A 50288-nucleotide genomic window follows, 5' to 3' on the forward strand; every position below is an offset into this window, starting at 1 on the left:
GCTCCAGGTCACCGGGTCCGCTGCCGCCACAGCCGGCGAGCAGGGCCAGCAGCCCCGCCAGAGCGCCCGCGAGAAATATCCGCCGCGAGGAAGCGATCATGCCCGCACCGCCATGCGTCGCAGCGCCAGCAGCGCGATGGCCAGGAACAGCAGCACCGGCAGGCTGGCCGCCAGCAGCGGTGGCAGGTTGTACACCAGCCCCAGGTGAGTGATCGCGCGCATCACGATCACGAACGAGACGCCGATCGCGATCCCGATAAACAGGCGCTGGCCGGCGCCGCCCTCGCGCTGCGAGCCGAACAGGAAGGGGATCGCGAGCAGCAGCATCACGAAGGTGCTGGCGGGCAGAGTAAAGCGCTGCCAGAACGCAACCTCGTACGGGGCGGCGTCCAGCTGATTCTCGCGCAGATAATCGATGTAGCGGGACAGGTCGAGCGCGGCCATCTGGCTGGGCTCGACCACCAGCACGTCGAAATACTCGGGGGCGATCAGCCGGTCGATCGTCTCCTGCTCACGGTGTTCGGCAACCACGCGGTCATGTGACAGCTGCGAGCGTTCCACGTCCTCCAGCCGCCAGTCGCCATCGACAAACTGGGCCCGCGCCGCACGGGTGATCTGGCTCGGCTCGCGATCCCCGGTGAACTCGATGATGCGCACACCCACAAGCTGATTCCCGGCCAGCACCGACTCGGCGTGGATCATACGCTGACCGTCGCGCGCCCACAGCCCCATCGACCCCACACTGATCTCCTCGTCGAAGGCCGAAGCCTTCAGCGCCTGGGCACGCGTCTCCGAGGCCGGGGCGAAGAACTCGCCGACGATCAGCATCACCATCACCACCACCAACCCCGCCTGCAGCACCCAGACGATGAACCGGCCCAGCGTCATGCCGGCGGCCCGCATCGCCGTCAGTTCGCTGTTGGCCGCGAGGTTGCCCAGCCACAACAGCCCGCCGACCAGTGCGGCAGGCGGCAGCATTTCGTACATCCGTCGCGGCAGGGTCATGGCCACGTAGAGCATCGCCTCGGCAACCCCGTAGTTGCCAGTACCGGTGTCGCGCAGTTCGTCGATCATCGCAAACACCGCATCCAGCGCAACCAGCAGCACAACGGCCAGTCCGGTGCCGATCAGCACCTGGCGGATCACATAGCGCCCCAGCACCGTGGTCATGGTGCTCCTCCAGCATCACGCAAGCGAGGGCTGGCCGACCGCAGTCGCAGCAGGCCCTTGTGCCAGGCCAGCACTACCCACAGCACCAGCATCAGGCCATGGGTCCACCACAGCCCCAGGGCCAGCGGCGTGCGGCCGTCGGCCAGCTGTCCCTGCCCGAGGATCAGGAAGTTCGCGTACAGCACGTACACGCCGATCGCAGCCGGGATACGCGCATAGCGCCCAGTGCGTGGCGGCACCTGCGCCAGCGGCAGCGCGAGCAATGCCAGCACCAGGATTGAAAGCGGCATCGCCAGACGCCATTCCAGCTCGGCGCGCGCCTCGGGATCGTCGCGCTGCGCCCACAGCGCGGAGGTCGGCAGCGCATCCAGGCTGGCGCGCCGCGTGGTTGGGTCGGGCTCGGTAATCTGGGTGCGCAGGCGCTCGAACTCCAGCATGCGGAAGCTCGCGGTACCCGGCTCGCCGACATAGCGATAGCCGTTCTCCAGCATGAGGAAGCCGCTACCCTCGGCGTCGGGATCCGGTACCGCGCGCTCGGCCACGGTAATCTGCGACTCGCCATCCACCTCGCGATAGATGAAGACCTCCAGCAAGGCCTCGCGGTCCGCACTCATGCGCTCGGCGAAAAAGACCTGATCCCCCACCCGCGAGCGCAGGAACCGGCCCGGGGCAACCCCCACCAGGTCGGAACGCTGCTCGGCCAGGTCGCGCAACTGGTCGATCTGCGCCTCGGTGCGGGGCACGACCATGGTCATCAGCACCAGCAACAGGATCGCGGCCGGCGCAGCCACCCAGAACAGCGCACGGTAAAGGGCCGCGAACGACATCCCGCTGGCCTGCAGCGCGGTCATCTCGCTGTCGCGCTGCATGCGCCCGAAGACCAGCATGAACGCCAGAAACAGGGCGACCGGCCAGAGGAAGACGATGCCCTTGAACGCCCCGAACGCAACCATGCCGGGGAGGAAATCGACCGGCAGGCTGCCCTCAGCGACATCGCGCAGCACCCGCGCCAGCACGCCGCCGATAATGACCAGCAGCAGCACCACACTGACCGCGGCCTGGGTCAGCCACAGTTCGCGGGCAATGAAGCGCTCGGCGCGACGCAGGATCACGCGCGCATCACCCCGCGCCGGACGCGACGCGTGGTCGGGCGCCGCTCGGCGCTGGTAACATGATCGGACTCATTTTCGGGAGGCATTTGATGCAATTCTCCGTCACCACCTCGACCCTCGACAAACCCCGCGTCGGCATCCGCGCCGCCGGGATCGCCCACAAGCGCAAGCCGGCCGCGGGCGCCAGCGCCCTGGATGCCGCGCGCGACGGCGAGATCGCGGCCCTGCTGAAGGCCGGCGAGATGGATGGCGAGGCCGGCAGCCGGCTGTTGCTGCCCGGCGGTGGCAGCCCAGGCAATCAAGGGAAGGGTAGCGCACTCCTGATCGGCCTGGGGGCGAAGAAGGACTTCGACGCCCGTGCCGCGCGCAAGGCGGCGCAGGCCCTGGCCGCCGCACTGGTCGAGCGCCCGGCCACCAGCGCCGCGATCGCGGTCGCCGACTTCCAGCCGCGCGGCAAGGACATCGCCTGGGTGGTGCACACCCTGGTCGCGGCGATCTCGGATGCCGCCTACCGCTTCACCCCGTTCAAGGGCAAGGAGAAGACCACCCCGGTGAAGCTGGACAAAATCCAGCTGTGCGTAGAGCGCAAGGACGCCGAGGCCGCGAAGAAGGCCTGCACCGAGGCCGCGGCGATCGCCACCGGCGTGAACCGCGCGAAGGACCTGGGCAACACCCCGCCGAATGTCTGCTACCCGGAGAGCCTGGCCGACACCGCCCGCGAGATGGCGAAACAGCACAAGAAGCTGAAGGCCACGGTGCTGGACGAGAAGGACCTGGAGAAGCTCGGCGCCGGGGCCATCCTGGCGGTAGGCAAGGGTTCCGAGCGCCCGCCGCGCCTGATCGCGATGGAATACTCCGGCGGCAAGAAGGGCGACGCCCCGGTGGTGCTGGTCGGCAAGGGCATCACCTTCGACACCGGCGGGATCTCGCTGAAGCCCGGCGCCGAGATGGACGAGATGAAGTACGACATGTGCGGGGCCGCCAGCGTGTTCGGGGTCATCGAGGCCTGCTGCGAACTGGGGCTGCCGATTAACGTGGTCGGCGTGGTCACCAGTGCCGAGAACATGCCCGACGGCCGCGCGACCCGCCCCGGCGACATCGTCACCACGCTGTCCGGGCAGACGGTAGAGATCCTGAACACCGACGCCGAAGGCCGCCTGGTGCTGGCCGATGCGCTGACCTGGGTCGAGCGCTACAAACCAAAGGCAGTGATCGATATCGCCACCCTGACCGGGGCCTGCATCGTCGCACTGGGCCATCAGGGTGCGGCGATCCTGGGCAACAACGAGCGCCTGGCGAAGAGCCTGCTGGCTGCCGGCGAGGAGACCGGTGACCGTGGCTGGCAGCTCCCCCTGTGGCCGGAGTATCAGGAACAGCTGAAGAGCAATTTCGCCGACATGGCCAATATCGGCGGGCGCCCGGCCGGCACGATCACCGCCGCCTGCTTCCTGTCGCGCTATACCGAGGACTACACCTGGGCGCATGTCGACATCGCCGGCGTGGCCTGGAAGAGCGGCAAGGAAAAGGGCGCGACCGGCCGCCCGGTGCCGATGCTGATGCGCTACCTGCTCGACCAGGCCTGACCCGGGTCGGGCGCGGATGACCCACGTCAGCTTCTACCTGCTGCAGGACCCGGCCCCGGAGGCACGCCTGCGCTTCACCTGCCGCCTGGCGAAGAAGGCCAGCGGCCAGGGCCATCGCGTGCACATCCACACCGGCTCGCCGGAGCTGACGCGGACCCTGGACGAGTGGCTGTGGACCTTCGAGGACACCGCCTTCCTGCCGCACAGCACCGACGTACGCGATGCGGACGTCCCGGTCTCCCTGCACGAGGCCCACGCCCCGTCGGATCGCTGCGACGTGCTGATCAACCTGGCGCCGGAGGTGCCGGAATACTGTGGACGCTTCAAGCGCGTCGCGGATATCGTCGGTGGGGAGGAATCGGAACGCGAGGCGGGCCGCGCCCGCTATCGCTACTTCAAGGAACGCGGCTACCCGCTTGAGCACCACAACATCTGACACGCACCACGCCAGGGAAACACGGACTCTTCAGGCCTTGTGCCAGATCAGCACCTGATTGTTGACCGGCATCTCCACCACCTCGGCCCGGCCAAGTCCATGCTGCCCGGCCAGCGCGTCCAGATCGGCGCGGTCGCGCACACCCATGCCCAGTTTCTGCTGACGCAGCATCGCGTCGAAGCGCGCATTCGACGGCGCCGTGTGCGCGCCGTCATGTGCGAACGGGCCGTACAGCGCGAATAACCCGCCCGGTGCCAGCACCCGCCCCACACCCGCGAAAAAGGCCTCGACCGCCAGCCAGCGCATGATGTGCACGGTATTCGCGCTGTAGACATAGTCGAACGGCCCCTCGGGCCAGGGGTCGCTCAGCACGTCCAGCGCCACCGCTGCCCGCAGGTTCGGCAGCGCCGCGTCCCTGCGCCAGGCCTCCACCCCCGGGAGATTCTCCGCAACATCGCTCGGAAGCCAGTCGAGGTGTGGCAGGGCACCGGCGAAATACACCGCGTGCTGTCCCGTGCCCGCCCCGACCTCCAATACCCGGCCGGGTGCGGCAAAACGCTCGCGCAGCACGGACAGGATGGGGTCGCGATTCTCCTCCGCGGCCGAGGCGTGGGGCTTGTGGCGCGACATAATCTCTCCTGCACCTGAATTCGGGTCATTCTGGACGCACCTGGAGCGGACTGCCATGATCGAGGGACACCCCGAACACAGGCCCACCCCATGTCGCATCGCCACCGGTTTGCCTGGCCCCTGGTCCTGGCACTCACCCTGGTGCTCGCCGCCAGTGACGCCCTCGCCCGCGAAGTCGACCCGGAGGCGCTGGAGCGCGTGCTACCGGTGGAACTGGCAACCGTTGGCATGGATGCCCAGACCGGCGCCCCGATCGCCCTTTTACGCGACCCCGACTCCCGCGAGGTGGTCCCGATCGTGATTGGCCCCGATCAAGCGCAGTCCATCCTGCTGGCGATGCACGACGTTCAGCTGTCGCGCCCCCAGACGCACGACTTGATGATCAACCTACTGGACGAACTGGATGCAACTCTGGAACGCGTGATCGTCGACGGCCTGGTCGACGGCACGTACCTCGGCTGGCTGGAGCTGCGCGTGGAGGGCGAGGACGAGCCGCGCTACATCGACACCCGCCCCAGCGACGGTCTGGCTCTGGCTGTGCGCACCGGCGCCACGATTGCGGTCTCGCCCGACGTCCTCGAGGCCGATGTGCCGTTCGAATACAGCCCGCCCGGCGACGACGAGGTGGTGACCGCGCTCGGCATCACCGTAATCGCGGTGCGCGACGACCTGCGCGAGGCGCTGGAACTGCCGGACGAACCCGGCGTGCTGGTGAGCCGCGCTGAGGGCGCGGCCGCAGCCGCCGGCCTGGCGCAGGGCGCGCTGATCCTGGAGGTGAACGGGCAAACTCCCGAGACCCCGATCGAGTTCCTGGATGCAGTCTCCGAGACCCCGGATGGCGAAGAGGCGGAGATCCGCTTCTGGCTGGACGGCGAGGAACAGACCATCACCCTGCCCACCGACGTCCCGCAGATCGAGGAATCGGACGACGCCCTGGCCGTGTAGCGGATCGGACCAGGAACGGACTCAGTCGGCAGTCGGCAGCCGCGGGCGCAGCCAGTCCAGCGTCGCGGCCGTGGCCGCATCCGGCTGTCCACCCTCGCCGCGCAGGGCCTGCAGAGCCTCGCCGGCCAGCTGCTTGCCAAGCTCCACACCCCACTGGTCGAAAGCATTGATGCCCCAGAGCGTCGCGAGCACATAGATTTTGTGCTCGTACAGCGCGATCAGGGCCCCCAGCGTGGCCGGATCGAGCTGCTCCAGCAGGATTACGGTGCTGGGCCGGTTGCCCGGGAAGGTGCGGTGCGGGGCCAGGGCATCGATCTGCTCGGGCGCGATACCGGCCGCAGCCATCTCCGCGCGCACCGTCCCTTCGTCCTTGCCCAGCGCCAGGGCCTGCGCCTGCGCCACTAGATTCGCCAGCAGCAGCGGGTGCTGGGCCGGAAGGTCGTGCTCCGGCCGGGCCACGCCGATGAATTCCGCCGGGATCACCCGCGTGCCCTGATGCAGCAGCTGGAAGAACGCGTGCTGGCCATCGGTGCCGACGGCCCCCCAGACGATGCTGCCGGTATCCTCGTCCACCGGGCGGCCATCCAGCCGCACCTGCTTGCCGAGACTCTCCATCTCCGCCTGCTGCAGATAGGCGGGCAGCAGGGCCAGACGTTCGTCATAGGGCAGGACCGCGCGGGCGCAGCCCCCCAGCAGATTCTGGTTCCAGTAGTCGACCAGGGCCATGCGTACGGCGGCATTGTCGGCGAGGGTCGTGCCGCGCACGTGCTCGTCCATCATGTGCGCCCCGCCAAGGAAGGCGCGGAAGCCATCCATGCCCAAAAGTAACGCCACCGGCAGACCGATCACCGACCACACCGAATAACGCCCGCCGACCCAGTCCCAGAAGCCGAACATGTTGGCCGGGTCGATCCCGAACTCCACCACCCGCTCGCGCGCGGTGGACACCGCGACGAAATGGCGGGCAACCGCCTCCGCGGGAAAGTGGCCAAGCAGCCAGTCGCGCGCGGCGCGGGCGTTGGTCAGGGTCTCCTGCGTGCCGAAGGTCTTGGAGGCGACGATGAACAGGGTCGTCTCGGGGTCGGCCTCGCGCAGTTCGGTGGACAGCGCGGCACCATCCACGTTGGAGACAAAGCGCACGGTCAGCGGATCGCCCTCGGCGGTCGGCCGGGCATGTGCGGCCAGGGCACGGCAGACCATGCGCGGGCCCAGGTCGGAGCCGCCAATGCCGATATTGATCACCCGCCGGATCGGTCGGCCCGTATGGCCCGTATGTTCGCCCGCGTGAACCCGGCGCACGAAGGCCTCCATGCGCTCGAGTTCCGCGTGCACCGGCCCGGCCAGGTCCTCGCCTGCGACCTCGCAGCGCGTGCCGGGCGGCAGGCGCAGCGCCGAGTGCAGGGCCGCTCGGTCCTCGGTGATGTTCACACGCTCGCCCGCGAACAAGCGCTCCAGCGCCCCGGCCACACCGCAATGCTCCGCATGCGCCGTCAGGGCCTGCCAGCCCGGGCCGTCCAGCCGCTGGCGCGTCCAGTCCAGGCGCAGCCCCGCGATCTCCTGCACATCCCGCTGCACCCGGCCCGGGTCCTCTTCCAACAAGTTTCGCAGGGGACGCTCGTTCAGCCGCGCTCTATGTGCAGCCAGATCATCATTCCGTGCCGGTTCGTTCCCTGAGATCATCCGTGTGCCCCTCGCGATGGTGACTCCAGATTGCAGCGCTCCGTCCAACCGTTCAATGCCCCGGCGTTCCATGTCGTCCCGTTCCATATCGCTCCGGGCGCCTGAGTTACACTCTTGGAAACGCAACCGGGGCTCCCGGTTCCACCAGTGTTTCCCCAGGGAATTGTTATGCGCATCCTTTTTGCCAGCAGCGAGGCGTACGGCCTGACCAAGACCGGGGGCCTCGCCGACGTCAGCGCCAGCCTGCCCGTTGCCCTGCGCCGTCGTCGGCAGGACGTACGGCTGGTCGTGCCCGGCTATCCGGAGGCCTGCAGCCAGCTGGCCCACGCGCAACCCTTGCCCGGCCCCCCGGATGCGCCCTGGCAGTTGATCGAAGGCCACCTGCCCGGCACCAAACTGCCGGTCTACCTGGTCGACTGGCCGGAGTACTTCCAGCGGGCCGGCAACCCCTACAGCGCCAGCAATGGCATGGACTGGCCGGACAACGCCCAGCGTTTCGCCGGGTTCGCGCGGGCGATCACGGCGATTGCCCGCGACAAGGCCGGGCTCGACTGGGCACCGGAACTCGTGCACCTGAACGACTGGCAGACCGGTCTCGTTCCCGTATTCCTGGACCCCGAGCGCAGCGGTCTCCCGCGCCCGCGCACGATCTTCACGATCCACAACCTCGCCTATCAGGGGCTGTTCCCGGCGAAGGCGATGGACGATCTGGGCCTGCCGTCCGATCTGTGGACCCCGGACGCCCTGGAGTTTCACGACCACCTGTCCTTCATGAAGGCCGGGCTGGTCTTCGCCGACGCCATCACCACGGTCTCGCCCACCTACGCCCGGGAGATCCAGGAGCCGGAATCGGGCATGGGCCTGGATGGCGTGCTGCGCGCCCGCACCAAGGACCTCTACGGCATCCTGAACGGGGTGGACTACCGTGCCTGGGATCCCTCCCGCGATCGCCACATCGCCCGGACCTACTCGGCGGAGGACCTGTCAGGCAAGGCCGAGAACAAGGCCGCCCTGCAAAAACGCATGGGACTGGAGGTCGATCCCGACGTACCGCTCCTCGGTCATGTCGGCCGCATGGTCGAACAAAAGGGCGTGGACCTGATCCATGCGGCCTGCACCCCCTTGCTGGAGTCCGGACGCGTGCAACTCGCCCTGGTCGGTTCCGGACAGAAGGACCTGGAACACGCGACCGGCGCCCTGGCGCGGACCTACACCGGCCGCGTCGGGGTGCACATCGGCTACGACGAGCCGCTGGCGCACCAGATCGAGGCCGGGGCCGACCTGTTCCTGATGCCCTCTCGCTTCGAGCCCTGCGGCCTGAACCAGATGTACAGCCTGCGCTACGGCACACCGCCGGTGGTACATGCCACGGGTGGGCTGGCGGATACCGTCGTCGACGCCACCCCCGAACACCTGGCCGACGGCACCGCCAACGGATTCAGTTTCACGCCCGACACGGTCAGCGCGCTGACGCAGGCCCTGGAAAGCGCCCTGGACCTCTACCACAGGCGCGCCGACGGGCGCTGGGAACAGCTCCTGCGCACCGGTATGGGCCAGGAGTTCGACTGGTCCACCAGCGCCGAACACTACCTCTCCCTGTATCGCCAGCTGGCGCCCCGCAAGCGACAGACTGCAACAGCCTGATCTGCGCTATAATCCGTGACCGTTTCGCGCACGCAGTGAATGCAACGATCCCCACAAGGCCGGCCCAGCGCCGGCCTTGTGCTTGCAGAAGGGCTTATGACTCATAGCGACCAAGACGACCGATTCCTGCCCAAGGACAAGGAACTGCGGGCCCGTGTGCGCCTGTTCGGCGAACTGCTGGGCAATGTGATCCGCAAGCTCGAAGGCCAGACCGTGTTCGACGCCGTGGAGAAACTCCGCCGCGGTTTTGTGAGCCTGCGCAAGGAAGAGGATTCCCAGCTGCGCCAGCGCCTGATGGCGGACATCACCCATTTCGACGCTGCCCTGACCGAACGCGTGATCCGCGCGTTCAGCATCTACTTCAGCCTGGTCAACATCGCCGAGGAGGACCTGTTCTATCGCTGGCGCCGCGCGCAGGTTTCCAGTGGCGAACCGCTGTGGACCGGCTCTTTCGATCAGACGCTGCGTGAGCTGCATGACGAGGGCGTGACCGCCGCCGAGCTGGAGCGCCTGCTCGCGGAACTGCACTACCAGCCGGTATTCACCGCGCATCCGACCGAGGCCCGCCGCCGAACCACGATGGAAAACCAGCGCCGCGTGTTCGAGACGGCCGACCGCCTCAACCAGCCAGGGCTGGGAGAAGAGGAACGCCGCCTGATCATCGAGGAGCTGGAAACCCAGATCCAGCTGCTGTGGCGCACCAACGAGGTGCGAGTGAAGAAGCCGCAGGTCCAGGACGAGATCAAGTACGGGCTCTTCTACTTCGAGGAGAGTCTGTTCGAGGCGATACCGCAGTCCTATCGCTTCCTGGAGAAGGCGATCCGGCGCATCTACGGCGTGCACCCCGACGGCAGTCTGCCAATGCGCATCCCGGCCTTTCTGCACTTCGGTTCCTGGATCGGCGGTGACCGCGACGGCAACCCGAACGTCACCCCGGAAGTCACCGAACTGGCCTGCCGCCTGGCGATGGAACAGGTCCTGCGTGAATACATCAAGCGGGTCAACCACCTGCGCAATGTACTTACCCATTCGGCCTACATGTGTCAGCCGTCGCAGGAATTCCTCGACAGCCTGGACGCCGACAGCAACATCGCCAACGCGGTGTTCCACGGCGCCTCCGACCGTTTCGAGAGCGAACCCTACCGGCGCAAGCTGTACATCATGCGCTACCGCCTGCGCGAGACGCTGGAGACGGTCTGCCGACGCATCCAGGGTGAGGCGGCCGTGCTGCCGACCAACAGCGCCTACGCCGACGCCGAGGCGTTTCTGCAGGATCTGAACCTGATCCGCGACTCGCTGGTCAGCCATGGCGATCGCAACATCGCCTCGGGCGCGCTGACCGACCTGATCCGCCTGGTCGAGACCTGCGGCTTCCACCTGCATCACCTGGATGTACGCCAGGAGTCCACGGTCCACAGCGAGGCCATCGCCCAGCTGCTGCAGCAACTGGCCCCGGAGGTCGACTACAACACGCTGGACGAATCCGGCCGCCAGAAAGTCCTGAGCGATCTGATCGCGGCGCCAGCGCTGTCCGATCTGAATCGCGAGGCCCTGGACGAGGGCGCGCTGGAGACCCTGCGCGTATTCGACGTCATCCATGCAATGCGCCGCGAGATCGGTCCGGACGGCATCGGCACCTACGTGATCTCGATGACCCACGCCGCCTCGCATGTGCTGGAGGTCCTGCTGCTGGGCCGCCTGGCAGGCCTGGCCGGCGAGGACGAGAACGGCGAGCCGTTCTGCCACCTGCGCATCTCGCCGCTGTTCGAGACCATCGAGGACCTGCTGCATGTCGAGGACGTGCTGGAAGGCCTGCTGTCCAACCCCGTGTATGCCCGCCTGCTGTCCGCCTCCGGCAACGTCCAGGACGTGATGCTCGGCTACTCCGACTCCTGCAAGGATGGAGGCATCCTCGCCTCCAGCTGGAACCTCTACGAGGCGCAGAAGAAGATCGTCGGGATCACCGACCGCTTTGGCGTGCGCTGCCAGCTGTTCCACGGCCGCGGTGGCACCGTTGGCCGCGGCGGCGGCCCGACGCATGAATCCATCCTCGCCCAACCTCCGGCCACCGTGCAGGGGCGGATCAAGTTCACCGAGCAGGGCGAGGTGCTGTCGTACAAGTACTCCAACGCGGAGACGGCGGTCTACGAACTGGGCATGGGGGCGACCGGTCTGATGCTCGCCTCGCGCAGCCTGATCCGCCCGGCCCGCCAGGATCGCGACGAGTACCGCGCCACCATGGACGAGCTGGCGCGCGCGGGCGAGGATGCCTATCGCGACCTGATCGACCGCACACCGGGTGTCCTGGACTACTTCTACGAGATCACCCCGGTACAGGAGATCGGTTTCCTGAATATCGGCTCGCGTCCCTCGCACCGGCGCAAGACGGATCGCTCCAAGAGTTCCATCCGTGCGATCCCCTGGGTGTTCGGCTGGGCGCAGTCACGCCACACCCTCCCTGCCTGGTACGGGATCGGGTCGGCCCTGGAACAGTGGCGCAGCAACGATCCCGGGCGGCTGGAGCAGCTACAGCGGATGTATCAGGAATGGCCGTTCTTTCGCTCTCTGCTGTCGAACTGCCAGATGGCGCTCACCAAGGCCGACATGCGCACGGCCGCCGAGTACGCGCGCCTTTGCAACGACGCGGAGCTGGCCGAGCGCCTGTACTCACTGGTGCGCGAGGAGCACACGCGAACAGTTAACGAGGTGCTGCGCGTTGCGCGGCTGGACAACCTGATGGACGAGACGCCGCTGCTGGCGCGCTCGTTGCAACGGCGTAACCCGTATCTGGACCCCCTCAACAGTATCCAGATCCACCTGCTGCGCGAGTCGCGCCAATTTGATGCCGAGGCCGACGACGACGCGGACAATCCCTGGCTGTCGCCACTGCTGCGTTCGATCAACGCAATTGCGGCAGGCATGCGCAACACCGGCTGAGCGCAATCATCCGTCCCCACGCGGGCCCGGGGGCGGTACCCATCTCCTTGCGTTAGAATCGCGGCATGCGCCTGCTCCTGCTCATCGTTGCCATCGTCGCGATCTTTCTCGCGGTCCGAACTCTGGTGCGTTCCTCCGGCGCGCGCAAGGAGCCCGTGTCCCGCGACGCCCGCCCCGAGCGCCTCAAGGAAGGAGGCGCAGTGATTCGTTGCGCCTTCTGTGGCGTACACGTCCCGGAGGCCGAGGCCTACCGCGATGGCGATCGCCTCTACTGCTCCCCGCAACACGCCGAGATCGACCGCAAACGGCAAAACGCCGGGCCCGGCTCCGATTCGGGCGCCGACTGATCCGCCGGGAGGCCGGCATCCATGGGGGCCCCCATCACGCTTGATGCCGACACACGCCGTTCGGCTTGGCTGTTCGCGCTCTACCGGGTCTTTGTTGCCAGCGTCCTGCTGATCCTGGGACTGGTCCCGGAGGGTCCGGTGGGGCTGCAGGCCGCGGCCCCGGAAATGTATCCAGCGCTCGCCGGCGGCTATCTGGTCTTTGCGCTGTTCGTCGCGGCCATGACCTGGCGCCCCAGCCGCGATCCCGATACCACCAGTCTGGCGGCCCTGGCACTGCTGGGCGGGATTGGCGACACCATCGGCCTGGTCGCGCTGGTGCTGGTCGCCGGTGGCGTGGGCACCGGCATTGGCCTGCTTCTGATCCCTGCAGTGGTCGCCGCCACGCTGCTTTCCGGCGGACGGCTGAGCTTGTCGCTGGCGGCCGTGGCCACGCTGGGCCTGCTGACGGCCGAAGCAGCCGCAATTGTCCTGCTGGTCCAGGACGGCTCCGGCCTGACCCAGGCCGGACTGCTCGGTGCCACGTTGTTTGCTGCCGGGCTCCTGGCACGCCATGTAGCACGCCGCGCGGGTGCAACACGCGCCCAGGTCGAACGCCAGGAAGAAGATCTTGCCAGTCTCGCCGAGCTTAACGCCCAGATCATCGCGCGCATGAGCGCCGGGGTCATTGCCGTCGCCCCGGATGGCAACATCCGTTCGATCAACGAAGCCGCACGCCGCCTGCTCCCGCCCCGCCCCGGGCGCCAGCTGTCCGCAATCTCGCCCTCGCTGGCCCAGCTGGTCGATCAATGGCAGAACGCGGGCATGCGCACCGACACACACCAGTTGCCGGGCGATCGCGACCAGCCCGCCCTGCAGGTCCGTCTGACCCCGTTGGGCGACCGCGGGACACTACTGATCCTCGAGGATCTGGCCGAGATCCAGCGCCAGGCGCAGGCTAGCAAGCTGCAGGCGCTGGGTCGCCTGACCGCGAGCATCGCCCACGAGATCCGCAACCCGCTGGGCGCAATCAGCCACAGCGCCCAACTGCTCGCCGAGTCTCCACAACTGACCAGGGCCGACCAGCGTCTGCTGACCATCATCAACAAGCAGAGCAAGCGCGTGAACGAACTGATCTCCAATGTGCTGAGCCTGTCGCGACGCGATACCGGACAACGTGAACGCCTGAACCTGCAGGAATTCCTCGACCGCTTTGTCGACGAGTTCTGCGGCGCGATGCAGATCCCTCGCGTCGCGCTGCACGCCAAGGTCGAGCCATATGATTCCGAAGTGCTGTTCGATCCGTCGCAGCTGAACCAGGTCCTGTGGAATCTGTGCACCAATGCACGCGTGCACGGGGGACACGACCAACCGGGCGCACCACCGATCGTGCTGCGTGGCGGGGCGGGTCAGGTCGCCCGCGTGGTCAGCCTCGATGTCCTCGACGCCGGCCCCGGCATTGCCCCCGAACAACGCTCCGACCTTTTCGAGCCGTTTGTCTCGGGCAACCGCGGAGGGACCGGACTGGGCCTGTACATCTCGCGCATGTTGTGCGAGAACAACGGGGCAACCCTGGAGTATGTCAGCACACCCACCGGCGGATGCTTCCGCATCCTGTTCGCCCCGACGGATGTCGACACGGGCGAGGCGGACACGAAAGCGTCGTCGACGGAGCCCGCGAGGGAACGCGCATGAGCATTCGCCACGTCCTGGTCGTGGACGACGAGCCGGACATCTGCGAACTCCTCGAGATCACACTGTCCCGCATGGGGATCGAGGCCACCACGACGGAACGCCTGACCGGGGCGCGCGAACTGATCGCGCGGCAGGACTTTGACCTCTGCCTGACCGACATGCGTCTGCCCGATGGCGACGGGCTGGATCTGGTGCGCCACATCCAGGGGCAACGTCCGGATCTTCCGGTAGCCGTGATCACCGCCCACGGGAGCGTGGACACCGCGGTCCAGGCCCTGAAGCTCGGCGCATTCGACTTTGTCAGCAAGCCCGTGGACCTGCAGCAACTGCGCGAACTGATCGACACCGCGCTGCGGCTGGAACCCGCCCCCGACCTGCCCGGCGCGCTGAATGCCGACACGGTCCCGGACGCCGAAACCACCCACATCGACAGCCCGCTGCTCGGACAGGCACCGCCGATGCAGGTCCTGCGCGCGACGATCCACAAACTGGCACGCAGCCAGGCACCGGTGTTCATCCGCGGCGAATCCGGCTCCGGCAAGGAGCTGGTGGCGCGCGAGATCCATCGCCTGGGGCCGCGTAGTGACCGCCCGTTCGTGCCGGTCAATTGCGGGGCGATCCCGAGCGAGCTGATGGAGAGCGAGTTCTTCGGCCACCGCAAGGGGGCCTTCACCGGGGCCACGCAGGATCACACCGGGCTGTTCCAGGCGGCCAGCGGTGGCACGCTGTTTCTCGACGAGGTCGCCGACCTGCCGCTGCCCATGCAGGTCAAGCTGCTGCGCGCGATCCAGGAGCGCGCGATCAAGCCCGTGGGGGGCACGCGCGAGATCCCGGTGGACGTGCGCCTGCTATCGGCCACGCACCACGACCTGGAACGCGCGGTGGCCGAGGCGCGCTTCCGCCAGGACCTCTATTACCGCCTGAACGTGATCGAGCTGAAGGTCCCTGCGCTACGCGAACGACGCGAGGACATCCCCGTGCTCGCCCAGTGCGTACTGACCCGGATCAGCGAGCAGTGGGGTACCGAACCGCTGGAACTGGCGCCAGACGCCCTCGAGACCCTCGCCCGGCATCCATTCCCGGGGAACGTCCGCGAACTGGAGAACATCCTCGAACGCGCCGCCACCCTCAGCGAGGGCCCCACGATCCACGCCGACAGCATCGACCTGCCCCGTTCTACGCATGGCGAACCCATGCCATCGGCCGAGGCCCCGGGCTTTGTGCCACCCGCGCCACAGCGCGAGATACCAACCGCCTCAGCGGACGACGTCGCCCTGGACCAGCGCCTGGCCGAGCAGGAACGCCAGGCCATCGCGACGGCGTTGCAGCAGACCGGCGGCAACCGTACGGCCGCGGCACGCCTGCTCGGGCTCAGTTTTCGCCAGCTGCGCTACCGGCTCAAGAAGCTCGGGATCGAGTGAGAGGGACGTATCAGGCGCTGCGTGGCGGCGGGTCGGGGATCTCCGCCAGCCATTGCTCCAGCTCGAACAGCGGAAGCCCCACCACGTTGGTATAGGAACCGGCGATCCACTCGACAAAGGCAGCACCGCGCCCCTGGATCGCATAGGCCCCGGCCTTGCCGCGCGGCTCGCCCGTCGCCCAGTAGTGCTCGATGTCGGATGGCATCAGCGGCCGCATGCGCACGCGGGTCGTAACAGTGCATGCCCGCATGGATTCACCGGGCCGACAAAGGGCCATGCCGGACACCACCTGGTGCTCCCCGCCGGAGAGGCGTTGCAGCATAGCCTCGGCGTCGGCGAAATCTACGGGCTTTCCCATGGCCTCGCCGCCCACAGCGACCACCGTATCCGCGGCCAGCACCCACTGCCCCGGGATGCCGCGTTCGAGGGCTGCCTCCGCCTTGGCGATCGCGAGGCGCTCGACCAACGCCTCCGGTGGCTCGCCCGGTAGTGCGGCCTCGTCCAAGTCCATCGGGGCCACCTCGAAGACGAGCTGGATCTGCTCCAGCAGTTCGCGGCGGCGCGGGGAGGCGGAGGCCAGCAACAGCGGATGCGCCACGGGCATCACGCGCGATGGTAGGGGTGGTTGTTCAGCAGCGACCAGGCACGGTAGAGCTGCTCGGCGACCAGCACCCGCACCAGCATGTGCGGGAAGGTCAGCGGCGACAACGACCAGGCCCATTCCGCGCGGGCACGCACGGTGTCATCGAGGCCGGCGGCCCCGCCGATCACCAGTGCGACATCGCGCCCGTCCTGCTGCCAATCCGCCAGGCGCCGCGCGACGCCCTTCGTGTCCACGCCCTTGCCGCGCTCGTCCAGCAGGATCACGCGGGCGCCATCGGGAATCGCCTTCAGCAGGATCTCGCCCTCGCGCCGTAGCAGCGTAGCCGTATCCATGGACTTGGCCCCGGACGGGCCGGCCAGGGCCTGCAGGTTCAGGTTCAGCTCGCGCGGCAGGCGTCCGGCGTACTCGTCGAACCCGGCGGCCACCCAGTCGGGCATGCGCTTGCCGATCGCGATCAGGTCCAGGCGCATGGCGGCGCGCGGCGGTCAGCCGCGCAGGCGGCGGACGCGCTCCAGGCTGGGGTCTTCCGGGGCGGCCTTTTCGGCATCCGCGGCCTCCTCGGCCAGCCAGAGCTTTTCCAGGTTGTAGAAGTCGCGGGTCTCCGGGAGCATCACGTGGACGATCACGTCATTCAGGTCCACCAGCACCCACTCCTGGCTCTCCTGGCCCTCGACCCCCAGCGGCTGGATGCCGGCCTTCTTCGCCTCGAGCGCGACCGATTCGGCCGCCGACTGCACATGCCGCCCGGAGGTCCCGGAGGCGATCACCATGAAGTCGGCCAGTGTGGTCTTGCCACGCACATCAAGGGTGCGGATGTTCTGCGCCTTGATGTCTTCCAGCGCGGTGGTCACGAGTTCAAGCAGTTGTTCACTGTTCATGTGTCGATCAAGTTCCGTGATGTCGTTGGGCCCCGGCCCGGTACAGGCCGTGGTCCTGAATGTAGCGGTTGACGGCCTCGGGGAGCAGAAAGCGCGGGCTGCCCCCGGCAAGCAGTTCGTCGCGTATGGCCGTGGCGGAGATATCAAGCTGGGTCACCGCCTGGAAATACACCCGGCCCGCCGGGCTGGAGCGCAGTGTAGCCGGGTCATGCGTGGCTGCATTGCCCAGCCAGCCGCCCAGCTCCTGCGAGGCCGGACTGCCTGGCCGGTGCGAGACCACCATATGCGCGAGTTCGAACAGCTGTTCCCAGCGGTTCCACGACGGCAGGCCGGCGAAGGCGTCCATGCCCATGATCAGCACCAGCGGGGCCTCCGGCCCCAGCTCTTCGCGGAAGCTGAGCAGGGTATCGACCGTGTAGGAGGGCCCTTCGCGGTCCAGCTCGCGGCGGTCGGCCACGAAGCCCGGCACATCGCGGATCGCCCGTTCCACCATTGCCAGGCGGTCGTCGCTGCCGGTGCCCGGGCTCGCGCGGTGTGGCGGGACATGACAGGGGATGAAATGTACCCGCTCCAGCCCCAGGTGCTGCTGGATCTCCAGCGCGGGCCGCAGGTGGCCGAAGTGGATCGGGTCGAAGGTGCCGCCGAGAATCCCGATCACGCGGGAATCGCTCCAGGGAGACGCTGGTTCAATCGCGCGCAGAAGATCACTCCCAAACCCGGCAGGCTCCTAGCTACGCACATGACCGTCGCCGAACACCACGTACTTGAGGGTAGTCAGGCCGTGCAGGCCCACCGGACCGCGCGCGTGCAGCTTGTCGGTGGAGATACCGATCTCCGCGCCCAGGCCGTACTCGAAGCCATCGGCGAAGCGGGTGGAGGCGTTCACCATCACCGAGCTGGAGTCCACCGCGCGCAGGAAGCGCCGGGCCCGGGTGTAGTCCTCGGTCACGATGCTGTCGGTATGGTGCGAACCATAAGTGTTGATGTGGTCGATCGCCGCGTCCAGGTCGTCGACCACACGGATCGCGAGGATCGGTCCCAGGTATTCGGCCACCCAGTCGTCCTCGGTGGCCTCGACGATATCCGCCCCGCTGTCAGCGAGGATGGCGCGGGTTCGGGCACAGCCACGCAGGCTCACCTGGTGCTCGCCCAGCGCCATGGCCAGGCGCGGCAGGAAGGCCTCGGCCTGGTCGGCGTGCACCAGCAGCGTCTCCATGGTGTTGCAGGTGCCGTAGCGCTGGGTCTTGGCGTTCACCGCCACGGCCAGCGCCTTGTCGAGATCGGCCCCGCCATCCACGTACACGTGGCAGACGCCGTCCAGGTGCTTGATCACCGGGATCTGCGACTCGTTGCTGACACGCTCGATCAGGCCCTTGCCGCCGCGCGGGACGATTACGTCCACGTACTGCGGCATGCGCAGCAGCGCGCCCACCGCCGCGCGGTCGGTGGTCGGCACCACCTGCACCGCTTCGCGCGGCAGCCCGGCCTGCTCCAGCCCGGCCTGAATGATCGCGGCCAGGGCCTGGTTGGAGTGCAGGGCCTCGGAGCCGCCACGCAGGATCGCGGCGTTTCCGGACTTCAGGCACAGGGCGGCGGCGTCGATGGTCACGTTCGGACGCGACTCGTAGATAATGCCGATCACGCCCAGCGGCACGCGCATCTGGCCCACCTGGATGCCGCTCGGCTGGTAGGCCATATCGGATATCGTGCCCACCGGATCGGGCAGCCCGGCCACCTGGCGGCAGCCCTCGATCATGGTGTCGATGCGTGCGTCGGTCAGCGCCAGGCGGTCCAGCATCGCGGTGTCCAGGCCGCGCGCGCGCCCGGCCTCCAGATCGCGGCCGTTGGCCTCCACCAGCTCCGCACGCCGCGCGGCGATACCCTCGGCGATCGCGTGCAGTGCCGCGTTCTTCGCACCAGGCTCGGCCTCGGCCATGCGCCGCGAGGCCACGCGGGCGGCACGCCCTAGGGCTTCGACCTGCGCGATCACGTCAGCGGCAGCGGATTCGGTCGGGTGTACGGCAGCGTTCATGCAGTCAGACTCGTTCGGTGTTCAATGCGGGCAATGGCCGGGACAACCGGCGTCCCGCCATTCGGGCTACCAAGTCTAGCAACCCCTGTCGTGCGTTGCCGTTTTCCTGACCCTTGATGACCCGATCCGCACGCGCGGCCTCGCCCAGCAACCCGCGCGCCGCCGGCAGGCTCAGCCGCGACATCGCCTGGCGCAGGGCCTTCTGACCGTCCCCGAAGCTGCCCTGGAAGGCCTCGCGATCCGGCGCCCCGGCCGCCTTGCGCTCCATCGCCTGCACCAGCAGGCGGCATTCGCGCGCCAGCGCCCAGAGGATCAGGGGCTCCGGCTGCCCCTCGTCCAGCAGCCCCTCCAGCATGCGCAGGGCATGGCGGGCATCGCCGCACAGTGCCGTCGGGGCCAGTGCAAACAGCTCGAAGCGCGCGGCGTCGGTGGTGGCCTCCGCCAGCACGGCCTCGTCGATCTCGGTCACGCCCGCCAGCGCCAGCTTCTCGATCTCCTGGCGCGCGGCCAGCAGATTGCCCTCGATACGCGAGACCAGCAGCGCCAGCGCCGGCTCCGTGATCGTCAGGCCATGGCGCTGGAGACGGGCGCGGACCCACGGACCCAGCTGGGATGGCGGGATCGGGCGCGCGTGGAGCACCACCGCACGGTTCTCCAGCGCCTTGAACCAGGCCGCCCGGCGCATGTCCCGATCCGGCCGCGGGAGCTGCAACAGCAGTACGAGGTCGTCCTGGGGATCGACCGCATAGGCCTTCAGGTGATCACCACCTACCTTGCCCGGCTTCCCGGTGGCCAGGCGCAGGTCCAGCACGCTGCGCTCGGCGAACAGGGATCGGTCACGGATCGCGGACTCGAACGGCCCCCAGTCGGACTGCGCGGTCATGTCCAGCACGGTCCGTTCCAGATAGCCCTGATCGCGGGCCGCCGCGCGGATCGCATCGGCCGCCTCGATCGCCTGCAATGGCTCCTCGGCCAGCAGCAGGTAGATCGGCGCCACGCCGCGCGCCAGATCCTGTTCCAGGCGGGCGAGATCCTGGGCCATCAGTCGGTGGCCTCTCCGGTTATCGGCTCGTCGTCTTCGAACTCTACGTCCTTGCGCAACTGGCCGTCGGGGCCGATCACCGCCTCGATGCGGCGTTGCAACTGGCTGACGATGTCGCGGTTCATCGCCTCGCGCAGGGTCTCCTCACGCTCAGAACGGCTGAGCACCGCCGAGCCGTCGAACAGGTAGATCCGGCTTGCGTGCAACGTGCCCAGATCCACAGCCTCACCGCCCACCGGGCGCAGGCGCACCTCCACCGACCGGATCAGCTCGTACTCCGCGACCCGTGCCGCGTCGGTCACCGACAGCGTGCGCCGGCGATCGCGCACGGAGCGCACGTCCAGGGTGGCCCCCTGCCCCTCGGGGCGCTGATCGACAACCTCGACCCCGGCCGAGCCGAAGGCCACCGCCAGCTCGCGGTACAGGGAGTCCCGCGGATTTACACCGGTGATCTGCACCGGGGCCAGGGCCTCCGGCCAGTCCATGCTGCCGCGCAGCTGGAAGCCGCAGGCGGCCACGGCAACCGCCAGCCATACGACCAGCACCGCGCGCAGCACCGCGCTCATTGCGGCTTCACCACGAAGTTCACCAAGCGGCCGGGCACCACGATCACCTTCACCACATTCTGCCCCTCGATGTGCCGCTGCACGTTCTCGTCACCCCGCGCGGTGGCCTCGATCGCGTCGCGGTCGGCACCGGCGGGGACCGCGATCTCGGCGCGGCGCTTGCCATTCACCTGCACCCCCAGGGTCTCCTGCGCGGCCTGGCGCGCGGCCTCGTCGACCGTCGGCCAAGCGGTGGTCGCGACCAGCCCGTCATGGCCTAGCGCGCGCCACAGGGTCTCGGTCACGTGCGGGATGATCGGGGCCAGCATGCGCACGATGCCCTCCAGGGCCTCCTGGCGCACGACTGCAGCCAGGGGCGCATCCTTCGGGAATTTGCCGAGGTCGTTCAGCAGCTCCATGTTCGCGGCCACGGCCGTGTTGAAGGTCTGGCGCCGGCCGATGTCGTCGGTGACCTTGGCGATGGTGTCGTGCAGCTTGCGCCGCAGTTCGCGCCCGGCGTCGTCCAGCGCGTCCACGTTAAGCGTCCCCGGGGCATCGCCGTTCACGTGCTCGTGCACCGCCCGCCACAGGCGCTTGATGAAGCGCTGCGCGCCCTCGACGCCGGAGTCGGACCACTCCAGCGACAGGTCCGGCGGCGCGGCGAACATGGTGAAGAGCCGCGCGGTGTCGGCGCCGAAGCGCTCGATCAGGGCCTGCGGGTCCACGCCGTTGTTCTTCGACTTGGACATCTTCTCCATACCGCCCACGACGACCGGCTGGCCGTCCTCGCGATGGCGCGCGGCCTTCACCGAGCCGTCCTCCGCGCGTTCCAGCTCGACATCGGCCGGGTTGATCCAGTCCTTCCCGCCGTCAGCGCGTTCGCGGTAGAAGGTCGGCGCGATCACCATGCCCTGGGTCAGCAGCCGGGTGAACGGCTCGTCGGAGGCCACCAGGCCCTCGTCACGCAGCAGCTTGTGGAAGAAGCGCGCATACAGCAGATGCAGCACCGCATGCTCGATACCGCCGACGTACTGGTCCACCGGCAACCAGTGATCGGCGCGCGGGTCCAGCATCGCACTGTCATTGTCCGCGCAGGCATAGCGGGCGAAGTACCAGCTGGATTCGAAGAAGGTGTCGAAGGTGTCGGTCTCGCGCCGCGCCGACTTGCCGCATTCCGGGCAGGTCGCCTCGAAGAACTCCGGCATGCGCGCCAGGGGCGAGCCAGCGCCGTCCGGGATCACGTCCTCCGGCAGGCGCACCGGCAGATCGGCTTCCGGCACCGGCACTGCCCCGCAGGCCTCGCAGTGGATCACCGGGATCGGGCAGCCCCAGTAGCGCTGGCGCGAGATGCCCCAGTCGCGCAGGCGGTAGTTGCGACGGCGCCGGCCAAGCCCGGCCCGTTCCAGGTGCTCGGCGATCGCGGCCTTGGCCGCCTCGGATGCCTGCCCGTCGAAGTCGCCGGAGTTCACCAGCACGCCGGGATCGGTGAAGGCCGCGGCCTGCACATCGCACTCGGCGCCGTCGGCCGGGGCGATCACCTGCCGGATCGGCAGACCGTATTGCGTCGCGAACTCGTGGTCGCGTTCGTCGTGTGCCGGCACCGCCATCACCGCGCCGGTGCCGTATTCCATCAGCACGAAGTTGGCGACCCACACCGGGACCTCCGCTCCGGTCAGCGGATGACGGGCGGTAAAGCCCAGCGACCGGCCCTTCTTCTCCATGGTCGCCAGATCGGCCTCGGCCACTCCGCCCTGCGCGCAGTCGGCGACGAACGCGGCCAGTTCGGCGTCATGCTCCGCCAGCGCCTGCACCCGCGGGTGCTCCGGGGCCAGCGCCATGTAGGAGACGCCGAACAGGGTATCCGGGCGCGTAGTGTAGACGGTCAGCGGCTCGCCGCCGTCCACCGCGAATTCGAGCTCCACGCCCTCGGAACGGCCAATCCAGTTGCGCTGCATGGTGCGCACCTGGTCCGGCCAGCCGTCCAGCCCGTCCAGGGCCTCCAGCAGCTCGTCGGCGTAGTCAGTGATGCGCAGGAACCACTGCGGCATCTCGCGGCGCTCGACCAGCGCGCCGGAGCGCCAGCCGCGGCCCTCGATCACCTGCTCGTTGGCGAGCACGGTCTGGTCCACCGGGTCCCAGTTCACGGTCGCCTTTTTACGGTAGACCAGGCCCTTCTTCAGCAGGCGCACGAACAGCCACTGTTCCCAGCGGTAGTAGTCGGCATCGCAGGTCGCGAACTCGCGTGACCAGTCGTAGGCGAATCCCAGACGCTTGAGCTGGGTGCGCATCTGCTCGATGTTCTGGCGCGTCCACGCGGCCGGCGGGACGTGGTTCTGCATCGCCGCGTTCTCGGCGGGCAGGCCGAAGGCATCCCAGCCCATCGGCTGCAGCACGCTCCGGCCCTGCATGCGCTGGAAGCGGGCGATCACGTCGCCGATCGTGTAGTTGCGCACATGCCCCATGTGCAGCTTGCCCGAGGGGTAAGGGAACATGGACAGGCAGTAGAACGGCTCGCCGGGGGCGTCCTCGCGCGCGCGGAAGCAGTCGGCCTCCTCCCACTGGCGCTGTACCTGCGCCTCGATCACCTCCGGGGAATACTGCTCCTGCATGCGCCTCACCTGTGCCTTTATCGCGGGAAACAAAGAACTGCGCAGAATACCAGCCACCCCGACCCCCTCCAAGCAAGGAGGGCGCGCGCGACGCCCGCCCCACCACCCCGGTTTTCGGAATCGCCTTCCAAAATCCACAGGAACCACTCCGCATTTCCATGGACGGAATAAGTGAGTCCACGAAAAGTCCGAAGGAGCCGAGGACATGAGTGAGGAAAAGGACGAAATCCCCGTTGTAAAGCGCGCCTACCCCGAAGACCTGGGCGAAGTCGCAGACGAACACACCCCCGAGACCGAGGGCCCCTCGATCCGCACCATCGAGCCTGACCACCTCGGGACATGGCTGGGCAAGGGCTGGCGAGACCTCTGGAAGACGCCAGTTGCGCTGATCCACGGGTTGGTGATTGCCTTTGTCGGCCTGGTGGTCATGGGTCTGTCGTGGAACCAGCCGTGGATGGCCTTTTCCTTCCTGGCCGGTTTGCTGTTCCTGGGGCCGGTGCTCGCGGTTGGCGTGAACTATCTGGCAATGGAGCGTGAGCAGGGGCACTCCACAGGCGCGGGCCTGGGCTGGCTCACCCATCTGGGGGGGTCAGTATGGGTGTTCGCCCTGCTCCTGGCCCTGATCTTCACCATCTGGGCGAGCTTTGTCTGGATGTGGATCGCCGTGCTGAATATCGGCGAACTCGGTGTGACCGGGCAATTGCACCACCTGGTAGGCACGATGCTGACCACCGGCTCCGGGATCATCTCGCTGATCGGGGTGATCGTGGCCGCAGTGGTTTTCGGACTCATCGTGTTCGCGCTGAGTCTTGTCACGCTGCCGGCCATGATCGATCACCGCGCCCGCGAGGAGGCCCCGCAGACCACGCTGATCGACGCGATCGGCATGAGCCTGAAGGCCTTCAACCACAACCGCGGCACACTGATCCTGTGGGGCCTGATCATTACCGCGCTGTTTACGGTATCGGTGGCCACCGCGCTGCTGGCCCTGATCGTGATCTTCCCGTGGCTCGGCTTCGCGATGTGGCATGGCTATCGGGATCTGGTCGAAACTCCGTAAAAAGGCTCTAATCTACGGGGAGGGACGCCTGTCCCTCCCCTTGTAATCGACGGAGGAATCGATGAGCGAAGAACGCAGGGACGAGGAACGGGAGAACCGACTGAGCAGCGCCTATCATCGGATGCTGCACGAGGTCACAGAGGATCTCGACAAGCTGGAAGACAAGACCAGCAAGGCCATCACCGAGACACTGGAGAACGCACGCGACCGCGTGCAGAAAGCCAGCGACCTCACGCGCGAGGAGGCCCACGAGGTCATGGACTATCTGCGCCGCGACCTGCAGGATCTGGGGGCCTATCTGGACAGCCGCAGCGAGGACTGGCGCGGCTGGCTGCGGATCGACCTGGGGTTAATCGAGGCCAGCATCCTCAATGCACTGGAACGTATTGCCGACAGGACCCGGATCGAGATCACCGAGTTGACCGCTCGCGCTCAGGTCATGGGCGAATGGCACACAGGCGAGATCACCGGCCCGGGTGAATTGCTGTGCAAGAAATGCGGCCACGCACTGCACATGACCAAGGTCGCGCGCATCCCGCCCTGCTCCAACTGCCACAACACGACCTTCCGCCGTGGCCCGGGCGGCCCCGAGGCCACAGAGGCCTAGGGAGACGGACGGGTCGTCAGACCGACTGTGACCGGGTGTGGCGGCGACCCACCGCCGCACCCAGCACCAACAGGACCAGCGCGGCCAGCACAGCCGGGCCCTCGCCCAGCGCGGCGGCGGGGGTCAGCCCGGTGCGCGGCTCCAGCGTTCCGCGGACCACCTCGCGGGTAAACAGACCCGAGCGTTCCAGGATGCGACCATCGGCGTCGATCAGCGCCGAGATGCCGGTGTTGGTCGAGCGCACCATCGGGCGCCCGGTCTCCACCGCCCGCACCCGGGCGATCTGCAGGTGCTGGGCCGGGGCCAGGCTGTCGCCGAACCAGGCGTCGTTGGAGACGTTGACCAGGAATCCGGCCTCCGGCAGTGCCGCGCGGATGTGACGGGCATAGGCGGACTCGTAGCAGATACTGACCCCGGCAGTCGTCCCGGCCATCTCCATGCGGCCATCGCCCGTACCCGGGGAGAGGTCCGACATCGGGATCTGCAGCAGCCGGTCCAGCCAGGCCAGGCGGTCGCGCAGCGGGATGTACTCGCCAAAAGGCACCAGCTGGCGCTTATTGTAGCCCGCGCCACTGCCGACGTGCACCACCGAGTTGAAGACATCCCGCCCCTCGGCCTCGTAGTCGAAGATGCCGACCACCAGCTCGCCACCGGCCTCGGCCAGCTCGCTCGCAATGCCTTCCAGGGGATCATGCACCTCGGTGTAGAACGCCGGGATCGCGGTCTCCGGCCAGACGATCAGGGTGTCCCCGACGGCCTCGCGGGTCAGCTCCCGGTAGATACCCAGCGAATACTCGATGCCGTCCGGGGCCCACTTGCGGGCCTGGTCGACGTTGCCCTGCACCATCGCCACCGGGATCTCCTCGCCGGTGGGCTCCACCCAGCGCACGAGCCCCAGTGCCAGCGACGCGATCACCACCGCTACGGCCAACCCGGCCCCCACCCAGCGCTGCCCCGCAAGGAACACGCTGACCACCGCCACCGCGAGCAGCGCCACCATCAGGCCGGCACCCAGCTCCCCGGCCAGTGGCAGCCAGCCCTGCAGCGGGGTATCCAGCACCGTATGCCCGAACAACAGCCACGGGAAGCCCGAGAACAGCCAGGACCGGGCGAGCTCCATCAGCACAACGCCCCCGGCCAGGGCCAGCAGCCCGGCCGGGCGCGTCAACGGCAGAAAACGAGCAGCCAGCCCCGCGAGCAGGGCCGGATAAAGGGCCATGATCAGCACGAAGAGTACGGTGATGAACGAGGCCACCACCAGGGGCGCCTGCCCGAACACCAGCAGGCTGTTGAAGATCCAGGTAACACCAGTCCCGAAAAATCCGAGCCCGAAGGCATAGCCGGTCAACGCGGCCTGCCGCGTCGGCGCGCCAATCAGCAGGCCGAACCAGACGGCCAGGGCCAGAGGTGCGGCCAGAAACCAGCCCACCGGGGCAAAGGCGAGGGTCGCCCCCGCGCCCGCGACCAGAGCCAGCACGACGATGGCCCAGGCGGGCAGACGCTCGGCCAGTGGCTGCATCAGGTTCCCTTGCGCTCGCCGCCGTCGGCCGGCTGGCCTTCGAAGGTCTGGCCGGGTTCATCCGTGGCCGGGGACAGGTCGGGTTCCGGCAGACGCATCTCCAGCAGATGCAGGCGGCGATTGTCCGCACGCAGCACACGAAAACGCATGCCGTCGATCACGATCTGCTCGCCGCGGCGCGGCACATGACCAAAGTGCGACAGTACCAGTCCGCCGATGGTGTCGAAGTCGTCCTCGCTATAGGCGGTCTGGAAGTAGGCGTTGAACTCCTCCATCGGCGTCAACGCCTTGATGGTGTAGCGCCCGCCGGGGTGCTGCATGATCTGGGTCAGGTAGTCCTCGACATCGTGCTCGTCCTCGATCTCGCCGACGATCTGCTCCAGCACGTCCTCGATGGTCACCAGCCCGGCTACGCCACCGTATTCGTCTACGACAATGGCCATATGGTTGCGGCTCAGACGGAATTCCTTCAGCAGCACGTTCAGGCGCTTGCTCTCCGGCACGAATACCGCGGGGCGCAGGATCTCCTGCATGTCGAAGGCGGCATCCTCCGGATCACCGAAAAAGCGCAACAGGTCCTTGGCCAGCAATACGCCAACGACCTCGTCGCGATGGTCCCCGACCACCGGCAGGCGCGAGTGGGCAGAGGCGACCACATCGGGCAGGAACTCGGACAGGCGCGCGTCGCGGCGGACGACCTCCATCTGCGCGCGCGGGATCATGATGTCGCGGACCTGCATGTCGGCCACGTTGAGGACGCCCTCGAGCATGGTCAGGGCCTCGGGGTCGACCAGCTCGCGCCCGTGCGCGTCGCGTAGCGTCTCGATCAGTTCGCGGCGGGTAACAGGATCGCGGCGCGGCCACAGGCGCGTCTTCGCGCGCTCCAGCCAGCGCCGCCAGGTAGGTTGCTCGTCGGGTACGGGTTCAGGCATTGGGGACGGTTCCGGTGGCGGGCGCGTTCAGGTCACGGGCCGGAGAGCCGGTCTGATAGGGGTCGGGATAGCCTAACCCGGCCAGGATCGAGCGCTCAACGGCCTCCATCGCCTCGGCCTCGCAGGGTTCCTGGTGATCCATGCCCTGCAGATGCAGCAGGCCATGCACCACCATGTGGTTGTAATGGGCCCGCAGGGACTTTCCCTGCTCGGCCGCCTCGCGCGCCAGCACCGGTGCACAGAGCACGATGTCGCCGAGATAGCGCGGCTCGCCCTCCGCCAGCACGGGCAGATCGGGTGCGGGGAAGGACAGTACGTTGGTGGCGTAGTCACGCCCGCGAAAGCCCCGGTTCAGCTCCAGGCCCTCGTCGGCATCCACCACGCGCAGGGTTACGCCGGCCCGGCCGGCCCCGCGCCATGCGGCGCGCGCGGCCCGGTGCAGGGTAACGGCGGACGGGAGCCCCCGGCGCGGCAGGGCATACTGGACCACGACCTCAAGCGTCGCCATCGCCTCGGGGTCCGCCCTCCTGTGCCGTGTCATCCTCGTGTGCGTCATAGGCCTCGACGATGCGCTGCACCAGCGGGTGGCGCACCACGTCACCGGCCTGGAACCGCGTGATGCTCACACCGTCCACACCCTGCAGGATCTGCATCGCGTGTTTCAGGCCCGAGCGCTGGCCGCGCGGCAGATCCACCTGGGTGATATCGCCGTTGACGACCGCCGTGGAACCAAAGCCGATGCGGGTGAGGAACATCTTCATCTGCTCGACGGTGGTGTTCTGTGCCTCGTCGAGGATGATGAAGGCCTCGTTCAGAGTGCGCCCACGCATGTAGGCCAGCGGGGCCACCTCGATCACCTGGCGCTCCATCAGGCGCGCGGTCTGGTCGAAGCCCATCAGTTCATACAGCGCGTCGTACATCGGGCGCAGGTAGGGGTCGATCTTCTGCGCCAAGTCGCCGGGCAGGAAGCCCAGGCGCTCGCCCGCCTCCACCGCCGGGCGCACCAGAACCAGGCGTTGCACGCGATCCTGCTCCAGCGCCGCGACGGCGGCGGCGACCGCGAGAAAGGTCTTGCCGGTCCCGGCGGGACCGATCCCGAAGCTCAGGTCGTGCTGCTGGATCGAGGCCAGGTAGCCACTCTGGCGCGGACCACGGCCCCGGATTACCGCGCGCTTCAGGCGCAGGGCCGGATCGGCTGCGGCTGGCTCGGCCTCCGCCAGCCCTTCCATGTGTGCGGTCTGCAGTGCGGTGTGCACCTGCTCCAGGCTGACCGGTTCCTCCTGCGCCATGCGGTGGAGGTCGTGAATCAGCGCGCCGGCGGCGCGTACCGCATTCTTCGGTCCGGTCAGGTTGAAGCGCGGCCCGCGGTTGTGCACGGCCACGCCCAGGCGCGACTCGATCAGTCGCAGATGGGCATCCAGCGGCCCGGAAAGACGCGTCAGCGTCTCCTGGTCCCCCGGCTCCAGGGTGAAATCCAGACGGTTACTCATCAATCAGGCGCCGACGGCGGCGGGCATCGCCCGCTCCGCCGCGCGGCCGCGCAGGGAATGCGCCAGGGCCTCGGTGATCTCGACCGGGATCATCAGTCCGATCAGGCTGGGGTCGCCCGCGAAGTTCACGATGCGATTGTTCGCCGTGCGTCCGGCCAGTTCGCCGGGATTGCGCTTGGCCGGGCCCTCGACCAGGACCAGCTCGATGTTGCCGACCATGGCCTGATTGCGTTCGCGCCCGTGCTGTTCGATCAGGGCCTGCAGCTCGGCCAGGCGGGCCTTCTTGGTGGCCAGCGGCACGTCGTCCGGCAGCGAGGCCGCCGGCGTACCCGGGCGCGCGCTGTAGATGAAGCTGAAGGAGAAGTCGAAGTGCAGCTCCTCGATCAGTTTCATGGTCGACGCGTGGTCGGCGTCCGTCTCGCCGGGGAAGCCGACGATGAAATCGGAGGACAGGTCCAGGTCCGGGCGCGCCTCGCGCAGGCGGCGGATCTTGGACTTGTATTCCAGGATCGTGTGACCACGTTTCATCTGCGCCAGGATGCGGTCGGAACCGCTCTGTACCGGCAGGTGCAAGTGGCTGACCAGCTTGGGTTCGTCGGCATAGGCCTGGATCAGCGAATCGGAGAACTCCACCGGATGCGAAGTGGTGAAGCGGATTCGCTCGATACCGTCCACCGCGGCGACGTAGTGAATCAGCAGCGCGAGGTCGGCGGTATCACCGTCCTCCATCGGCCCGCGGTAGGCATTCACGTTCTGCCCCAGCAGGTTGATCTCCTTGACCCCCTGCCCGGCCAGGGCCACCACCTCGGCGATCACGTCGTCGAACGGCCGGCTGATCTCGTCACCCCGGGTATAGGGCACCACGCAGAAGCTGCAGTACTTGGAACAGCCCTCCATCACCGACACGAACGCGGTCGGGCCATCGGCCTTCGGCTCGGGCAGGCGGTCGAACTTTTCGATCTCGGGAAAGGAGATATCCACCAACGGCGCCCGCTCGCGGCGCACCGACTGGATCATCGCCGGCAGGCGGTGCAGGGTCTGCGGCCCGAACACCAGGTCCACGTACGGGGCCCGCTCGCGCAGGGCGTCGCCCTCCTGGCTGGCGACACAGCCGCCGACCCCGATGATCACCTCCGGCCGGCGCTCCTTGATCTGGCGCCAGCGCCCCAACAGCGAGAAGACCTTCTCCTGCGCCTTTTCGCGGATGGAGCAGGTATTCATGAGCAGGACATCGGCCTGCTCGGGGTCATCGGTACGCTCCGCCCCATGCAACTCGCGCAGGGCGTCGAGCATGCGGTCGGAGTCGTACTCGTTCATCTGACACCCATGTGTCTGGATGTATACCTTGCGGATCATCGGACGTTGCTTCGCGGCTGGCTGCGTGTCGAGTTACGAATATCAGATTAAAACGGGACGTCGTCGTCATCGAATGCCCCGCTGGAGGCGGGCGCATTGGCGCGGCCGCCCTGGGCCCCGCCGTAGCTGCTGCCACCACCGTAGCCGGAATCCTGGTCGAAGCCACCGCCCCCTCCGCGGCCGCCCAGCAGTTGCATCTCGTTAGCCACGATCTCGGTGGAGTAGCGGTCGTTGCCCTGCTGATCCTGCCACTTGCGAGTCTGGATCTTGCCTTCGATATAGACCTGCGAGCCCTTGGACAGGTACTGCGCGGCGATATCGGCCAGGCGCCCGAACATCACCACGCGGTGCCATTCGGTGTTCTCGCGTTTCTCGCCGGAGTTCTTGTCGGTCCACTGCTCCGAGGTGGCCACACGCAGATTGGTCACGGTAACCCCGTTGGGGGTCTCGCGCTTTTCCGGGTCGGCCCCGAGGTTGCCGAGCAGGATCACTTTGTTGACGCCACGGGCCATGGGAACTCCTTAGTATCTGACGCCTTTGCAGGGCGCGGGAAACGAACCGTTAAGGAAACACTGATCAATGTACACACTCGCGTTGGTACCCCAGGTTTTCCGAGACAAGGCGCGTCGTGCAGCGGGTAGTGGTTCTACCCGCAAGCGGCGTAACGCAGGATCGGGGAACCTGGGGTACCAACCCCAAGGGGCTCGGCCGCTTTTGCGCGGGAACGGCGTTGCGGTTCCCTTGTGCAGAATGACTGCACGGCGGTCACCGCGCCTTGTTCGCACGCAAAAGCGACTCGAGCGCGAGCGCGTACATTGGTCAGTGTTTCCTTAATTGTAGCAGGGCGCCCGCGAGCCGGCAGCGCCCGTTTGCGGTATTGCCTCAAACACCGATGGTGCCGCTCACCCGCTGCGGGCGACCACATCGGGTGGCTGGGCCAGCCAGGACACCAGGGCCTCCGTATCCGGCCCGCCCGGGTCGACCTTGAGGTACAGCGAGCGTGCATCGGGTGACAGCGCCACCTCCACAATGCCGGGCCAGCCCACCAGCGCGTAGCGCAGTTCGGCCTCGCGACCGGCCCAGTGGGCAGGAACCCCCAGCACACGGTTGGAACGGTAGCGCGGCTGCATGCGCCAGGCGACCGCGAACCAGATCAGCAGCAGCGGCGCGGCCACGAGAAAGACGCCGGCGGGCCCCGCCAGGGTCAGCACGCCACCCCCGACCAGCCCGCCGGCGAAGATCCCCAGAAACTGCGCGGTCGCGAATCCGCCCATGGCCGTGCCCTTGTGCGCGACCGGGGCCACCCGCGCGACCAGTGACGGCAGCCCGGCCTCCAGCAGGTTGAAGGCGGCGAAAAACGCCACCATCAGGGCCACAAACAGCCACATGCCCATGCCATTGAAGAGGACCAACGCCAGCAGCAGCTGGACCAGCACGAGCAGGGCGATCGCCCCGCGCATCACCGTATGCACCCGTCGGCGGCGCTCGCCCAGAATGATCCCCGGCAGCATCAGGGCGAAGCCCGCCAGCAGCACGGGGACGTAAAAACGCCAGTGCTCGGCGCCGGCCAGTCCCAGATATTCGACCAGCAGTAACGGGATCACGAGGAAATTGGCCGCCAGCACCAGATGCAGCACGAAGATGCCGAGGTTCAGCCGCTGCAATTCCGGTTCACGCAGCACCTGCGGCAACGCGGACCAGATGGGGACCATGTCCGGGTGCTGCCGCGAGCGCTCCGGGTTCGGCACCCATAACAGCAGGATCACGATCGCCAGCACCCCGAGCAGCGCGGACAGGCCGAAGACCCCGCTCAACCCGGCCGCGCGATCCACCACCGGCCCCAGCGCCATCGAGGCGGTAAAGGTCAGCCCGATGGTCAGTCCGATCACCGCAAGTGCACGCATGCGCCGCTCCTCGCCCACTAGATCCGCGGTCAGCGCCAGGATCACCGCGGCCACCGCCCCGGCGCCCTGCAGCGCCCGGCCCAGGATCACTCCGTGCACGGTCTCCGCCAGGGCCGCGACCAGGCTTCCGAGCACGAACAGCGCGAGCCCGCCGAGGATCAGCGGCTTGCGGCCCAGCCGGTCGGACAACAGCCCGAACGGGATCTGCAGCAGCGCCTGGGTCAGCCCGTAGATCCCCAGTGCCAGCCCCATCAGGAACGGCGTGGCACCCGCCAGCGTGTCCAGATGCAGCATGAACACCGGCAGGACCATGAATAGACCGGCCATGCGCACACCATAGATGGCCGCGAGCCCGGAGGTTGCGCGCAGCTCGCGGGGCGTCATGCCGGTGAAATCCGCAGGGAAGGACGGGCTGTCATGCGTGCCGAGTTTACCGGCAACAACGCCACGGAAACCATGGCGGCGTTCGCCACGGTGTTACCATGAACGGTTTGCGCCCCAGGGCAGTCTGTCGGGCGCCGCTCGCATAACCAGGTGGAGTCGATACCGATCCATGGACAGCATCAGCATCCGCGGGGCCCGCACCCATAACCTGAAGAACATCGATCTCGACCTGCCGCGCGACCGGCTGATCGTGATCACGGGCGTGTCCGGCTCCGGCAAGTCGTCGCTGGCCTTCGACACGCTGTTCGCCGAGGGGCAGCGCCGCTACGTGGAGAGCCTCTCCACCTATGCCCGGCAGTTCCTGTCGATGATGGAAAAGCCGGACGTGGACCAGATCGAGGGGCTCTCGCCAGCGATCTCCATCGAGCAGAAGAGCACCTCGCACAACCCGCGCTCCACGGTCGGCACCATCACCGAGATCTACGACTACCTGCGCCTGCTGTTCGCCCGCGCAGGCGAGCCGCGCTGCCCCGAACACGGCGAGACCCTGGCTGCCCAGACCATCTCGCAGATGGTGGATCAGGTGCTGGACCTGCCCGAGGGCGAGAAGGTGATGCTGCTGGCCCCGATCGTGCGCGGACGCAAGGGCGAGCACCACAAGCTGCTGGAGTCCATGCGCGCCCAGGGCTACCTGCGCGCCCGCATCAACGGCGAGATCCACGAGCTCGACGCCGTACCCGCGCTCGATCCCAAGCGCAATCACAGCATCGAGATCGTGATCGACCGTTTCAAAGTCCGCGAGGACCTGCGCCAACGCCTGGCCGAGTCCTTCGAGACAGCGACCGAACTGGCCGACGGGCTGGCACTGGTCACCTGGATGGACGAGCCCGAACGCGAGCCAATGATTTTTTCCGCGCGCTATGCCTGCCCCGTCTGTGGCTATGCGCTGCGCGAGCTGGAGCCCCGGCTGTTCTCTTTCAACAACCCGGCTGGCGCCTGCCCCACCTGTGATGGGCTCGGCGTGCGCCAGTACTTCGACCCGGAGCGGGTCGTCTCACAACCCGAATTGAGCCTGGCCGGCGGCGCGGTGCGTGGCTGGGACCGGCGCAACGCCTGGTATTTCAGCCTGCTGAACAGCCTCGCCCGACATTACGGCTTTGACGTCGAGGCGCCCTGGCAGGAGCTGCCGGCCGAGGTCCGGGCCGTCGTACTGCACGGCTCCGGCAAGGAGAAGGTCAAGCTGTCGACCCCAGCCGCCAATGGCCGCCTGCGCACCGACGAGCGCGTGTTCGAAGGGGTGATCCCAAACCTGGAACGACGCTACCGCGAGACCGACTCCGCCGCCGTTCGCGAGGAGCTGGGGCGTTATCTGGCCGAACAGGCCTGCCCCGAGTGCCACGGCACGCGCCTGAACTCCGCGGCGCGTCATGTGTTCGTCAGCGACCTCACCCTGCCCGAGGTCACCCACATGAGCGTGGCCGACGCGCGGGCCTTCTTCGCCGAGCTGCGTCTGCCGGGCCGCTTCGCCCAGATCGCGGAGAAGATCGTGCGCGAGATCGGCGCGCGCCTAGGATTCCTGAACGACGTGGGGCTGGACTACCTGACGCTGGATCGCTCCGCTGACACGCTCTCTGGCGGCGAGGCGCAGCGGATTCGGCTAGCCTCCCAGATCGGGTCGGCCCTGGTGGGGGTGATGTACATCCTCGACGAACCGTCGATCGGCCTGCATCAGCGCGACAACGAGCGGCTCCTGAACACCTTGTGTCACCTGCGCGACCTCGGCAACACCGTCATGGTAGTGGAGCACGACGAGGACGCGATTCGCGCGGCGGATCATGTCATCGACATCGGCCCGGGCGCCGGCCGCCACGGCGGCCAGATCGTGGCGGCCGGCACGCCGGACGAGGTGGCCCGGAACCCGGATTCCCTGACCGGCGCCTATCTCAACGGGACACGGGCGATTGCGGTGCCGGAACAGCGCATCGAGCCGGACCCCGAACGCGAGATCCGCGTGATCGGGGCGCGCGGCAACAACCTGAAGGGTGGCGACTTCGCATTTCCCACGGGCCTGCTGACCTGCGTCACCGGAGTCTCCGGCTCCGGCAAGTCGACGCTGGTCAACAACACGCTTTACCCCGCCGTCGCCGTGGCTCTGCATGGCGGTCGCCACACGATCGCGCCGCACGAGCGCATCGACGGGCTCGAGCTGATCGACAAGGTCGTCGACATCGACCAGAGTCCGATCGGCCGCACCCCGCGCTCGAACCCCGCGACCTACACCGGTCTGTTCACCCCGATCCGCGAGCTGTTCGCCGCCACGGCCGAGGCCCGCTCGCGCGGCTACAAGCCAGGCCGCTTTTCGTTCAACGTCCGCGGCGGCCGCTGCGAGGCCTGCCAGGGCGATGGCGTGATCAAGGTGGAGATGCACTTCCTGCCGGATGTCTTCGTCCCCTGCGACGCCTGCAAAGGCAGGCGCTACAACCGCGAGACCCTGGAGGTCCGCTACAAGGGCAAGAGCATCCACGAGGTGCTGGAAATGACCGTCGAGGAGGCCCTGGAGTTCTTCCAGCCGGTCCCCGTGATCCATCGCAAGCTCGAGATGCTGATGGAGGTCGGGCTCTCCTACATCCAGCTCGGCCAGAACGCGACCACCCTGTCCGGCGGCGAGGCCCAGCGCATCAAGCTGGCGCGCGAGCTGTCCAAACGCGATACCGGTCGCACCCTGTATATCCTGGATGAGCCGACCACCGGCCTGCACTTCGAGGACATAGCCCAGTTGCTGCGAGTGCTCCACCGCCTGCGCGACCACGGCAACACGATCGTCGTGATCGAGCACAACCTCGACGTGATCAAGACCGCCGACTGGCTGATCGACATCGGCCCGGAGGGTGGCAGTGGCGGCGGCGAGCTGCTCGTCGCCGGCACGCCCGAGACAGTGGCTGGCACCCCGCGCAGCCACACGGGGCGCTTCCTCGCGCCCTTGCTCCAGACACGCCAGAATCAAGTCGCGTCCGCCTGACGGACCACCGCGGCGGAGTCTGGCTTCCCCAGACGCAAAAAAGCCGGCCAAGCGGCCGGCTCTCTATAATCCACGAGCAGTGTTCGATCAGGCGGCTTCGCCGTTCCCCTGATCTTCACTCGGCTCCGGACGATCGACCAGTTCGACATAGGCCATCGGGGCATTGTCACCCGCCCGGTAGCCACACTTCAGGATGCGCAGATAGCCACCCGGACGACCGTCGTAGCGCGGACCCAGCTCGTTGAACAGTTTGCCCACGATCTCCTTGTCACGCAGACGGGCGAACGCGGTCCGGCGACCGTGCACGCTATCTTCCTTCGCGAGGGTGATCAGCGGCTCGGCCACGCGGCGCAGTTCCTTGGCCTTCGGCAGCGTGGTCTTGATCAGTTCGTGCCGGAACAGGGCCACAGACAGGGCCTGAAAAGTGGCCTTGCGGTGCGAGCTGTTACGGCCCAGCTGACGGCCGGAATGACGATGACGCATGAGAGATTTCCTCTGAAATACGGTTGGCGCGAAGCGCCGTGATTACTCGTTGTCGTCGCGCAGACCCGGCGGCGGCCAGTTCTCGAGACGCATCCCGAGCGACAGACCGTGAGTGGCCAGCGTGTCCTTGATCTCGGTCAGCGACTTCTTGCCCAGGTTGGGCGCACGCAGCAGCTCAACCTCGGTGCGCTGCACCAGATCACCGATGTAGTACAGGTTTTCGGCCTTCAGGCAGTTCGCCGACCGCACGGTCAGTTCCAGCTCGTCCACCGGACGCAGCAGGATCGGATCGATCGCGCCCGCGGTCGTGCCCGGCACCTCGCCCGTCTCTTCCTGGAGATCGACGAACGGGGCCAACTGACCCTGCAGGATCGTCGCCGCCTGACGCACCGCGTCATCCGGCGCGATCGCACCATTGGTCTCCAGCTCGAGCACCAGGCGATCCATGTCGGTGCGCTGCGCCAGACGCGCGCTCTCGACTCGGTAGGCCACGCGGCGGATCGGGCTGAAGCTGGCATCCAGCAGCAGCCGACCAATACCGGTCTCGTCCCCTTCGGCCTGACGGCGAGTGCTCACCGGTTCGTAACCGCGCCCGGCGCGGGCGGTCAGGGTCATGTCGAGTTCGACATTCTTGGTGATCGTCGCAATCACGTGCTCGGGGTTCACGACTTCGACATCGTGATCCACGGTGATGTCACCGGCGGTGACCACGCACGGACCCTTTTTCTTCAGACTTAGCGTCGATTCTTCGCGGCTGTGCATGCGCAGCGCTACACCCTTGAGGTTCAGCAGGATATCGACCACGTCTTCCTGCACACCTTCGATCGCGGTGTATTCGTGCAGCACGCCCTCGATACGGGCCTCGACGATCGCCGCACCCGGGATCGACGACAGCAGCACGCGGCGCAGGGCGTTGCCCAGCGTATGACCGAAACCCCGCTCGAGCGGCTCCAGCGCTACCTTGGCCTGGTTCCGGTTCTCGGCCTCGACCTCGATCTGTTGTTTCTTGACCAGTTCGTTGGACTGCATGGTGTCTCCTGGCGGAAGGCCGCTATACGGTTACTTCGAGTACAGCTCGACGACGAGCGACTCGTTGATGTCGGCGGGCAGGTCGGAGCGGTCCGGGATCGCCTTGAAGGTGCCCTCGAACTTGCTCGTGTCCACTTCCACCCAAGACGGAAAACCGCTCTGCTCGGCCAGGGTCATGGAATCCTGGATACGCACCTGCTTGCGTGCCTTCTCGCGAATGCTGACCACGTCGGACGGCTGCACCTGGTAGGCGGCGATGTTGACCACCTGACCATTGACCAGCACCGCGCGGTGCGACACCAGCTGACGTGCCTCGGAGCGGGTACTGCCGAAGCCCATGCGATACACGACATTGTCCAGACGGCCTTCCAGCAGCTTCAGCAGGTTCTCACCCGTGGAGCCCTTGCGCTGAGCGGCCTTCTTGTAATAGTTACGGAACTGCTTTTCCAGTACCCCGTAGATGCGGCGCAGCTTCTGCTTTTCGCGCAGCTGCACGGCGTAGTCGGACAGGCGGGTACGGCGTTCGCCGTGCTGCCCCGGGGCCTTGTCCAGCTTGCACTTGGTCTCCAGCGCGCGTGCCCGGCTCTTCAGCCCCAGGTCCACGCCTTCGCGGCGACTCAGTTTGCACTTCGGTCCAATGTAACGAGCCATTCTTGAACTCCAGCCTTAAACGCGGCGTTTCTTGGGCGGCCGGCAGCCGTTGTGAGGGATCGGGGTGACATCACTGATGTTGGTGATCTTGAACCCCACGTTGTTCAGCGCACGGACCGCCGACTCGCGACCCGGGCCCGGACCGCGCACCATCACGTCGAGGTTCTTCACGCCGTGCTCGGCGGCCGCCGAACCGGCCCGTTCCGCGGCCACCTGGGCCGCGAACGGGGTCGACTTGCGCGAGCCACGGAAGCCGGAGCCACCCGAAGTGGCCCAGCTGATCGTGTTGCCCTGACGATCGGTGATGGTGATGATCGTGTTGTTGAACGTGGCGTATACGTGAGCCACGCCCTCAGCGATATTCTTGCGGACCTTTTTCTTGGTCCGGGTCTGCGCTTGTGCCATGTACCTGTGATCCCAGTCTGATTACTTACGAATCGGGCGACGCGGGCCCTTGCGGGTCCGGGCGTTCGTCTGCGTCTGCTGGCCGCGCAACGGCAGGCCACGGCGATGACGCACCCCGCGATAGCAGCCCAGATCCATCAACCGCTTGATGTTCATGCTGATCTCGCGGCGCAGATCCCCTTCCACCGGAATCCGATCGATCTGCGCACGCAGAGCGTCGACTTCGGCATCGGTCAGATCCCGCACCTTGATTTCCGGACGCACACCGGCGGCCTCGCAGATCTGGCGGGCCCGAGTCGGGCCAATGCCATAGACCGCGGTCAGCGCAACCACGGTGTGCTTCTGGTCAGGAATATTGATTCCAGCGACGCGAGCCATCCAACATCTCCATCAGAATCCGGCAAAGCCGGCTATAGTAGCAATGAATACCAGTGACGCCAAGCCTTAGCCCTGGCGTTGCTTGTGGCGCTTGTCCGAGCAAATCACGCGGACCACGCCATTACGCCGGATCACCTTGCAGTTGCGGCAGATCGGCTTTACGGATGCCCGTACCTTCATGGTCTTTCTCCTGGTCTAGCGGATCCCGGTCCCGCCGAAACCCTTCAGATTCGCCTTTTTCATCAGTCCTTCGTACTGGTGCGACACCAGATGCGATTGCAACTGGGCCATGAAGTCCATCACCACGATCACGATGATCAACAACGACGTCCCACCAAAGTAGAAGGGCACGTTCCAGTACAGGATCAGGAATTCCGGCAGCAGACACACGGCGGTAATGTACACCGCACCCACCGCGGTCAACCGGGTCATGACCCCGTCGATAAACCGTTCCGTCTGGACGCCCGGCCGGATCCCCGGGATAAAGGCGCCCTGCTTCTTCAGGTTTTCCGCCGTATCGCGCGAGTTGAACACCAGCGCGGTATAGAAGAAACAGAAGAAAATGATCGCCGCCGCGTAGAAGCCCACGTACAACGGCTGCCCGGGCGCAAGCGTCGTCGACAGCTCGCGCAGCCAGTCCATGCCCTCCGCCTGTCCAAACCATTGCCCCAGAGTCGAGGGGAACAGGATGATACTCGATGCGAAGATCGGCGGGATCACCCCCGCCATATTCAACTTCAGCGGCAGGTGGGAAGACTGGCCGCCTACGACCTTTCGCCCGACCTGGCGCTTCGCGTAATTGATCGTGACCCGCCTCTGTCCCCGCTCGACGAACACCACGAAGGCGGTTACCGCGAGCGCCAGCACGATCAGAATCACCACGAACGCGGCCGCCAGCTCACCGGTACGCGCCAGCTCCAGAGTGCCGCCGATCGCACCGGGCAGGCCCGCGACGATCCCGGCAAAGATGATGATCGAGATGCCGTTACCGATGCCGCGCTCGGTAATCTGTTCGCCCAGCCACATCAGGAACAGCGTCCCGGTCACCAGCGACACGACCACCGTAAAGATAAAGATCGGCCCCGGATTCAGCGCCATCGGCATGCCCTGAATGGTCTGCCCGTTCAGCGCGATCCCAATTCCGATACTCTGAAACAGCGCCAACGCCACAGTCCCGTAGCGCGTGTACTGCGTAATCTTCCGGCGGCCCTGCTCGCCTTCCTTTTTCAGCTGCTGCAGCGCCGGCACGGTGGCCGCAAGCAGCTGCATGATGATCGCCGCGGAGATATACGGCATCACCCCGAGGGCGAAGATCGACAGTCGCTCCAGCGCACCCCCGGAGAACATGTTGAACATGTCCAGGATCGTGCCACTTTGCTGCTCGAAGAACTGCGAAACGGCGACCGGATTGATCCCCGGCACCGGGATAAACGTCCCGATGCGGTAGACGACCAGAGCGCCCAGCACGAACAGCAGGCGTTGACGCAACTCGGTAAAGCCGGTGAGTCCGCCACCGGATCGTGCTGTCGCTCCGCGCGCCATTATTCGGCCTCGACGCTCCCGCCGGCCGCCTCAATGGCTGCCTTGGCCCCCTTGGTCACGCCCACGCCCTTGACGACGCAGGCTTGGGTGACTTCACCGGACGCGAAGATCTTCGCGCTCTGGGCGATCTCGGGAATCACACCGGCCTTTTTCAGACTGTCCAGCGTAACCTCACCTTCTACCTTGGCCAGCTCGCTGAGGCGAACCTCGGCTGCGTAGCGCTGCTTGCGCGAACGAAAGCCCACCTTGGGCAGACGACGCTGCAGCGGCATCTGGCCGCCTTCGAAGCCGGTCTTGGTGAAGCCGCCCGAGCGGGACTTCTGCCCCTTGTGGCCGCGCCCGCCGGTCTTGCCCAGGCCGGAGCCGATACCACGACCCACGCGCTTGCCCGGCTTGCGGGCACCGGCGGGGCTGGAAATGTCGTTGAGTCGCATAGGTCAGACTTCCTCTACCTTCAGCAGGTACGACACCTTGTGGACCATGCCGAGATTCTCGGGGGTGGCCTCGATCACGGAGGTGCTGTGGGTCTTGCGCAGGCCGAGGCCGCGGACACAGGCCTTGTGGTTCTTCAGCCTTCCGGCGGTGCTGCGCACCAGGGTCAGTTTCAGCTTGCTCATGACTAGCTCGTCACTTCGTCGACAGTCTTGCCGCGCTTGGCAGCGACACGTTCCGGCGAGTTCACCTTGGTGAGCCCGTCGATCGTCGCCTGCACGACGTTGATCGGATTGCGCGAACCGACGCACTTGGCCAACACGTTGTGCACGCCCGCGACCTCAAGCACCGCGCGCATCGCACCACCTGCGATCACGCCCGTACCTTCCGAGGCTGGCTGCATGTACACCTTGGCCGCACCGTGACGGCCGTTAACCGCATAGTGCAGGGTGCCATCGTTCAGCGAGACGTCGCGCATCTCCTGACGCGCCTGCTGCATCGCCTTCTGGATGGCCTGCGGGACTTCGCGGGCCTTGCCATAGCCGAATCCAACACGGCCTTCGCCATCGCCCACGACGGTCAGTGCGGCAAAGCGGAACTGACGCCCGCCCTTGACCACCTTGGCCACGCGGTTCACGCCGATCAGCTTTTCCTGCAGGCCGTCGGTGGCTTCGCTTACATCATTACGTGCCATTCATCTTCTCCGGTGGGTCGCGTTGGTCTAGAACTGCAGGCCGTTTTCACGGGCGGCGTCGGCCAGGGCCTTCACCCGCCCGTGATAACGAAAGCCCGCACGGTCGAACGCGACCTGTTCGATTCCGGCTTTCTTCGCGCGCTCGGCGATCACCTGCCCCACACGAGCCGCCGCTTCGGCGTTCCCGGTGTTGCCGGCGCTCTTCAGCTCCTTCTCGACGGTGGAGGCCGCAGCCACCACCGCGTCGCCCGAAGGGGCAATGATCTGCGCATACATGTGGCGCGGCGTCCGGTGAATACAGAGACGATGCACCCCCAGCTCGCGGATCTTGAACCGCGCGCGACGCGCCCTCTTGAGTCTGGCCTCTTTCTTGTCCACTGGTGCCTACCTACTTCTTCTTGGCTTCTTTACGCACAATGCGCTCGTCTTTGTACTTCACGCCCTTGCCCTTGTAGGGCTCCGGCGGACGGAAGGCGCGAATATTCGCCGCCACCTGCCCCACCTTCTGGCGATCCGTTCCCTTCACCACCACCTCGGTCGCGCTGGGCGTCTCGATCGTGACCCCTTCGGGGACATCGAATTCGATCGGGTGGGAATAACCCAGCGTCAGATTGAGCTTCGCGCCCTGCATCTGCGCGCGATAGCCGACGCCGACCAACTCGAGCGTACGCTCGAAGCCCTCGCTCACACCGTGCACATGATTGCCCAGAATGGCGCGGATGGTACCGGCCAGAGCCATGTTCCTGGCGTTTTCGTCGGCCTTCACCCGGACGATGCCGTCCTCGACCGTGACCGTGACAGCCTCCGGGCAAGCCAACTGCAGCTCGCCCTTCGGGCCCTTGACCTTGATCTCGCCGTCGGCCTGCTCCACGGCCACGCCGTTGGGCAGCTTGATCGGCAGATTTGCAATGCGCGACATGGCTGATTCCTCAGTAAATCTTGCAGAGGACCTCGCCGCCCTGGCCGGCGGCCCGGGCTGCGCGATCACTCATGACACCCTGCGGCGTGGAGATCACCGCGACACCGAGCCCCTGGTTGATACGCGGGAGCTCGTCCTTGCCGCGATAGATCCGCAGACCCGGGCGGGATATCCGTTCAACGCTCTCGATGACCGGACGCCCCTCGAAATATTTCAGCTTCACCACCAGCTTCTTCTGCGCGGCCTCGCCCTCGACCTGGACGTCGCCCACAAACCCCTCGTCGGCAAACACCTTGAGGATGCGTTCCTTGGCCTTGCTGAACGGGATCGCGACCTGCTCCTTGTTCGCGCGCTGCGCATTGCGCACGCGGGTAAGCATGTCGGAAATCGGATCGGTCATCATTGCTTTTGTCTCCTTACCAGCTCGACTTGCGCAGGCCCGGGATTTCGCCCTTCATGGCGTGCTCCCGCAGCTTGTTCCGCCCAAGGCCGAACCGACGGTAATAACCCTTCGGGCGACCGGTGATGCCACAGCGATTCTTCTGTCGTACCGCCGCGGAGTCACGCGGTAGCTTCTGCAGGGCGTGCATCGCGGCCAAGCGCTCTTCGGAGGATTTGGTTTCGTCCACCAGGATCGCCTTGAGTTCCGCACGCTTCGCTGCGTATTTCTTGACCAGACGGGCGCGTTTCTTTTCGCGCTCGATCATCGATGTCTTCGCCATCTGCGCCTACCTCTTAGTTGCGGAACGGGAACCGGAAGGCTTCCAGCAGGGCCTTGGCTTCCTCGTCCGTCTTTGCGCTGGTTGTAATCGTGATGTCCATGCCGCGCAGTTTGTCGACGCGATCATAGTCAATCTCGGGGAAGATGATCTGTTCCTTGATCCCCAGCGAGTAGTTCCCGCGACCATCGAACGCCTTGGGGCTGAAACCCCGGAAGTCCCGCACACGCGGCAGCGCCACGTTGATCAGGCGATCCAGGAATTCGTACATCTGGCGGCTACGCAGCGTGACCTTGCAACCAATCGGGTACCCGTCACGGATCTTGAAGCCGGCGATCGACTTCCGCGCCTTCGTCACCACGGGCTTCTGCCCGGCGATGGCCGTCATGTCGCTCACCGCGTGCTCAATGATCTTCTTGTCCGCAACCGCGTCACCCAGCCCCATGTTCAGGGTCACCTTGGTGACACGCGGGATCTCCATCACGTTGGCATAGCTGAACTGCTGCTGCAGCGCCTGCTTCACGTTGGATTCGTATTCTTCTCTCAAGCGTTCCATAAACCGTCCGTCCGCGTTATGCGTCCACGACCTCGCCGTTCGATCGGAAGACACGCACCTTGCGGCCGTCTTCCAGGGTCTTGAACGACACGCGATCACCCTTGTCGGTTGCCGGGTTGAAAAGCATCACGTTGGAGACATCGATCGGCATTTCCTTCTCGATGATCCCGCCACCGATCCCGCGCTGCGGATTCGGCTTCTGATGCTTCTTCACCATGTTGATGTTCTGTACCAGGACCTTGCCGTCCAGCACCTTGATGATGGTGCCGCGCCGGCCTTTGTCCTTTCCTGCGATCACGACGACGTCGTCACCTTTGCGAATCTTATTCATCACGACCTCACAGCACTTCCGGGGCGAGGGAGATGATCTTCATGTACTTCTCCCCTCGCAGTTCACGCGTCACCGGCCCGAAGATACGAGTGCCGATCGGCTGGTGCTGATTATTCAGCAACACCGCTGCATTACGATCGAAACGAATGATCGAACCGTCGGGGCGGCGCACGCCCGACGCAGTACGCACCACGACCGCGTTGTACACGTCACCCTTTTTCACCTTCCCCCGCGGGATGGCGTCCTTTACGCTCACCTTGATCACATCGCCCACGCGCGCATAGCGACGGTGCGAGCCACCCAGCACCTTGATGCACTGGATGCGACGGGCGCCGCTGTTGTCGGCGGCCTCGAGAACGGTCTGCATTTGAATCATGACTTCTCTCCCAGCGGCCGATTAAAGCGCGTCTTGCCCGACCACTTCGATCAGGGCAAAGCGCTTCTGCTTGGACATCGGCCGGCATTCCCGGATACGCACGCGGTCACCCATGCGCGACACATTGTCCTCGTCATGGACGTGCAGCTTGGTGCTGCGCCGAATGAACTTGCCGTACAACGGATGACGCACGCGGCGCTCGACCAGGACCGTCCGGGTCTTGTCCATCTTGTCGCTGATCACGCGCCCAACGACGGATCGCTGGGTTTTGGAGACTTGCTCGGTCATCGTCTTAGCCTGCCTTTCGTTCGTTCATCAGCGTCTTGATCTGCGCGATCTCGCGCCGCACCTTGCCCACTCGATCGGGGCGCGCGAGCTGGCCGACGGCCTTCTGCATGCGCAGCCCGAACTGCTCCTTGTAGAGCGCCTCGAGCTCGGTGTTGAGCTCGTCGTCGGATTTCTTTCTCAATTCGCTCGCTTTCATCACATCACCTGCCGACGGGTAAACACCGTCTTCACCGGCAACTTGGCGGCCGCCAGACGCATCGCTTCGCGCGCCACGTCTTCCTGCACACCTTCCATTTCGTAGAGCATGCGACCGGGCTGCACCTTGCACACCCAGTATTCGACACCGCCCTTACCCTTGCCCATACGGACTTCAAGCGGCTTCTTGGTCACCGGCACGTCCGGGAACACCCGGATCCAGATCTTCCCGCCACGCTTGATGTGACGGACCATCGCGCGACGCGCGGCCTCGATCTGGCGGGCCGTAATGCGACCCCGCTCGACGGCCTGCAGGCCGTACTCACCGAAGCTGACCTTGGCGCCGGTCGAGGCCATACCCCGGTTACGGCCCTTGAACTGCTTGCGGAACTTGGTTCTTTTTGGCTGCAGCATGATCTTTCAGTCCTAGCTCGCGTTGGCGGCGGCGCGGGTCCCTTCGGTCGGCTCCAGGCCAAAGACCTCGCCCTTGAAGATCCACACCTTCACACCAATGATCCCGTAGGTGGTCCGCGCTTCCGCAAACCCGTAGTCGATGTCCGCGCGCAGCGTGTGCAGCGGCACACGGCCTTCGCGGTACCACTCCGAGCGCGCGATCTCGGCGCCGTTCAGGCGGCCGGACACATGCACCTTGATGCCCTGGGCGCCGAGACGCATCGCATTGCCAACGGCACGCTTCATCGCACGACGGAACATAATGCGGCGCTCGAGCTGCTGCGCGATCCCTTCGGCAACCAGTTGTGCCTCGATCTCGGGCTTGCGCACCTCTTCGATGTTGATCTTCACGCTGCCCTGGTCGAGCCCGGTTTCGCGGGCCACGTCCTGGCGCAGCTTTTCGATATCCTCGCCCTTCTTGCCAATCACGATCCCCGGACGCGCGGTCTGGATGGTGATGTGCGCGGCCTTGGCCGGGCGCTCGATGCTGATCCGGCTGACGGACGCGTGCGCAAGCTTCTTCTGCAGAAACTCCCGCAACTGAATGTCGTTATTCAGTGTCTCGCCAAACTCGCGACCATCGGCGTACCAGGTGGCCGACCACGGGCGAGAAATGCCCAGGCGGATGCCGGTCGGATGTACTTTCTGACCCATGCTTAGGCTCCCTTCTCGCTGACGCCGATGACGATATGGCTGGTGCGCTTCAGGATGCGGTTACCGCGACCTTTGGCGCGGGCATGCATCCTTTTGAGCACCGGCCCCTCGTCGACCTGGATGCGCGAGACGCGCAGCTCGTCGATATCGGCACCGTCGTTGTTCTCCGCGTTCGCGATCGCCGACTCCAGCACCTTCTTCACAATGGCGGCCGGCTTCTTCGCGCTGAACGTGAGCTCGTTGAGCGCCTCCTCCACCCGCAGGCCACGCACCTGGTCAGCGACCAGGCGAGCCTTTTGCGGGGAGATCCGCGCGAAACGCAATTTTGCAATCGTTTCCATCGTTCGTCCTCAGCGCGACTTCTTGTTCGCGATATGACCCTTGAAGGTCCGCGTCAAGGCAAATTCGCCCAGCTTGTGGCCGACCATGTTCTCGTTGACGAGCACGGGCACGTGCTGCCGACCGTTGTGGACGGCGATGGTCAGCCCGACCATCTGCGGGATGATCATCGAACGCCGGGACCAGGTCTTGATCGGTCGACGATCGTTCTTCTCGGCCGCTTCTTCCACCTTCTTGCGCAGGTGGTGGTCGACGAACGGGCCTTTCTTCAGTGAACGCGGCATGCTGGGACTCCGTTACTTCTTCCGCCGACGCACAATCATGCCGTCGGTACGCTTGTTATTGCGGGTCTTGTAACCCTTGGTCGGCCGACCCCACGGGGTCACCGGATGGCGGCCAAAGTTGCGGCCTTCACCACCACCATGCGGGTGGTCCACCGGGTTCATGGCCGTACCACGCACGGTCGGACGCACGCCCTTCCAGCGCTTGGCGCCGGCCTTGCCGAACTTCTTCAGACTGTGTTCGGAATGGCCAACTTCGCCCACCACCGCGCGGCACTCGGACTGCACACGGCGCATCTCGCCGGAGCCCAGCCGAAGCGTCGCATGCTGGCCTTCGCGAGCCACGACCTGAGCGGAGGTTCCGGCGGAGCGGACCAGCTGCGCGCCTTTGCCGGGCTTGAGCTCGACGCAATGCACGGTGGTGCCGACCGGGATCGAACGCAGCGGCATGGCGTTACCCGGACGAATCGGCGCCTGGTTCCCGCTCGCCACCTGATCGCCCTGGTTCAGACCCTTCGGCGCGATGATGTAGCGACGCTCACCATCGGCGTACAGCAGCAGGGCCAGATGGGCGCTGCGGTTCGGATCGTATTCGAGGCGCTCCACACGGGCAGGGACGTTGTCCTTGTTGCGCTTGAAGTCGACCACGCGGTAACGCTGCTTGTGGCCACCACCCACGTGCCGGGTGGTGATCCGGCCCGTATTGTTACGACCACCGGAACGGGTCTTCTTTTCGACCAGCGCGGGATGCGGCGCACCCTTGTACAGGTTGTCGCCACGGATCTGTACCGCGTGGCGCCGCCCGGCCGAGGTCGGATTCGTCTTGATAATCGCCATGACTAGACCTGGTCTCCTTCACCCATGTCGATGCTTTCGCCTTCGGCGAGCGACACATAGGCCTTCTTCCAGTGGTTACGGCGACCAAAGAGACGCCCGAAGCGCTTCTGCTTGCCTTGCTGATTCAGAGTGCGCACGTTCTCCACACGCACCTCGAACAGCTGTTCGACCGCCGCCTTGATCTCGTCCTTGCTCGCATCGGGCAGCACGCGAAAAACGTACTGACCAATCTCGCCGGCCATGGTGGACTTTTCCGAGACCACCGGCCCCTGAATTACCTGCATCAGACGCGCATTCATGCCAGCCACTCCTCAACCTTCCGGATCGCCGCTTCGGTCATTACGACCGTCTCCGCGCCGACCAGATTGGCCGGGTTGATGCCGGCCACGCCAACGACGTCGATGTGCGGCACATTACCCAGCGCACGGGCCGTCGTGTCATCCGCCTCGGCGAGAACGACCAGCCCCTTCGCGAGACCGAGCTCCTTGAGCTTGGCAACGCCATCGCGGGTCTTGCCCGATGCCACGGCGAAGTCGGCCACCACCTTCAGCCGTTCCTGACGGACCAGCTCGGAGAGAATCGACGCCATCGCGGCGCGATACATTTTCTTGTTCAGCTTCTGCGAGAAGTCGCGAGTACGGGCGGCGAACACCTTGCCGCCACCGGTCCACAGCGGGCTGCGGATCGTACCCGCACGGGCACGTCCAGTGCCCTTCTGGCGAAACGGCTTGGCGCCGCCGCCGCTTACGTCCGAACGCGTCTTCTGAGCACGGGTGCCCTGACGCTGGCCGGCGAGAAACGCGACCACGCTCTGATGCACCAGCGACTCGTTAAAGTCGCGTTCGAAGCACACGGACGACAACTCCACGCTGGCGCCGGTATCGGCTGTCGTTACTTGCATTGTCTTCAACCCTTCGCCTTGACGGCCGGACGAATCATGACGTCGGTGCTCGGCGCACCCGGCACCGCGCCCTGGATCAGCACCAGGCTTCGATCCGCGTCCACCCGAACCACCTTCAGGTTCTGGATGGTCTTGCGTTCGGCACCCATATGGCCGGCCATCTTCTTGCCCTTGAACACGCGACCCGGGCTCTGGTTCTGCCCGATCGACCCCGGGGCGCGATGCGCCAGCGAGTTGCCGTGGGTCGCATCCTGGGTGCGGAAATTGTGACGCTTGACCGCACCCTGAAAACCCTTGCCCTTGCTCTGCGAGGTCACGTCAACCACCTGACCTTCTTCAAAGCGATCAACCGTGATGGCATCGCCCGGGGCCAGCCCGTCGAGCTCGGCCTCCTCGACCCGGAATTCCCACAGGCCGCGACCCGGCTCGACCGACGCCGCGGCGTAGTGCCCGGCTTCGGGCTTGCTGACGCGAGACGGCTTGCGGCTGCCCGCCGTCACCTGGACCGCGTTGTAACCGTCGCCCTCAGTGCGCTTGATCTGGACCACGCGATTGTTGTCCACCTGCAGCACAGTCACCGGCACGGAGACACCGTCGTCAGTGAAGACGCGGCTCATGCCTAGTTTGCGACCGATGAGTCCAATGGCCATTGCAAAACCCCTTCCGTATCGAACGGCGCTGGCAAGCGCCCTAAAGCCGTGGCCCGGCGAACAATCCCGCCGGGCCACGGAAAGCCCAATAGTATGGCAGAAAGTTACGAGTTAGTTAAGTCGAATCTGAACATTCACGCCGGCAGCGAGATCCAGCTTCATCAGGGCATCCACGGTCTTGTCGGTCGGATCGAGGATGTCCATCAAACGCTTGTGCGTACGCAGCTCGTACTGGTCGCGCGCGTCCTTGTTGACATGCGGCGAAATCAGCACGGTGTACGATTCACGCTTGGTCGGAAGCGGGATCGGACCCTTGACGCGAGCGCCAGTGCGCTTCGCGGTTTCGACAATCTCGGCCGCCGAGCGGTCGATCAGTCGATGGTCAAAGGCCTTCAGGCGAATTCGAATACGCTGGTTTGCCATCTCGCTCACTCAATAATCTTGGATACGACGCCGGCGCCGACGGTGCGGCCGCCTTCACGGATCGCAAAGCGCAGACCATCTTCCATCGCGATCGGGCTGATCAGCGACACGGTCATCTTCACGTTGTCACCCGGCATCACCATCTCGGTGCCTTCCGGCAGCTCCACCGAGCCCGTCACGTCCGTCGTCCGGAAATAGAACTGCGGGCGATAGCCATTGAAGAACGGGGTATGACGGCCGCCCTCGTCCTTGCCCAGGATGTACACCTCGGCTTCGAAGTGCGTGTGCGGGGTGATCGAACCCGGCTTGCACAGCACCTGACCACGCTGCACCTCGTCGCGCTTGGTACCACGCAGCAGCACGCCCACGTTGTCGCCCGCTTCGCCCTGGTCCAGCAGCTTGCGGAACATCTCCACACCGGTAACGGTGGTCTTCTGGGTGTCGCGGATCCCGACAATCTCGATCTCCTCGCCCACCTTGACCACACCGCGCTCGATACGACCCGTCACCACCGTGCCGCGACCAGAGATCGAGAACACGTCTTCCACCGGCATCAGGAAGTCACCGTCCACCGCGCGCTCCGGCTCCGGAATCCAGCTGTCCATCGCCTCGACCAGCTTGTAAATGGCCTGCGCGCCCACTTCGCTGTCGTCCCCTTCCAGCGCCTTCAGCGCGGAACCGGTGACCACCGGAGTGTCGTCACCCGGGAAATCATACGAGGACAGCAGATCGCGCACTTCCATCTCGACCAGCTCAAGCAGCTCGGGGTCGTCAACCATGTCGGCCTTGTTCAGGAACACCACGATGTACGGCACGCCCACCTGACGCGCCAGCAGAATGTGCTCGCGCGTCTGCGGCATCGGGCCGTCGGCCGCCGACACCACCAGGATCGCGCCGTCCATCTGCGCCGCACCCGTGATCATGTTCTTCACGTAGTCCGCGTGCCCGGGGCAGTCCACATGCGCGTAGTGACGAACGTCAGACTCGTATTCCACGTGCGCGGTCGCAATCGTAATCCCGCGCGCCTTCTCTTCCGGCGCATTGTCGATCTGGTCAAACGCACGGGCCTCACTGCCGTACTTCTTGCCCAGCACCGCCGTCATCGCCGCCGTCAGCGTGGTCTTGCCATGGTCCACATGACCAATCGTCCCCACATTCACATGCGGCTTCTTACGCTCGAACTTTTCCTTGGACA

General features: G+C 66.3%; 60 protein-coding genes (1 of these 60 cut by a window edge). 11 read left to right on the forward strand and 49 right to left on the reverse strand.

The features are described from left to right. The 3 genes in view from C935_RS0108465 to lptF are tightly spaced (each overlapping or abutting the next) and all read right to left on the reverse strand, a layout consistent with a single transcriptional unit that may run on beyond the window. Positions 1–100, reverse strand: partial view of a GDSL-type esterase/lipase family protein gene (locus C935_RS0108465; protein ID WP_018862079.1) — the 5' end (the start) only. Its footprint begins 557 nt before the window's first position; the window shows 100 of its 657 coding nt (coding positions 1–100); the start codon lies at positions 98–100; its stop codon lies beyond the left edge, outside the window. Beyond that, complete coding sequence (gene lptG, locus C935_RS0108470; RefSeq protein WP_018862080.1) at positions 97–1170, reverse strand: LPS export ABC transporter permease LptG; 1074 nt, start codon at positions 1168–1170, stop codon at positions 97–99. Before lptG ends, C935_RS0108465 begins: the two co-directional genes overlap by 4 nt. Continuing rightward, on the reverse strand, positions 1167–2282 hold the full coding sequence (gene lptF, locus C935_RS0108475; RefSeq protein ID WP_018862081.1) for an LPS export ABC transporter permease LptF: 1116 nt from the start codon (positions 2280–2282) through the stop codon (positions 1167–1169). The genes lptG and lptF overlap by 4 nt, the downstream gene beginning before the upstream one ends. Before the next feature lie 89 nt (positions 2283–2371). Between lptF and C935_RS0108480 the strand changes: the two genes are divergently transcribed. Together C935_RS0108480 and C935_RS0108485 are read left to right on the forward strand one after the other, a co-directional pair. Beyond that, positions 2372–3865: a leucyl aminopeptidase gene (locus tag C935_RS0108480; RefSeq protein ID WP_018862082.1), complete on the forward strand. Its 1494-nt coding sequence runs from the start codon at positions 2372–2374 to the stop codon at positions 3863–3865. A gap of 16 nt (positions 3866–3881) precedes the next feature. Then, entirely contained in the window at positions 3882–4301 is a 420-nt protein-coding gene (locus C935_RS0108485) for a DNA polymerase III subunit chi (protein WP_018862083.1), read from the forward strand. Positions 4302–4331: 30 nt separating this feature from the next. Here C935_RS0108485 and C935_RS0108490 read toward each other — a convergent pair whose 3' ends face one another. Further along, positions 4332–4931: a DUF938 domain-containing protein gene (locus C935_RS0108490; protein ID WP_018862084.1), complete on the reverse strand. Its 600-nt coding sequence runs from the start codon at positions 4929–4931 to the stop codon at positions 4332–4334. 90 nt (positions 4932–5021) lie between these two features. Here C935_RS0108490 and C935_RS0108495 point away from each other — a divergent pair, with 90 nt between their 5' ends. Continuing rightward, a complete protein-coding gene (locus C935_RS0108495; RefSeq protein ID WP_018862085.1) occupies positions 5022–5876 on the forward strand; it encodes a bifunctional nuclease domain-containing protein in 855 nt (284 codons plus the stop codon). Positions 5877–5897: 21 nt separating this feature from the next. On the opposite strand, the gene pgi is transcribed toward C935_RS0108495, so the two are convergent. Next, on the reverse strand, positions 5898–7556 hold the full coding sequence (pgi, locus tag C935_RS0108500; protein WP_026278734.1) for a glucose-6-phosphate isomerase: 1659 nt from the start codon (positions 7554–7556) through the stop codon (positions 5898–5900). Positions 7557–7724: 168 nt separating this feature from the next. On the opposite strand from pgi, the gene glgA reads away from it, so the two are divergent. From glgA to C935_RS0108525, 5 genes are all read left to right on the forward strand, one after another. Beyond that, a complete protein-coding gene (glgA, locus tag C935_RS0108505; protein WP_018862087.1) occupies positions 7725–9200 on the forward strand; it encodes a glycogen synthase GlgA in 1476 nt (491 codons plus the stop codon). Between the two features lie 96 nt (positions 9201–9296). Beyond that, positions 9297–12137 (forward strand): phosphoenolpyruvate carboxylase, encoded by a 2841-nt coding sequence (ppc, locus tag C935_RS0108510; RefSeq protein ID WP_018862088.1) that lies wholly within the window; start codon positions 9297–9299, stop codon positions 12135–12137. 65 nt (positions 12138–12202) lie between these two features. Further along, positions 12203–12484, forward strand: a complete 282-nt coding sequence (locus C935_RS0108515; RefSeq protein ID WP_018862089.1) for a PP0621 family protein — start codon at positions 12203–12205, stop codon at positions 12482–12484. A 21-nt stretch (positions 12485–12505) separates the two neighbouring features. After that, on the forward strand, positions 12506–14155 hold the full coding sequence (locus tag C935_RS0108520) for a PAS domain-containing sensor histidine kinase (protein ID WP_018862090.1): 1650 nt from the start codon (positions 12506–12508) through the stop codon (positions 14153–14155). Then, the gene (locus C935_RS0108525) at positions 14152–15576 is read left to right on the forward strand and encodes a sigma-54 dependent transcriptional regulator (protein ID WP_018862091.1); all 1425 of its coding nucleotides are present in this window, start codon (positions 14152–14154) and stop codon (positions 15574–15576) included. The genes C935_RS0108520 and C935_RS0108525 overlap by 4 nt, the downstream gene beginning before the upstream one ends. Before the next feature lie 10 nt (positions 15577–15586). Here the strand turns inward: C935_RS0108525 and C935_RS0108530 are convergent, their stop codons facing one another. The 8 genes from C935_RS0108530 to leuS form a co-directional block, all read right to left on the reverse strand. After that, positions 15587–16180, reverse strand: coding sequence for a nucleoside triphosphate pyrophosphatase (locus C935_RS0108530; protein WP_018862092.1), 594 nt, complete (start codon positions 16178–16180; stop codon positions 15587–15589). Continuing rightward, entirely contained in the window at positions 16180–16650 is a 471-nt protein-coding gene (rlmH, locus tag C935_RS0108535; protein WP_018862093.1) for a 23S rRNA (pseudouridine(1915)-N(3))-methyltransferase RlmH, read from the reverse strand. The genes C935_RS0108530 and rlmH overlap by 1 nt, the downstream gene beginning before the upstream one ends. 15 nt (positions 16651–16665) lie before the next feature. Then, positions 16666–17058: a ribosome silencing factor gene (rsfS, locus tag C935_RS0108540; RefSeq protein WP_018862094.1), complete on the reverse strand. Its 393-nt coding sequence runs from the start codon at positions 17056–17058 to the stop codon at positions 16666–16668. Positions 17059–17065: 7 nt separating this feature from the next. After that, positions 17066–17716, reverse strand: a complete 651-nt coding sequence (gene nadD, locus C935_RS0108545) for a nicotinate-nucleotide adenylyltransferase (protein ID WP_018862095.1) — start codon at positions 17714–17716, stop codon at positions 17066–17068. A gap of 69 nt (positions 17717–17785) precedes the next feature. Next, the gene (locus C935_RS0108550) at positions 17786–19090 is read right to left on the reverse strand and encodes a glutamate-5-semialdehyde dehydrogenase (protein WP_018862096.1); all 1305 of its coding nucleotides are present in this window, start codon (positions 19088–19090) and stop codon (positions 17786–17788) included. Between the two features lie 4 nt (positions 19091–19094). Next, entirely contained in the window at positions 19095–20132 is a 1038-nt protein-coding gene (gene holA, locus C935_RS0108555; protein WP_018862097.1) for a DNA polymerase III subunit delta, read from the reverse strand. Continuing rightward, the gene (lptE, locus tag C935_RS0108560) at positions 20132–20698 is read right to left on the reverse strand and encodes an LPS assembly lipoprotein LptE (RefSeq protein ID WP_018862098.1); all 567 of its coding nucleotides are present in this window, start codon (positions 20696–20698) and stop codon (positions 20132–20134) included. The genes holA and lptE overlap by 1 nt, the downstream gene beginning before the upstream one ends. Next, positions 20695–23286: a leucine--tRNA ligase gene (leuS, locus tag C935_RS0108565; RefSeq protein ID WP_018862099.1), complete on the reverse strand. Its 2592-nt coding sequence runs from the start codon at positions 23284–23286 to the stop codon at positions 20695–20697. The genes lptE and leuS overlap by 4 nt, the downstream gene beginning before the upstream one ends. 205 nt (positions 23287–23491) lie before the next feature. Here leuS and C935_RS0108570 point away from each other — a divergent pair, with 205 nt between their 5' ends. Then, positions 23492–24346: a DUF2189 domain-containing protein gene (locus tag C935_RS0108570; protein WP_018862100.1), complete on the forward strand. Its 855-nt coding sequence runs from the start codon at positions 23492–23494 to the stop codon at positions 24344–24346. A 61-nt stretch (positions 24347–24407) separates the two neighbouring features. Next, complete coding sequence (locus C935_RS0108575) at positions 24408–24953, forward strand: zinc ribbon-containing protein (RefSeq protein ID WP_018862101.1); 546 nt, start codon at positions 24408–24410, stop codon at positions 24951–24953. A gap of 16 nt (positions 24954–24969) precedes the next feature. On the opposite strand, the gene lnt is transcribed toward C935_RS0108575, so the two are convergent. The 7 genes from lnt to C935_RS0108610 form a co-directional block, all read right to left on the reverse strand. After that, positions 24970–26472 carry an apolipoprotein N-acyltransferase gene (gene lnt, locus C935_RS0108580; protein ID WP_018862102.1) on the reverse strand — a complete coding sequence of 501 codons (1503 nt, stop codon included), beginning with the start codon at positions 26470–26472 and terminating at the stop codon, positions 24970–24972. Next, the gene (locus C935_RS0108585; RefSeq protein ID WP_018862103.1) at positions 26472–27404 is read right to left on the reverse strand and encodes an HlyC/CorC family transporter; all 933 of its coding nucleotides are present in this window, start codon (positions 27402–27404) and stop codon (positions 26472–26474) included. Before C935_RS0108585 ends, lnt begins: the two co-directional genes overlap by 1 nt. Further along, the gene (gene ybeY, locus C935_RS0108590) at positions 27397–27912 is read right to left on the reverse strand and encodes an rRNA maturation RNase YbeY (RefSeq protein ID WP_018862104.1); all 516 of its coding nucleotides are present in this window, start codon (positions 27910–27912) and stop codon (positions 27397–27399) included. The genes C935_RS0108585 and ybeY overlap by 8 nt, the downstream gene beginning before the upstream one ends. Beyond that, positions 27899–28894: a PhoH family protein gene (locus tag C935_RS0108595; RefSeq protein ID WP_018862105.1), complete on the reverse strand. Its 996-nt coding sequence runs from the start codon at positions 28892–28894 to the stop codon at positions 27899–27901. Before C935_RS0108595 ends, ybeY begins: the two co-directional genes overlap by 14 nt. Before the next feature lie 3 nt (positions 28895–28897). Then, positions 28898–30250 (reverse strand): tRNA (N6-isopentenyl adenosine(37)-C2)-methylthiotransferase MiaB, encoded by a 1353-nt coding sequence (miaB, locus tag C935_RS0108600; protein WP_018862106.1) that lies wholly within the window; start codon positions 30248–30250, stop codon positions 28898–28900. A 47-nt stretch (positions 30251–30297) separates the two neighbouring features. Next, the gene (gene ssb, locus C935_RS0108605) at positions 30298–30762 is read right to left on the reverse strand and encodes a single-stranded DNA-binding protein (RefSeq protein WP_018862107.1); all 465 of its coding nucleotides are present in this window, start codon (positions 30760–30762) and stop codon (positions 30298–30300) included. 390 nt (positions 30763–31152) lie between these two features. Then, complete coding sequence (locus tag C935_RS0108610) at positions 31153–32538, reverse strand: MFS transporter (RefSeq protein ID WP_018862108.1); 1386 nt, start codon at positions 32536–32538, stop codon at positions 31153–31155. Between the two features lie 169 nt (positions 32539–32707). Here C935_RS0108610 and uvrA point away from each other — a divergent pair, with 169 nt between their 5' ends. Continuing rightward, the gene (uvrA, locus tag C935_RS0108615) at positions 32708–35557 is read left to right on the forward strand and encodes an excinuclease ABC subunit UvrA (protein WP_018862109.1); all 2850 of its coding nucleotides are present in this window, start codon (positions 32708–32710) and stop codon (positions 35555–35557) included. Positions 35558–35644: 87 nt separating this feature from the next. Here uvrA and rplQ read toward each other — a convergent pair whose 3' ends face one another. From rplQ to tuf, 29 genes are all read right to left on the reverse strand, one after another. After that, on the reverse strand, positions 35645–36040 hold the full coding sequence (gene rplQ / locus C935_RS0108620; RefSeq protein ID WP_018862110.1) for a 50S ribosomal protein L17: 396 nt from the start codon (positions 36038–36040) through the stop codon (positions 35645–35647). A 42-nt stretch (positions 36041–36082) separates the two neighbouring features. Beyond that, complete coding sequence (gene rpoA / locus C935_RS0108625; protein ID WP_018862111.1) at positions 36083–37069, reverse strand: DNA-directed RNA polymerase subunit alpha; 987 nt, start codon at positions 37067–37069, stop codon at positions 36083–36085. A 30-nt stretch (positions 37070–37099) separates the two neighbouring features. Then, positions 37100–37720, reverse strand: coding sequence for a 30S ribosomal protein S4 (gene rpsD / locus C935_RS0108630; protein WP_012983508.1), 621 nt, complete (start codon positions 37718–37720; stop codon positions 37100–37102). A 15-nt stretch (positions 37721–37735) separates the two neighbouring features. After that, positions 37736–38125, reverse strand: coding sequence for a 30S ribosomal protein S11 (rpsK, locus tag C935_RS0108635; protein ID WP_018862112.1), 390 nt, complete (start codon positions 38123–38125; stop codon positions 37736–37738). A gap of 21 nt (positions 38126–38146) precedes the next feature. Then, positions 38147–38503, reverse strand: a complete 357-nt coding sequence (rpsM, locus tag C935_RS0108640) for a 30S ribosomal protein S13 (RefSeq protein WP_018862113.1) — start codon at positions 38501–38503, stop codon at positions 38147–38149. Between the two features lie 66 nt (positions 38504–38569). Continuing rightward, positions 38570–38683 carry a 50S ribosomal protein L36 gene (gene rpmJ / locus C935_RS0108645; RefSeq protein WP_012983511.1) on the reverse strand — a complete coding sequence of 38 codons (114 nt, stop codon included), beginning with the start codon at positions 38681–38683 and terminating at the stop codon, positions 38570–38572. A 15-nt stretch (positions 38684–38698) separates the two neighbouring features. After that, the gene (gene secY / locus C935_RS0108650) at positions 38699–40045 is read right to left on the reverse strand and encodes a preprotein translocase subunit SecY (protein ID WP_012983512.1); all 1347 of its coding nucleotides are present in this window, start codon (positions 40043–40045) and stop codon (positions 38699–38701) included. Then, positions 40045–40479 carry a 50S ribosomal protein L15 gene (gene rplO, locus C935_RS0108655; protein ID WP_018862114.1) on the reverse strand — a complete coding sequence of 145 codons (435 nt, stop codon included), beginning with the start codon at positions 40477–40479 and terminating at the stop codon, positions 40045–40047. Before rplO ends, secY begins: the two co-directional genes overlap by 1 nt. A gap of 3 nt (positions 40480–40482) precedes the next feature. Beyond that, on the reverse strand, positions 40483–40662 hold the full coding sequence (rpmD, locus tag C935_RS0108660; RefSeq protein WP_018138193.1) for a 50S ribosomal protein L30: 180 nt from the start codon (positions 40660–40662) through the stop codon (positions 40483–40485). 2 nt (positions 40663–40664) lie between these two features. After that, a complete protein-coding gene (rpsE, locus tag C935_RS0108665) occupies positions 40665–41171 on the reverse strand; it encodes a 30S ribosomal protein S5 (protein ID WP_018862115.1) in 507 nt (168 codons plus the stop codon). A 27-nt stretch (positions 41172–41198) separates the two neighbouring features. Continuing rightward, positions 41199–41549, reverse strand: coding sequence for a 50S ribosomal protein L18 (gene rplR / locus C935_RS0108670; protein ID WP_018862116.1), 351 nt, complete (start codon positions 41547–41549; stop codon positions 41199–41201). A gap of 10 nt (positions 41550–41559) precedes the next feature. Beyond that, positions 41560–42090 (reverse strand): 50S ribosomal protein L6, encoded by a 531-nt coding sequence (gene rplF / locus C935_RS0108675; RefSeq protein ID WP_018862117.1) that lies wholly within the window; start codon positions 42088–42090, stop codon positions 41560–41562. A 10-nt stretch (positions 42091–42100) separates the two neighbouring features. Then, complete coding sequence (rpsH, locus tag C935_RS0108680; RefSeq protein WP_018862118.1) at positions 42101–42493, reverse strand: 30S ribosomal protein S8; 393 nt, start codon at positions 42491–42493, stop codon at positions 42101–42103. A gap of 13 nt (positions 42494–42506) precedes the next feature. Beyond that, a complete protein-coding gene (gene rpsN, locus C935_RS0108685; protein WP_026278735.1) occupies positions 42507–42812 on the reverse strand; it encodes a 30S ribosomal protein S14 in 306 nt (101 codons plus the stop codon). A gap of 13 nt (positions 42813–42825) precedes the next feature. Beyond that, complete coding sequence (gene rplE / locus C935_RS0108690) at positions 42826–43365, reverse strand: 50S ribosomal protein L5 (protein ID WP_018862120.1); 540 nt, start codon at positions 43363–43365, stop codon at positions 42826–42828. Positions 43366–43381: 16 nt separating this feature from the next. Beyond that, positions 43382–43696, reverse strand: coding sequence for a 50S ribosomal protein L24 (gene rplX / locus C935_RS0108695; protein WP_018138199.1), 315 nt, complete (start codon positions 43694–43696; stop codon positions 43382–43384). A 7-nt stretch (positions 43697–43703) separates the two neighbouring features. Then, positions 43704–44072 (reverse strand): 50S ribosomal protein L14, encoded by a 369-nt coding sequence (rplN, locus tag C935_RS0108700; protein ID WP_018862121.1) that lies wholly within the window; start codon positions 44070–44072, stop codon positions 43704–43706. Between the two features lie 21 nt (positions 44073–44093). Then, positions 44094–44360 (reverse strand): 30S ribosomal protein S17, encoded by a 267-nt coding sequence (gene rpsQ / locus C935_RS0108705; protein ID WP_018138200.1) that lies wholly within the window; start codon positions 44358–44360, stop codon positions 44094–44096. A 4-nt stretch (positions 44361–44364) separates the two neighbouring features. Then, positions 44365–44556 (reverse strand): 50S ribosomal protein L29, encoded by a 192-nt coding sequence (gene rpmC / locus C935_RS0108710; protein WP_017926380.1) that lies wholly within the window; start codon positions 44554–44556, stop codon positions 44365–44367. Then, on the reverse strand, positions 44556–44969 hold the full coding sequence (gene rplP, locus C935_RS0108715) for a 50S ribosomal protein L16 (RefSeq protein ID WP_018862122.1): 414 nt from the start codon (positions 44967–44969) through the stop codon (positions 44556–44558). Before rplP ends, rpmC begins: the two co-directional genes overlap by 1 nt. Before the next feature lie 12 nt (positions 44970–44981). Then, a complete protein-coding gene (gene rpsC / locus C935_RS0108720) occupies positions 44982–45662 on the reverse strand; it encodes a 30S ribosomal protein S3 (RefSeq protein ID WP_018862123.1) in 681 nt (226 codons plus the stop codon). Between the two features lie 2 nt (positions 45663–45664). Beyond that, the gene (gene rplV / locus C935_RS0108725) at positions 45665–46003 is read right to left on the reverse strand and encodes a 50S ribosomal protein L22 (protein WP_018862124.1); all 339 of its coding nucleotides are present in this window, start codon (positions 46001–46003) and stop codon (positions 45665–45667) included. 9 nt (positions 46004–46012) lie between these two features. Further along, positions 46013–46285 (reverse strand): 30S ribosomal protein S19, encoded by a 273-nt coding sequence (rpsS, locus tag C935_RS0108730; protein WP_018862125.1) that lies wholly within the window; start codon positions 46283–46285, stop codon positions 46013–46015. Positions 46286–46297: 12 nt separating this feature from the next. Beyond that, a complete protein-coding gene (gene rplB / locus C935_RS0108735; protein WP_018862126.1) occupies positions 46298–47119 on the reverse strand; it encodes a 50S ribosomal protein L2 in 822 nt (273 codons plus the stop codon). Positions 47120–47121: 2 nt separating this feature from the next. Further along, the gene (rplW, locus tag C935_RS0108740) at positions 47122–47418 is read right to left on the reverse strand and encodes a 50S ribosomal protein L23 (protein WP_018862127.1); all 297 of its coding nucleotides are present in this window, start codon (positions 47416–47418) and stop codon (positions 47122–47124) included. Further along, positions 47415–48020 carry a 50S ribosomal protein L4 gene (gene rplD / locus C935_RS0108745; RefSeq protein WP_018862128.1) on the reverse strand — a complete coding sequence of 202 codons (606 nt, stop codon included), beginning with the start codon at positions 48018–48020 and terminating at the stop codon, positions 47415–47417. Before rplD ends, rplW begins: the two co-directional genes overlap by 4 nt. A 5-nt stretch (positions 48021–48025) precedes the next feature. Further along, a complete protein-coding gene (rplC, locus tag C935_RS0108750) occupies positions 48026–48670 on the reverse strand; it encodes a 50S ribosomal protein L3 (RefSeq protein ID WP_018862129.1) in 645 nt (214 codons plus the stop codon). A gap of 111 nt (positions 48671–48781) precedes the next feature. Then, positions 48782–49093, reverse strand: a complete 312-nt coding sequence (gene rpsJ / locus C935_RS0108755) for a 30S ribosomal protein S10 (RefSeq protein ID WP_012983533.1) — start codon at positions 49091–49093, stop codon at positions 48782–48784. A 5-nt stretch (positions 49094–49098) separates the two neighbouring features. Beyond that, positions 49099–50288 (reverse strand): elongation factor Tu (gene tuf, locus C935_RS0108760; protein WP_018862130.1); only part of this gene is annotated, 1190 nt, incomplete at its 5' end.

It is taken from the genome of Thioalkalivibrio sp. ALJ3, from assembly GCF_000377205.1.
Classification (GTDB): Bacteria; Pseudomonadota; Gammaproteobacteria; order Ectothiorhodospirales; family Ectothiorhodospiraceae; genus Thioalkalivibrio.

What these genes read in the sequence shown, in the direction of transcription:
- C935_RS0108575 (WP_018862101.1), top strand. Translation starts at nt 24,408, where the DNA reads ATGAGCGAAGAACGCAGGGACGAGGAACGGGAGAACCGACTGAGCAGC.
- miaB (WP_018862106.1), bottom strand. Translation starts at nt 30,250, where the DNA reads ATGATCCGCAAGGTATACATCCAGACACATGGGTGTCAGATGAACGAG.
- lnt (WP_018862102.1), bottom strand. Translation starts at nt 26,472, where the DNA reads ATGCAGCCACTGGCCGAGCGTCTGCCCGCCTGGGCCATCGTCGTGCTG.
- rplP (WP_018862122.1), bottom strand. Translation starts at nt 44,969, where the DNA reads ATGCTGCAGCCAAAAAGAACCAAGTTCCGCAAGCAGTTCAAGGGCCGT.
- lptG (WP_018862080.1), bottom strand. Translation starts at nt 1,170, where the DNA reads ATGACCACGGTGCTGGGGCGCTATGTGATCCGCCAGGTGCTGATCGGC.
- ybeY (WP_018862104.1), bottom strand. Translation starts at nt 27,912, where the DNA reads ATGGCGACGCTTGAGGTCGTGGTCCAGTATGCCCTGCCGCGCCGGGGG.
- rpsK (WP_018862112.1), bottom strand. Translation starts at nt 38,125, where the DNA reads ATGGCACAAGCGCAGACCCGGACCAAGAAAAAGGTCCGCAAGAATATC.
- rpsD (WP_012983508.1), bottom strand. Translation starts at nt 37,720, where the DNA reads ATGGCTCGTTACATTGGACCGAAGTGCAAACTGAGTCGCCGCGAAGGC.
- rplB (WP_018862126.1), bottom strand. Translation starts at nt 47,119, where the DNA reads ATGGCGATTATCAAGACGAATCCGACCTCGGCCGGGCGGCGCCACGCG.
- C935_RS0108530 (WP_018862092.1), bottom strand. Translation starts at nt 16,180, where the DNA reads ATGCCCGTGGCGCATCCGCTGTTGCTGGCCTCCGCCTCCCCGCGCCGC.
- rpsE (WP_018862115.1), bottom strand. Translation starts at nt 41,171, where the DNA reads ATGGCACGTAATGATGTAAGCGAAGCCACCGACGGCCTGCAGGAAAAG.
- secY (WP_012983512.1), bottom strand. Translation starts at nt 40,045, where the DNA reads ATGGCGCGCGGAGCGACAGCACGATCCGGTGGCGGACTCACCGGCTTT.
- uvrA (WP_018862109.1), top strand. Translation starts at nt 32,708, where the DNA reads ATGGACAGCATCAGCATCCGCGGGGCCCGCACCCATAACCTGAAGAAC.
- rplC (WP_018862129.1), bottom strand. Translation starts at nt 48,670, where the DNA reads ATGGCCATTGGACTCATCGGTCGCAAACTAGGCATGAGCCGCGTCTTC.
- C935_RS0108515 (WP_018862089.1), top strand. Translation starts at nt 12,203, where the DNA reads ATGCGCCTGCTCCTGCTCATCGTTGCCATCGTCGCGATCTTTCTCGCG.
- rlmH (WP_018862093.1), bottom strand. Translation starts at nt 16,650, where the DNA reads ATGCGCCTGGACCTGATCGCGATCGGCAAGCGCATGCCCGACTGGGTG.
- lptE (WP_018862098.1), bottom strand. Translation starts at nt 20,698, where the DNA reads ATGAGCGCGGTGCTGCGCGCGGTGCTGGTCGTATGGCTGGCGGTTGCC.
- C935_RS0108610 (WP_018862108.1), bottom strand. Translation starts at nt 32,538, where the DNA reads ATGACGCCCCGCGAGCTGCGCGCAACCTCCGGGCTCGCGGCCATCTAT.
- rsfS (WP_018862094.1), bottom strand. Translation starts at nt 17,058, where the DNA reads ATGAACAGTGAACAACTGCTTGAACTCGTGACCACCGCGCTGGAAGAC.
- rplV (WP_018862124.1), bottom strand. Translation starts at nt 46,003, where the DNA reads ATGGAAACGATTGCAAAATTGCGTTTCGCGCGGATCTCCCCGCAAAAG.
- rpsQ (WP_018138200.1), bottom strand. Translation starts at nt 44,360, where the DNA reads ATGACCGAGCAAGTCTCCAAAACCCAGCGATCCGTCGTTGGGCGCGTG.
- rplN (WP_018862121.1), bottom strand. Translation starts at nt 44,072, where the DNA reads ATGATTCAAATGCAGACCGTTCTCGAGGCCGCCGACAACAGCGGCGCC.
- ssb (WP_018862107.1), bottom strand. Translation starts at nt 30,762, where the DNA reads ATGGCCCGTGGCGTCAACAAAGTGATCCTGCTCGGCAACCTCGGGGCC.
- rpsN (WP_026278735.1), bottom strand. Translation starts at nt 42,812, where the DNA reads ATGGCGAAGACATCGATGATCGAGCGCGAAAAGAAACGCGCCCGTCTG.
- leuS (WP_018862099.1), bottom strand. Translation starts at nt 23,286, where the DNA reads ATGCAGGAGCAGTATTCCCCGGAGGTGATCGAGGCGCAGGTACAGCGC.
- C935_RS0108485 (WP_018862083.1), top strand. Translation starts at nt 3,882, where the DNA reads ATGACCCACGTCAGCTTCTACCTGCTGCAGGACCCGGCCCCGGAGGCA.
- rpmJ (WP_012983511.1), bottom strand. Translation starts at nt 38,683, where the DNA reads ATGAAGGTACGGGCATCCGTAAAGCCGATCTGCCGCAACTGCAAGGTG.
- C935_RS0108490 (WP_018862084.1), bottom strand. Translation starts at nt 4,931, where the DNA reads ATGTCGCGCCACAAGCCCCACGCCTCGGCCGCGGAGGAGAATCGCGAC.
- C935_RS0108585 (WP_018862103.1), bottom strand. Translation starts at nt 27,404, where the DNA reads ATGCCTGAACCCGTACCCGACGAGCAACCTACCTGGCGGCGCTGGCTG.
- rplD (WP_018862128.1), bottom strand. Translation starts at nt 48,020, where the DNA reads ATGCAAGTAACGACAGCCGATACCGGCGCCAGCGTGGAGTTGTCGTCC.
- rplF (WP_018862117.1), bottom strand. Translation starts at nt 42,090, where the DNA reads ATGTCGCGCATTGCAAATCTGCCGATCAAGCTGCCCAACGGCGTGGCC.
- holA (WP_018862097.1), bottom strand. Translation starts at nt 20,132, where the DNA reads ATGGCCCAGGATCTCGCCCGCCTGGAACAGGATCTGGCGCGCGGCGTG.
- C935_RS0108525 (WP_018862091.1), top strand. Translation starts at nt 14,152, where the DNA reads ATGAGCATTCGCCACGTCCTGGTCGTGGACGACGAGCCGGACATCTGC.
- C935_RS0108495 (WP_018862085.1), top strand. Translation starts at nt 5,022, where the DNA reads ATGTCGCATCGCCACCGGTTTGCCTGGCCCCTGGTCCTGGCACTCACC.
- rplO (WP_018862114.1), bottom strand. Translation starts at nt 40,479, where the DNA reads ATGCGACTCAACGACATTTCCAGCCCCGCCGGTGCCCGCAAGCCGGGC.
- rpoA (WP_018862111.1), bottom strand. Translation starts at nt 37,069, where the DNA reads ATGCAGTCCAACGAACTGGTCAAGAAACAACAGATCGAGGTCGAGGCC.
- rpsJ (WP_012983533.1), bottom strand. Translation starts at nt 49,093, where the DNA reads ATGGCAAACCAGCGTATTCGAATTCGCCTGAAGGCCTTTGACCATCGA.
- C935_RS0108595 (WP_018862105.1), bottom strand. Translation starts at nt 28,894, where the DNA reads ATGAGTAACCGTCTGGATTTCACCCTGGAGCCGGGGGACCAGGAGACG.
- rpsS (WP_018862125.1), bottom strand. Translation starts at nt 46,285, where the DNA reads ATGCCGCGTTCACTGAAGAAAGGCCCGTTCGTCGACCACCACCTGCGC.
- rpsH (WP_018862118.1), bottom strand. Translation starts at nt 42,493, where the DNA reads ATGATGACCGATCCGATTTCCGACATGCTTACCCGCGTGCGCAATGCG.
- rplE (WP_018862120.1), bottom strand. Translation starts at nt 43,365, where the DNA reads ATGGAACGCTTGAGAGAAGAATACGAATCCAACGTGAAGCAGGCGCTG.
- C935_RS0108570 (WP_018862100.1), top strand. Translation starts at nt 23,492, where the DNA reads ATGAGTGAGGAAAAGGACGAAATCCCCGTTGTAAAGCGCGCCTACCCC.
- rplQ (WP_018862110.1), bottom strand. Translation starts at nt 36,040, where the DNA reads ATGCGTCATCGTCATTCCGGCCGTCAGCTGGGCCGTAACAGCTCGCAC.
- rpsC (WP_018862123.1), bottom strand. Translation starts at nt 45,662, where the DNA reads ATGGGTCAGAAAGTACATCCGACCGGCATCCGCCTGGGCATTTCTCGC.
- rplW (WP_018862127.1), bottom strand. Translation starts at nt 47,418, where the DNA reads ATGAATGCGCGTCTGATGCAGGTAATTCAGGGGCCGGTGGTCTCGGAA.
- pgi (WP_026278734.1), bottom strand. Translation starts at nt 7,556, where the DNA reads ATGATCTCAGGGAACGAACCGGCACGGAATGATGATCTGGCTGCACAT.
- rpmC (WP_017926380.1), bottom strand. Translation starts at nt 44,556, where the DNA reads ATGAAAGCGAGCGAATTGAGAAAGAAATCCGACGACGAGCTCAACACC.
- C935_RS0108480 (WP_018862082.1), top strand. Translation starts at nt 2,372, where the DNA reads ATGCAATTCTCCGTCACCACCTCGACCCTCGACAAACCCCGCGTCGGC.
- rplX (WP_018138199.1), bottom strand. Translation starts at nt 43,696, where the DNA reads ATGAATAAGATTCGCAAAGGTGACGACGTCGTCGTGATCGCAGGAAAG.
- C935_RS0108520 (WP_018862090.1), top strand. Translation starts at nt 12,506, where the DNA reads ATGGGGGCCCCCATCACGCTTGATGCCGACACACGCCGTTCGGCTTGG.
- ppc (WP_018862088.1), top strand. Translation starts at nt 9,297, where the DNA reads ATGACTCATAGCGACCAAGACGACCGATTCCTGCCCAAGGACAAGGAA.
- rpmD (WP_018138193.1), bottom strand. Translation starts at nt 40,662, where the DNA reads ATGAGCAAGCTGAAACTGACCCTGGTGCGCAGCACCGCCGGAAGGCTG.
- rpsM (WP_018862113.1), bottom strand. Translation starts at nt 38,503, where the DNA reads ATGGCTCGCGTCGCTGGAATCAATATTCCTGACCAGAAGCACACCGTG.
- glgA (WP_018862087.1), top strand. Translation starts at nt 7,725, where the DNA reads ATGCGCATCCTTTTTGCCAGCAGCGAGGCGTACGGCCTGACCAAGACC.
- C935_RS0108550 (WP_018862096.1), bottom strand. Translation starts at nt 19,090, where the DNA reads ATGAACGCTGCCGTACACCCGACCGAATCCGCTGCCGCTGACGTGATC.